This window comes from Shimia isoporae (assembly GCF_004346865.1).
GTDB classification, from domain to species: Bacteria; Pseudomonadota; Alphaproteobacteria; order Rhodobacterales; family Rhodobacteraceae; genus Shimia; species Shimia isoporae.
On sequence record NZ_SMGR01000003.1, the window covers coordinates 1 to 57,671 of the forward strand.

50 protein-coding genes and 2 riboswitches (1 of these 52 running past the window's edge) are annotated in these 57,671 nt (G+C 56.2%); of the genes, 18 read left to right on the plus strand and 32 right to left on the minus strand.

Annotated features, from left to right (window positions below):
* The 4 genes from BXY66_RS14365 to rpsL all read right to left on the minus strand — a co-directional run.
* A partial coding sequence (locus tag BXY66_RS14365; RefSeq protein WP_131822069.1) for a GTP-binding protein occupies positions 1-95 on the minus strand: 95 nt, incomplete at its 3' end.
* A gap of 54 nt (positions 96-149) precedes the next feature.
* The gene (gene fusA, locus BXY66_RS14370; RefSeq protein WP_132861091.1) at positions 150-2,267 is read right to left on the minus strand and encodes an elongation factor G; all 2,118 of its coding nucleotides are present in this window, start codon (positions 2,265-2,267) and stop codon (positions 150-152) included.
* Between the two features lie 21 nt (positions 2,268-2,288).
* Entirely contained in the window at positions 2,289-2,759 is a 471-nt protein-coding gene (gene rpsG / locus BXY66_RS14375; protein ID WP_132861092.1) for a 30S ribosomal protein S7, read from the minus strand.
* Between the two features lie 15 nt (positions 2,760-2,774).
* Positions 2,775-3,146: a 30S ribosomal protein S12 gene (gene rpsL / locus BXY66_RS14380; protein ID WP_054000841.1), complete on the minus strand. Its 372-nt coding sequence runs from the start codon at positions 3,144-3,146 to the stop codon at positions 2,775-2,777.
* 369 nt (positions 3,147-3,515) lie between these two features.
* Here rpsL and BXY66_RS14385 point away from each other — a divergent pair, with 369 nt between their 5' ends.
* Positions 3,516-4,331, plus strand: a complete 816-nt coding sequence (locus BXY66_RS14385) for a putative rhamnosyl transferase (protein WP_243694397.1) — start codon at positions 3,516-3,518, stop codon at positions 4,329-4,331.
* On the opposite strand, the gene BXY66_RS14390 is transcribed toward BXY66_RS14385, so the two are convergent.
* From BXY66_RS14390 to BXY66_RS14410, 5 genes are all read right to left on the minus strand, one after another.
* Entirely contained in the window at positions 4,307-5,197 is an 891-nt protein-coding gene (locus tag BXY66_RS14390; RefSeq protein ID WP_279432505.1) for a DMT family transporter, read from the minus strand. The two genes, BXY66_RS14385 and BXY66_RS14390, sit on opposite strands and share 25 nt — an antisense overlap.
* 224 nt (positions 5,198-5,421) lie before the next feature.
* Positions 5,422-5,871, minus strand: coding sequence for a DUF4265 domain-containing protein (locus BXY66_RS14395; protein WP_132861093.1), 450 nt, complete (start codon positions 5,869-5,871; stop codon positions 5,422-5,424).
* A gap of 186 nt (positions 5,872-6,057) precedes the next feature.
* Entirely contained in the window at positions 6,058-10,308 is a 4,251-nt protein-coding gene (rpoC, locus tag BXY66_RS14400; protein WP_132861094.1) for a DNA-directed RNA polymerase subunit beta', read from the minus strand.
* Between the two features lie 52 nt (positions 10,309-10,360).
* Positions 10,361-14,497 carry a DNA-directed RNA polymerase subunit beta gene (gene rpoB / locus BXY66_RS14405; RefSeq protein WP_132861095.1) on the minus strand — a complete coding sequence of 1,379 codons (4,137 nt, stop codon included), beginning with the start codon at positions 14,495-14,497 and terminating at the stop codon, positions 10,361-10,363.
* Positions 14,498-14,991: 494 nt separating this feature from the next.
* Complete coding sequence (locus BXY66_RS14410; protein ID WP_132861096.1) at positions 14,992-16,533, minus strand: hypothetical protein; 1,542 nt, start codon at positions 16,531-16,533, stop codon at positions 14,992-14,994.
* A 177-nt stretch (positions 16,534-16,710) separates the two neighbouring features.
* Between BXY66_RS14410 and BXY66_RS14415 the strand changes: the two genes are divergently transcribed.
* Positions 16,711-18,051, plus strand: a complete 1,341-nt coding sequence (locus tag BXY66_RS14415; protein ID WP_132861097.1) for a serine hydrolase domain-containing protein — start codon at positions 16,711-16,713, stop codon at positions 18,049-18,051.
* A gap of 71 nt (positions 18,052-18,122) precedes the next feature.
* On the opposite strand, the gene BXY66_RS14420 is transcribed toward BXY66_RS14415, so the two are convergent.
* Positions 18,123-18,509 (minus strand): RidA family protein, encoded by a 387-nt coding sequence (locus BXY66_RS14420; protein WP_132861098.1) that lies wholly within the window; start codon positions 18,507-18,509, stop codon positions 18,123-18,125.
* A 5-nt stretch (positions 18,510-18,514) separates the two neighbouring features.
* Positions 18,515-19,618 carry an alanine racemase gene (locus BXY66_RS14425; RefSeq protein WP_341785812.1) on the minus strand — a complete coding sequence of 368 codons (1,104 nt, stop codon included), beginning with the start codon at positions 19,616-19,618 and terminating at the stop codon, positions 18,515-18,517.
* Between the two features lie 96 nt (positions 19,619-19,714).
* Between BXY66_RS14425 and BXY66_RS14430 the strand changes: the two genes are divergently transcribed.
* Together BXY66_RS14430 and BXY66_RS14435 are read left to right on the plus strand one after the other, a co-directional pair.
* Positions 19,715-20,611 (plus strand): LysR family transcriptional regulator, encoded by an 897-nt coding sequence (locus tag BXY66_RS14430; RefSeq protein WP_132861099.1) that lies wholly within the window; start codon positions 19,715-19,717, stop codon positions 20,609-20,611.
* Between the two features lie 327 nt (positions 20,612-20,938).
* A complete protein-coding gene (locus BXY66_RS14435; protein ID WP_243694398.1) occupies positions 20,939-21,691 on the plus strand; it encodes a murein L,D-transpeptidase catalytic domain family protein in 753 nt (250 codons plus the stop codon).
* A gap of 62 nt (positions 21,692-21,753) precedes the next feature.
* On the opposite strand, the gene rplL is transcribed toward BXY66_RS14435, so the two are convergent.
* Positions 21,754-22,134: a 50S ribosomal protein L7/L12 gene (gene rplL, locus BXY66_RS14440; RefSeq protein ID WP_132861101.1), complete on the minus strand. Its 381-nt coding sequence runs from the start codon at positions 22,132-22,134 to the stop codon at positions 21,754-21,756.
* A gap of 71 nt (positions 22,135-22,205) precedes the next feature.
* Positions 22,206-22,724: a 50S ribosomal protein L10 gene (gene rplJ, locus BXY66_RS14445; RefSeq protein ID WP_132861102.1), complete on the minus strand. Its 519-nt coding sequence runs from the start codon at positions 22,722-22,724 to the stop codon at positions 22,206-22,208.
* Positions 22,725-23,106: 382 nt separating this feature from the next.
* On the opposite strand from rplJ, the gene BXY66_RS20705 reads away from it, so the two are divergent.
* Positions 23,107-24,261, plus strand: a complete 1,155-nt coding sequence (locus BXY66_RS20705; RefSeq protein ID WP_132861103.1) for a calcium-binding protein — start codon at positions 23,107-23,109, stop codon at positions 24,259-24,261.
* Between the two features lie 177 nt (positions 24,262-24,438).
* On the opposite strand, the gene BXY66_RS14455 is transcribed toward BXY66_RS20705, so the two are convergent.
* The 5 genes from BXY66_RS14455 to BXY66_RS14475 form a co-directional block, all read right to left on the minus strand.
* Positions 24,439-25,518, minus strand: a complete 1,080-nt coding sequence (locus BXY66_RS14455; protein WP_132861104.1) for an extracellular solute-binding protein — start codon at positions 25,516-25,518, stop codon at positions 24,439-24,441.
* The gene (locus BXY66_RS14460; RefSeq protein WP_132861105.1) at positions 25,509-27,305 is read right to left on the minus strand and encodes an ATP-binding protein; all 1,797 of its coding nucleotides are present in this window, start codon (positions 27,303-27,305) and stop codon (positions 25,509-25,511) included. Before BXY66_RS14460 ends, BXY66_RS14455 begins: the two co-directional genes overlap by 10 nt.
* 228 nt (positions 27,306-27,533) lie before the next feature.
* Entirely contained in the window at positions 27,534-28,232 is a 699-nt protein-coding gene (rplA, locus tag BXY66_RS14465) for a 50S ribosomal protein L1 (RefSeq protein ID WP_132861106.1), read from the minus strand.
* Positions 28,232-28,657: a 50S ribosomal protein L11 gene (gene rplK, locus BXY66_RS14470; RefSeq protein ID WP_132861107.1), complete on the minus strand. Its 426-nt coding sequence runs from the start codon at positions 28,655-28,657 to the stop codon at positions 28,232-28,234. Before rplK ends, rplA begins: the two co-directional genes overlap by 1 nt.
* A gap of 224 nt (positions 28,658-28,881) precedes the next feature.
* Positions 28,882-29,730, minus strand: a complete 849-nt coding sequence (locus BXY66_RS14475; RefSeq protein WP_132861108.1) for a nitroreductase family protein — start codon at positions 29,728-29,730, stop codon at positions 28,882-28,884.
* 224 nt (positions 29,731-29,954) lie between these two features.
* On the opposite strand from BXY66_RS14475, the gene BXY66_RS14480 reads away from it, so the two are divergent.
* A complete protein-coding gene (locus BXY66_RS14480; protein WP_132861109.1) occupies positions 29,955-31,328 on the plus strand; it encodes a hypothetical protein in 1,374 nt (457 codons plus the stop codon).
* Between the two features lie 78 nt (positions 31,329-31,406).
* Here the strand turns inward: BXY66_RS14480 and BXY66_RS14485 are convergent, their stop codons facing one another.
* The 10 genes from BXY66_RS14485 to BXY66_RS14530 form a co-directional block, all read right to left on the minus strand.
* A complete protein-coding gene (locus BXY66_RS14485; RefSeq protein WP_132861110.1) occupies positions 31,407-32,555 on the minus strand; it encodes an alpha-hydroxy acid oxidase in 1,149 nt (382 codons plus the stop codon).
* A 116-nt stretch (positions 32,556-32,671) separates the two neighbouring features.
* On the minus strand, positions 32,672-33,445 hold the full coding sequence (locus BXY66_RS14490; RefSeq protein WP_165929194.1) for a nuclear transport factor 2 family protein: 774 nt from the start codon (positions 33,443-33,445) through the stop codon (positions 32,672-32,674).
* Positions 33,446-33,543: 98 nt separating this feature from the next.
* The gene (nusG, locus tag BXY66_RS14495; RefSeq protein WP_132861112.1) at positions 33,544-34,077 is read right to left on the minus strand and encodes a transcription termination/antitermination protein NusG; all 534 of its coding nucleotides are present in this window, start codon (positions 34,075-34,077) and stop codon (positions 33,544-33,546) included.
* A 193-nt stretch (positions 34,078-34,270) separates the two neighbouring features.
* Positions 34,271-34,468 carry a preprotein translocase subunit SecE gene (gene secE / locus BXY66_RS14500; protein ID WP_093323510.1) on the minus strand — a complete coding sequence of 66 codons (198 nt, stop codon included), beginning with the start codon at positions 34,466-34,468 and terminating at the stop codon, positions 34,271-34,273.
* A 93-nt stretch (positions 34,469-34,561) separates the two neighbouring features.
* Entirely contained in the window at positions 34,562-35,236 is a 675-nt protein-coding gene (locus tag BXY66_RS14505; RefSeq protein ID WP_132861113.1) for a hypothetical protein, read from the minus strand.
* Between the two features lie 212 nt (positions 35,237-35,448).
* Positions 35,449-35,955 carry a hypothetical protein gene (locus tag BXY66_RS14510; RefSeq protein WP_132861114.1) on the minus strand — a complete coding sequence of 169 codons (507 nt, stop codon included), beginning with the start codon at positions 35,953-35,955 and terminating at the stop codon, positions 35,449-35,451.
* A 158-nt stretch (positions 35,956-36,113) separates the two neighbouring features.
* Positions 36,114-37,991 (minus strand): glycosyltransferase family 2 protein, encoded by a 1,878-nt coding sequence (locus BXY66_RS14515; protein WP_132861115.1) that lies wholly within the window; start codon positions 37,989-37,991, stop codon positions 36,114-36,116.
* Positions 37,992-38,083: 92 nt separating this feature from the next.
* Positions 38,084-39,313, minus strand: coding sequence for an NAD-dependent epimerase/dehydratase family protein (locus BXY66_RS14520; RefSeq protein WP_132861116.1), 1,230 nt, complete (start codon positions 39,311-39,313; stop codon positions 38,084-38,086).
* 227 nt (positions 39,314-39,540) lie between these two features.
* Positions 39,541-40,665: a porin gene (locus BXY66_RS14525; RefSeq protein WP_132861117.1), complete on the minus strand. Its 1,125-nt coding sequence runs from the start codon at positions 40,663-40,665 to the stop codon at positions 39,541-39,543.
* Positions 40,666-40,784: 119 nt separating this feature from the next.
* Positions 40,785-41,246, minus strand: coding sequence for a thiol-disulfide oxidoreductase DCC family protein (locus BXY66_RS14530; protein ID WP_243694399.1), 462 nt, complete (start codon positions 41,244-41,246; stop codon positions 40,785-40,787).
* A gap of 171 nt (positions 41,247-41,417) precedes the next feature.
* On the opposite strand from BXY66_RS14530, the gene BXY66_RS14535 reads away from it, so the two are divergent.
* Positions 41,418-44,120, plus strand: coding sequence for an AsmA family protein (locus BXY66_RS14535; protein ID WP_132861118.1), 2,703 nt, complete (start codon positions 41,418-41,420; stop codon positions 44,118-44,120).
* A 7-nt stretch (positions 44,121-44,127) separates the two neighbouring features.
* Here the strand turns inward: BXY66_RS14535 and BXY66_RS14540 are convergent, their stop codons facing one another.
* The gene (locus BXY66_RS14540; protein WP_132861119.1) at positions 44,128-45,750 is read right to left on the minus strand and encodes a glycoside hydrolase family 43 protein; all 1,623 of its coding nucleotides are present in this window, start codon (positions 45,748-45,750) and stop codon (positions 44,128-44,130) included.
* Positions 45,751-45,914: 164 nt separating this feature from the next.
* A riboswitch (FMN riboswitch) is annotated at positions 45,915-46,045 on the plus strand.
* A 72-nt stretch (positions 46,046-46,117) separates the two neighbouring features.
* Here BXY66_RS14540 and BXY66_RS14545 point away from each other — a divergent pair.
* The gene (locus tag BXY66_RS14545) at positions 46,118-46,588 is read left to right on the plus strand and encodes a 6,7-dimethyl-8-ribityllumazine synthase (protein ID WP_132861120.1); all 471 of its coding nucleotides are present in this window, start codon (positions 46,118-46,120) and stop codon (positions 46,586-46,588) included.
* A 53-nt stretch (positions 46,589-46,641) separates the two neighbouring features.
* Here the strand turns inward: BXY66_RS14545 and BXY66_RS14550 are convergent, their stop codons facing one another.
* The 3 genes from BXY66_RS14550 to BXY66_RS14560 all read right to left on the minus strand — a co-directional run bounded on the left by BXY66_RS14550 (position 46,642) and on the right by BXY66_RS14560 (position 50,617).
* Positions 46,642-48,087, minus strand: coding sequence for a hypothetical protein (locus BXY66_RS14550; protein ID WP_132861121.1), 1,446 nt, complete (start codon positions 48,085-48,087; stop codon positions 46,642-46,644).
* Positions 48,088-48,371: 284 nt separating this feature from the next.
* A complete protein-coding gene (gene tal / locus BXY66_RS14555; protein WP_165929195.1) occupies positions 48,372-49,316 on the minus strand; it encodes a transaldolase in 945 nt (314 codons plus the stop codon).
* A gap of 191 nt (positions 49,317-49,507) precedes the next feature.
* Complete coding sequence (locus tag BXY66_RS14560) at positions 49,508-50,617, minus strand: NADH:flavin oxidoreductase (protein ID WP_132861123.1); 1,110 nt, start codon at positions 50,615-50,617, stop codon at positions 49,508-49,510.
* A 169-nt stretch (positions 50,618-50,786) separates the two neighbouring features.
* Positions 50,787-50,892: riboswitch (TPP riboswitch) on the plus strand.
* Positions 50,893-50,956: 64 nt separating this feature from the next.
* Between BXY66_RS14560 and thiD the strand changes: the two genes are divergently transcribed.
* The 10 genes in view from thiD to BXY66_RS14610 are tightly spaced (at most 19 nt apart) and all read left to right on the plus strand, a layout consistent with a single transcriptional unit that may run on beyond the window.
* Positions 50,957-51,760, plus strand: coding sequence for a bifunctional hydroxymethylpyrimidine kinase/phosphomethylpyrimidine kinase (gene thiD / locus BXY66_RS14565; protein ID WP_132861124.1), 804 nt, complete (start codon positions 50,957-50,959; stop codon positions 51,758-51,760).
* Positions 51,757-52,731: an FAD-dependent oxidoreductase gene (locus tag BXY66_RS14570; RefSeq protein WP_132861125.1), complete on the plus strand. Its 975-nt coding sequence runs from the start codon at positions 51,757-51,759 to the stop codon at positions 52,729-52,731. The genes thiD and BXY66_RS14570 overlap by 4 nt, the downstream gene beginning before the upstream one ends.
* Positions 52,715-52,909 (plus strand): sulfur carrier protein ThiS, encoded by a 195-nt coding sequence (thiS, locus tag BXY66_RS14575; protein WP_132861126.1) that lies wholly within the window; start codon positions 52,715-52,717, stop codon positions 52,907-52,909. The genes BXY66_RS14570 and thiS overlap by 17 nt, the downstream gene beginning before the upstream one ends.
* Positions 52,910-52,911: 2 nt before the next feature.
* Positions 52,912-53,682 (plus strand): thiazole synthase, encoded by a 771-nt coding sequence (locus tag BXY66_RS14580; RefSeq protein ID WP_132861127.1) that lies wholly within the window; start codon positions 52,912-52,914, stop codon positions 53,680-53,682.
* Positions 53,679-54,275 carry a thiamine phosphate synthase gene (locus tag BXY66_RS14585; protein WP_132861128.1) on the plus strand — a complete coding sequence of 199 codons (597 nt, stop codon included), beginning with the start codon at positions 53,679-53,681 and terminating at the stop codon, positions 54,273-54,275. Before BXY66_RS14580 ends, BXY66_RS14585 begins: the two co-directional genes overlap by 4 nt.
* Entirely contained in the window at positions 54,272-55,237 is a 966-nt protein-coding gene (locus BXY66_RS14590; RefSeq protein WP_132861129.1) for a HesA/MoeB/ThiF family protein, read from the plus strand. The genes BXY66_RS14585 and BXY66_RS14590 overlap by 4 nt, the downstream gene beginning before the upstream one ends.
* 19 nt (positions 55,238-55,256) lie before the next feature.
* The gene (locus BXY66_RS14595) at positions 55,257-56,192 is read left to right on the plus strand and encodes an ABC transporter substrate-binding protein (protein ID WP_132861130.1); all 936 of its coding nucleotides are present in this window, start codon (positions 55,257-55,259) and stop codon (positions 56,190-56,192) included.
* Positions 56,189-56,866, plus strand: a complete 678-nt coding sequence (locus BXY66_RS14600) for a TenA family protein (protein ID WP_132861131.1) — start codon at positions 56,189-56,191, stop codon at positions 56,864-56,866. The genes BXY66_RS14595 and BXY66_RS14600 overlap by 4 nt, the downstream gene beginning before the upstream one ends.
* Complete coding sequence (locus BXY66_RS14605; RefSeq protein WP_132861132.1) at positions 56,863-57,591, plus strand: ABC transporter ATP-binding protein; 729 nt, start codon at positions 56,863-56,865, stop codon at positions 57,589-57,591. Before BXY66_RS14600 ends, BXY66_RS14605 begins: the two co-directional genes overlap by 4 nt.
* Positions 57,588-57,671, plus strand: the start of a protein-coding gene (locus BXY66_RS14610; protein ID WP_132861133.1) for an ABC transporter permease. It continues 654 nt past the right edge of the window; 84 of the gene's 738 nt are visible here — the first part of the coding sequence; it begins with the start codon at positions 57,588-57,590; the stop codon falls past the right edge of the window. Before BXY66_RS14605 ends, BXY66_RS14610 begins: the two co-directional genes overlap by 4 nt.

Consider the following 57,671-nt stretch of genomic DNA (forward strand, 5'->3'; position numbering starts at 1 on the left):
ATCGCTGCCGTCAGAGTGGTTTTACCGTGGTCAACGTGACCAATGGTGCCGATGTTGCAGTGCGGTTTACTGCGCTCAAACTTTTCCTTAGCCATGATGGCCTCCTTGATGTTGGAGGGGGAAGCGGCCATCCGCTTCCCCAATTTTTATTAGGCGTATTTCGCCTGAATTTCGTCCGAAATGTTCTGCGGTACCGGATCGTAGTGATCGAACTGCATGGTGAACTGGGCACGGCCGGAAGACATCGAACGCAAAGTGTTGATGTAACCGAACATGTTGGCCAGAGGCACAAATGCATCGATGGCTACAGCGTTGCCACGAGGCTCCTGACCGGACACCTGACCACGGCGGGAGGTGAGGTCACCAATGATACCACCGGTGTATTCTTCCGGCGTGATCACTTCCACTTTCATGATCGGCTCAAGCAGTTTCGCGCCGGCCAGTTTCATGCCTTCGCGCATTGCCATACGAGCTGCGATTTCAAAGGCGAGAACGCTGGAGTCCACGTCGTGGAACTTACCGTCGATCAGAGCAACTTTGAAGTCGATCACGGGGAAGCCTGCCAGCGGACCGGAGTCCATGACCGACTGGATACCCTTTTCAACACCCGGGATGTATTCCTTCGGAACGGCACCACCAACGATGCGGCTTTCGAACGAATAGCCTTCGCCCGCTTCAGTCGGCATGATTTCCATTTTGACTTCAGCGTACTGACCCGAACCACCCGACTGTTTCTTGTGGGTGTAGGTGTGTTCGATCGCTTTGGAGATGGTCTCACGGTAAGCAACCTGAGGTGCACCGATGTTGGCCTCAACCTTGAACTCACGCTTCAGACGATCCACGAGGATGTCCAAGTGAAGTTCGCCCATGCCTTTCATGATGGTCTGACCGGATTCCAGGTCAGTTTCCACGCGGAAGGACGGGTCTTCGGCTGCCAGACGCTGCAGACCCTGAGACATTTTCTCTTGGTCGCCTTTCGTCTTCGGCTCAACTGCGATCTCGATCACCGGATCGGGGAAGGTCATGGTTTCGAGAACCACAGGACCTTTCGGATCACACAGCGTGTCACCGGTGGTGGTGTCTTTCAGACCCGCCAGCGCGATGATGTCGCCTGCAAACGCTTCTTCGATCTCTTCACGGTTGTTGGAGTGCATCATCATCATACGACCGATGCGCTCTTTCTTACCTTTGGTCGAGTTCAGAACGGTTTCGCCCTTGGACAGGGTACCCGAGTAGATGCGGGTAAAGGTCAGCGAACCAACGAAGGGGTCGTTCATGATTTTGAACGCGAGGCCGGAGAACTCCATTTCGTCGTCTGCACGACGGGCAATGTTACGCTCTTCGGTTTCGTCACCGGGCTCAAAGCCCATGTAATCAACAACGTCGAGCGGGCTCGGCAGATAGTCGATCACAGCGTTGAGCAGCGGCTGAACACCTTTGTTTTTGAACGCGGAACCGCCCAGAACCGGAACGAAGGACAGCGACAGGGTGCCTTTGCGCAGCAGTTTGCGCAGGGTTTCCACGTCGGGCTCTTCGCCTTCCAGATAGGCTTCCATCGCGTCGTCGTCTTGCTCGACGGCGTTCTCGATCATCTTGCCGCGCCATTCGTCGGCCAGATCTTTGAGTTCGTCGCGGATAGGTGCTTTGACCCAGGACGCGCCGAGGTCTTCGCCCTGCCACAGCCACTCTTCCATGGTCACCAGGTCAACCAGGCCTTCCAGCTCGGTTTCGGCGCCAATCGGGAATGCGATCGGAACAGCGGTTGCACCGGTGCGATCTTCAATCATGTTTACACAGTTGAAGAAGTCAGCGCCGATTTTGTCCATTTTGTTGACGAACACCATGCGCGGAACCTTGTAGCGGTCAGCCTGACGCCACACGGTTTCGGTCTGGGGTTCAACACCAGCGTTGGCGTCCAGAACACAGACAGCACCGTCGAGAACCGCCAGCGAACGCTCAACTTCGATGGTGAAGTCAACGTGGCCGGGGGTGTCGATGATGTTCAGACGGTGCTTGGGCGTGTCAGCAGTTTTGCCATCTTCGGTGCGCTCCCAGAAAGTGGTCGTCGCAGCGGAGGTGATGGTGATACCACGTTCCTGTTCCTGCTCCATCCAGTCCATGGTGGCTGCACCGTCGTGCACCTCACCGATGTTGTGGGATTTGCCGGTGTAATACAGGATGCGCTCGGAACAGGTTGTTTTACCTGCATCGATGTGCGCCATGATACCGAAGTTACGGTAATGTTCGAGCGTATATTCGCGTGCCATTGGTTCAATGTCCTCTGGGAATTACCAACGATAGTGGCTGAAGGCTTTGTTGGCTTCGGCCATTTTATGCGTGTCTTCGCGTTTCTTGACAGCAGTACCGCGCGAGTTCACAGCGTCCAGGAGTTCGCCTGCAAGACGTTCTTCCATGGTGTTTTCGTTGCGGCCACGTGCAGCACCAATCAGCCAACGGATGGCCAGGGCTTCACGGCGCTCGGGGCGCACTTCGACCGGAACCTGATAGGTGGCACCACCCACACGGCGAGAGCGAACCTCGACGGAAGGTTTGATGTTGTCCAGTGCTTCGTGGAACACTTCGACGGGGGCGCGCTTGACCTTGTTTTCAACGCGATCCAACGCGTTGTAAACGATCTTTTCCGCAACCGACTTCTTACCGTCGATCATCAGGTTGTTCATGAACTTGCTCAGAACCTTGTCGCCAAACTTGGCGTCAGGCAGAATCTCGCGTTTTTCAGCGGCGTGACGACGTGACATCTCAGCCTCTCCTTCTTACTTGGGACGCTTCGCGCCGTACTTGGAACGACGTTGCTTACGATCTTTAACACCTTGGGTATCCAGAACACCGCGCAGGATGTGGTAACGGACACCCGGAAGGTCTTTCACACGACCGCCACGGATCAGAACCACAGAGTGTTCCTGAAGGTTGTGGCTTTCACCCGGGATGTAGGAGATCACTTCGTAGCCGTTGGTCAGGCGAACCTTCGCAACCTTACGCATAGCGGAGTTCGGTTTCTTCGGCGTGGTTGTGTAAACACGGGTGCACACGCCACGTTTCTGCGGGCACTGCTCCAGGTGCTGCGACTTGGAGCGCTTGATTTTAGGCTGACGCGGTTTGCGGATCAGCTGTTGAATCGTTGGCATAGGGTCTCTTTCCTATTGCTTCCATTTATACGCCAGGCCAAAACCCGACGCGGTTACCGTTTTTCACAACTTGTGCGAACACAAGCGTAAAAGCCGCAATCGTTTCCATTCCGAGGCAAACGACGCGGTTGAGTTCTCAGAGGGTGCGATCTTCAAAGTAGATCGGACCTTGACCACTACAGTTATGAAACGGCTCAGGGCACACGTATCCCATTGCCGGATGCGCGCGATATATGGGGAGTCGCTAGTCTTGTCAACAGCTGTGCCCTGACCTTGTCTGGTTGCGAGTCGCGACGCTCGGTGACATGGTAATCTCAAGGGTGCAGAAAGTGCCTGTTTCTACCTACGCGATATCAAAAGGCCTTTGCGATGGACAGCAAGGATATGCAGGTCATTGGCGTTTGCCGGTTTTCCTATCCGGCACTTGGCGGTTTTCAGGTCGAGCATGAAACCGCAGAGGATCGCATGGCTTTTCTCTATGCCCCTGAACGAATGGAAGAACGTTTTCGTCTCTTTGAAGCGTTTACGCTGCCCCCTCTTCGCGCCCAAACCGACCCAGATTTTACTTTTCTGGTAATAGTGGGCGACACGATGCCTGATGCCTATCGCGCCCGTCTCGAACAATTGCTCGCTGACATCCCTCAAACTGTGGTCGCGGCTTACCCGCCCGCGCCGCATCGGGACATTATGAAGGTGGCAATTAACGCTGTGCGCCGCGAAAGCAAACATCATTGCCTACAGTTTCGAATGGATGACGACGATGCGGTAAACATCCGTTTTGTCGAGCGCCTGCGCGAACGCGTGAACGACGTCCACACACTGATCCGACGAAACAAGAACGTCGCCATTGATTTTTCGCAAGGCTATATCGCCTCCGCCGGTCCCGAAGGAATAAAGGGCAAGCCGACGATGGAGCATCTCTGGACTGCTGGCCTTGCCATGACCGTGAGTCCTAAGTCGGACATCACCATCCTCAACTTCGGCCACTCCAAGATGGGGAAATTCATGCCAGTGGTCAGCTTTGCAGGCGAAGACATGTTCATTCGCGGCCACAACGATTTCAACGACAGCCGCCAGAAAGGCGCAAAACCATTGAACCTGCCGCTACTGGACGCCGAAGACGAAGCCCACTTCAAGCGTGTTTTTAATATCGACGCAGATCACGTCCGCGCACTCTTTTCCTGATCCAGCTTGCGTCCACGCAAGAGTGTAAACACGCCGGCACCGACCACGATCGCGCAGCCCAGAAATGTGATTGGGTCGGGCCAATTGCCAAAGAACACCAGCCCCAGCAAAAGCGCCCATAGCAGGCTTGTATAGCGGAAAGGCGCGATGAACCCGATCTCACCTACGCGCATTACCATCACGGAAAACAGATACCCGCCAAGGATGAACACCGACGCGCCACCGATCAGCCCGATCTGCCGCGCATCCAGCGCCACCCACTCCACGCCAAGGCTTGCCACTCCGGCAAAGCCCATGACGCCGAGTGACGCCACCAACGTCACCGTCATCGAAGGCACCTCCGCCGACATACGCCTTGTCGACAGGTCTCGCACGGTCACAAAAAACACCGCCGCCAGCGCATAACCAGCGTAAATGTCAAACCCCTCAGGCCCCGGTCGCACGATCAGCAGCATGCCGATGAAGCCCGCCAAAATCGCCGACATCCGCCGCCAACCGACAGCCTCGCCGAAGAACATCGCGCCGCCCAGCGTCACCGTCAGCGGCAGCACCTGCAGAACGGCCGTCACATTGGCAATCGGCATGTGATAGAGCGCCGTGATAAAGAAATAGGCCGCGCCGACCTCGGCCACCGTGCGCAGGGCCACCAGCCCCCAATCGCGCCGCGGAATCCGCCAGCGCAACGCCCCCAAGGCCCGCGCCAAGCCCCAGATCATCAGGCTTGAGGCCACACCGCGGAGAAACAACATCTGAAACAGCGGCACCTCCGGCCCCAGCAGTTTTACGCAGGTGTCGTTAAACGTAAACGCCGCCATCGAGCACATCATCAAAAGTGCGCCCTTGGTGTTATCCGTTAAAACCGCCACGCAAAGCCCTCCGCCAAAGCCAACCGCGCGACGCTACGCCTGGCCAAGGGGATTGCCAAGGGGGTGGTGAAAATTCGAGGAGAACCTTCCGTCAGAATGTGCGGATCAAGGCGCACTGGATGCGTGATTTCTAATTCAAGGTGTTGGCATTCGTTTCCGGTCACTGACCGTTTTGCGCTACCTGCCGTATCCTAATTGTCTGCTTTAAACTCCAAGCGTCGGCATCAAGGCAATTTTTTTGCGTGACCGTAGTGCCCTTCTTCAAAATCCCATACTTTTTGCAAAAGCCCTTCATTTAGGAGCGAGAAAACCCTTTGTACATCGGTGTCTTTCGGCACATCCACCGAATACATGGCGTAGCCAAATTCGCCGCTCTCATAGGTGCATCCCTCAGCCTCCAAAGGTCTCCAAAAGCGCTCGAATTGGGCATCGGTCACATTTTCACCAAGAAAAATACGATATGTAGATCCACCGGACGAAGTCACGGTTCTTTCGAACACGTTAGCACCTTCTTTTGACTCGGCGTGCACAATGTCGCCATAGGAAATGCCACGTGCGAAGAACTGTGAGTTTTCGACTTTAAAGAGGCCAACGCCAAACGAAGTAGCCCAGACGCTCTCGCTGGCATGGCCGTGCCAAGCGCCCGGTTCTAGCTCAATGATTAATTTTTCCAATTGGCTCTCCTCAGCCTCCGAACACTAATAGCTCCAGTAAAATCGGAAAACTATTTTGGAAACTGCGTTCAAGCAACGGTTGCATATCGTGCGGCCACCTCCCAGCACAAAACACCCTCACTCAAACGGAAAAGGCCCCCGACATCACGTCGGAGGCCTTTCTCAAGTCTCAAACCATAGGTCGACTTAGTCGAACTCGCGGCTTTCCGGGGTTTCCACCAGACCGCTGTCAAACACGTCGTCGGCCTGGACGTCGTCAGCAGTTGGTGCAGCCAGTGCAGCTGCAGCTTCCGCTTCCTCGCGACGGGCCTCGATGACCACATTGTCACGATCAGACGCAATGCGACGAACCTGCTGCGTGGCGCCACCCGTGCCGGCTGGGATCAGACGGCCCACGATGACGTTTTCCTTGAGGCCAACCAGCTTGTCTTTCTTACCCTGGACAGACGCCTCGGTAAGAACACGTGTTGTCTCCTGGAACGAAGCAGCCGAGATGAACGAACGGGTCTGAAGCGATGCCTTGGTGATCCCGAGCAAGATCGGCTCACCCTGAGCAGGACGGCGACCTTCGGCCAGCGCCTTCTCGTTTGCGGCGTCGAACTCTGCCTTCTCGACGTGTTCACCTTTCAACAGAGTGGTTTCACCCGAGTCCAGGATCTCCCATTTCTGCAACATCTGGCGCACGATCACTTCAATGTGCTTGTCGTTGATCTTCACACCCTGCAGGCGATAGACGTCCTGCACTTCGTCGATCATGTAATCCGCCAGCGCTTCAACACCCATGATGGACAAGATGTCGTGCGGCGCAGGGTTACCGTCCATGATGTAGTCACCCTTCTGCACGAAGTCGCCTTCCTGCACAGGGATGTGTTTGCCCTTCGGTACCATGTATTCCACGGTTTCCAGGCTCTCATCAGACGGTTCGATCGCAATACGGCGCTTGTTCTTGTAGTCGCGGCCAAAGCGCACGTAACCATCGATTTCGGCGATGATTGCGTGATCTTTCGGACGACGCGCTTCGAACAGTTCAGCCACACGCGGCAGACCACCGGTGATGTCCTTGGTCTTAGCGCCTTCGCGTGGGATACGCGCGACAACGTCACCGGCGTTCACGTCCTGCCCGTCTTCGACAGAGAGGATCGCGTCCACAGACATCGGATAGTGTACAGGGTTGCCAGCATCATTGCGCACAGGCTCGCCATCTCCATCCACAAGGATGATTTCCGGCTTAAGCTCGTTGCCCTTCGGCGCGGCACGCCAGTCCGACACGATCTTCTGCGTCATACCGGTTGCTTCGTCGGTCTCGTCGCGAACGGCAATGCCCGAGACGAGGTCAACGAACTTGGCCTTACCTGTCTTCTCCGCAAGGATCGGAAGGGTATACGGGTCCCATTCGAACAGCTTGTCACCGCGGGCGATCTTCTGACCATCTTTGACGAACAGTTTGGAGCCGTAGCCAACTTTGTGGTTTGCACGCTCTTCGCCGGCGTCATCAACGATCAACAGCTTCATGTTACGGCCCATGACGAGTGTTTCGCCATTTGCGTTTTCCAGAACCTGTGCGTTTTCGAAGACAATTTTGCCTTCCTGGCTCGCTTCGAGGAACGACTGTTGTCCACCTTGCGCAACACCACCAATGTGGAACGTACGCATGGTCAGCTGTGTACCGGGTTCACCGATCGACTGTGCAGCGATGATGCCGACAGCTTCGCCAGTGTTCACCATGGTACCACGCGCCAGGTCACGGCCGTAGCACTTGGCGCAAACGCCTTCTTCCGCCTCACAGGTCAGAGGGCTACGAATACGTGCTGTCGCAACACCTTCCTCGTCGATGGCATCAGCCATACGCTCGTCGATCAGCTGACCTTCGGCCACGATCACTTCATCGGTGCCTGGCTTGCAGATATCCTCGGCCGCCACACGACCCAGAACACGTTCCGCCAAAGATGCAACAACCTCACCGTCATTCACGGCGGCCTCGGCAGTGATTGCCTTGTCGGTACCACAGTCGTCCATACGAACAATGCAGTCCTGAGCCACGTCAACAAGACGACGGGTCAGATAACCGGAGTTCGCAGTTTTCAACGCCGTATCCGACAGACCCTTACGGGCACCGTGGGTGGAGTTGAAGTACTCAAGAACGGTCAGACCTTCCTTAAAGTTCGAAATGATCGGCGTCTCGATGATGTCGCCATTCGGCTTCGCCATCAGGCCGCGCATACCACCCAACTGCTTCATCTGCGTAACGGAACCACGCGCACCGGAGTGCGCCATCATGTAAACCGAGTTCGGTTCAGCTTCGGCACCGCTTTCGTCAGTCTTTGCTGCCGAGATGGTGTCCATCATCGCGTCGGTGACTTTGTCGTTACACTTCGACCAGGCATCCACAACTTTGTTGTACTTTTCGCCCTGAGTGATCAGGCCGTCCATGTACTGCTGTTCAAAGTCTTTCACCTGATCGCGGGTGTCGTCGACGATGGTCCACTTGTTGTCCGGGATAACCATGTCGTCTTTACCGAACGAAATACCGGCCTTGAACGCTTCGCGGAAGCCCATGGTCATGATCTGGTCACAGAAGATCACGGACTCTTTCTGACCGCAGTAGCGATAGACGGTGTCAATCACGTTCTGCACGTCTTTCTTACGAAGCAGCTTGTTCACGAGGCTGAAAGGCGCCTTGTTGTTCTGCGGCAGCAAAGCACCCAAGCGCACACGACCTGGCGTGGTTTCAACACGCTCGAACACTTCCATGCCGTTCTCGTCGATCTGCGGGATACGGGCGGTAATCTTGGCGTGCAAATGCACTTCACCAGCGTCCAGAGCATACTGAACTTCCTCGATTGAGGAGAACACCATGCCCTCGCCCTTCATGCCCTCGCGTTCGATGGTCGTGTAGTACAAACCAAGGATCATATCCTGAGACGGAACGATGATCGGCGCGCCGTTTGCAGGGGACAGAACGTTGTTGGTCGACATCATCAGAACACGCGCTTCGAGCTGGGCTTCCAGCGAGAGCGGCACGTGAACAGCCATCTGGTCGCCGTCGAAGTCAGCGTTAAACGCAGAGCAAACGAGCGGGTGCAGCTGGATCGCCTTACCTTCGATGAGGACTGGCTCAAACGCCTGAATGCCAAGACGGTGCAGAGTAGGCGCACGGTTCAGCATGACAGGGTGTTCGCGGATCACTTCATCAAGAATATCCCAGACTTCGGGACGCTCTTTTTCCACCAGCTTCTTCGCCTGCTTCACAGTAGACGAAAGACCCTTGGCTTCCAGACGCGAGTAGATGAACGGCTTGAACAGCTCCAGCGCCATCTTCTTGGGAAGGCCACACTGATGCAATTTCAGTTCCGGACCAGTCACAATCACCGAACGACCCGAAAAGTCGACGCGCTTACCCAAAAGGTTTTGACGGAAACGACCCTGCTTACCCTTCAGCATGTCGGAAAGCGATTTCAGCGGGCGCTTGTTCGCACCCGTGATCACGCGCCCACGGCGACCGTTGTCGAACAGTGCGTCTACAGACTCCTGCAGCATGCGCTTTTCGTTCCGGACGATGATGTCAGGTGCACGCAATTCGATCAGGCGCTTCAGACGGTTGTTCCTGTTGATCACACGGCGATAAAGGTCGTTGAGATCAGAAGTCGCAAAGCGGCCGCCATCCAGCGGAACCAGCGGGCGCAGTTCCGGCGGGATCACGGGGATCACTGTCAGAATCATCCACTCCGGACGGTTGCCGGACTCGATGAAGCTTTCGACCACTTTCAGGCGCTTGATGATCTTTTTCGGCTTCAGTTCACCGGTCGCTTCGGCCAGATCGGCACGCAGCTGTTCGGCTTCCGCTTCCAGATCGATCTGCGACAGCATTTCACGGATTGCTTCAGCGCCAATATTGGCTGTGAAGGCGTCCATGCCGTATGCGTCCTGCGCGTCCATATACTCTTCTTCAGTCAGCATCTGGCCGTAGGTCAGGTCGGTCAGACCAGGTTCGATGACGACATAGTTTTCAAAGTACAGCACACGTTCCAGATCGCGCAGCGTCATGTCCAGCATCAGACCGATGCGGGACGGCAGCGATTTCAGGAACCAGATGTGTGCAACGGGGGCTGCCAACTCGATGTGGCCCATACGCTCACGGCGCACTTTCTGAAGCGTAACTTCAACACCACATTTTTCGCAGACAACACCGCGATATTTCATGCGCTTATATTTGCCGCAAAGACATTCATAGTCTTTGATCGGGCCAAAGATACGCGCACAGAACAGACCGTCACGCTCGGGCTTGAACGTACGGTAGTTGATGGTTTCCGGCTTTTTGATCTCGCCGTAGGACCACGACAGAATCCGCTCAGGAGACGCGAGAGACACTTTGATCTCGTCAAACGCCTTTTGCGGGGTCAGCGGGTTAAACGGGTTGTTCGTCAGTTCCTGGTTCATTTTGATACCTCAAATTCTAGGGGAGAGTGGAAGGGGGTGAGGGCGCGGGCCCTCACTCATCCACCTCCGTATCCAGGAGTTCCATATTCAGGCCGAGGCCACGGACTTCTTTGACCAGAACGTTAAACGATTCCGGTACGCCCGCTTCAAAGTTGTCCTCGCCCTTGACGATGCTTTCATAGACCTTGGTCCGGCCTGCCACGTCATCCGACTTAACAGTCAGCATTTCCTGCAGGGTGTAGGCGGCGCCGTAAGCTTCCAGAGCCCAGACTTCCATCTCACCGAAGCGCTGACCACCGAACTGCGCCTTACCACCCAGCGGCTGCTGAGTAACAAGCGAGTACGGACCGGTTGAACGCGCGTGGATTTTGTCGTCCACAAGGTGGTGCAGTTTCAGCAGGTATTTGATGCCCACTGTTACCGGACGGCTGAACTGTTCACCGGTACGACCGTCAAACAGGATCGATTGACCGCTTTCGGAGAAGCCTGCGCGTACGAGCGCATCGTTCACGTCACCTTCCTTCGCACCGTCAAAGACCGGCGTTGCAATCGGAACACCGCGTGTCACGTTGCCGGCGGCTTCCAGCAGCTGACCTTCGTCCATGCCGGCGATGCCTTCTTCATAGACATCTTCGCCATAGGCCAGACGCATCATCTCGCGTACCGGAGTCAGATCACCAGAACGACGGTATTCCTGAACCGCGTCATCGATCTTCAGACCCAGACCGCGTGCGGCCCAACCCATGTGGGTTTCAAGGATCTGACCAACGTTCATACGCGACGGAACACCGAGCGGGTTCAGACAGAAGTCGACAGGTGTACCGTCCGCGAGGAACGGCATGTCTTCCATCGGCACAACCTTGGAAATAACACCTTTGTTCCCGTGACGACCGGCCATCTTGTCGCCCGGCTGCAGCTTACGCTTAACAGCAATGAAGACCTTAACCATCTTCATCACACCCGGCGGCAAGTCATCACCACGACGGACTTTCTCGACCTTGTCCTCAAAGCGGTGCTCAAGTGCACGTTTCTGGATCTCGTACTGTTCGTTCAGAGCTTCCACAACCTGCGCATCAGCTTCATCTTCGAGTGCCAGCTGCCACCACTGTCCGCGAGACAGGGAGTTCAGCAGTTCGTCGTTGATTTCCGAGTTCGCTTTGACGCCTTTCGGGCCTTTGACCGCGGTCTTGCCGAGGATCATGCCTTTCAGACGCGCATAGATGTTACGGTCAAGGATCGCGAGTTCGTCGTCGCGGTCACGCGCCAGACGTTCGATCTCTTCACGCTCGATCTGCAACGCACGCTCGTCTTTTTCCACGCCGTGGCGGTTGAAGACGCGAACTTCCACAACGGTACCGAAATCACCAGGCTTGACGCGCAACGAGGTGTCACGAACGTCGGAGGCTTTCTCACCAAAGATGGCACGCAGAAGTTTTTCTTCCGGTGTCATCGGGCTTTCGCCCTTCGGTGTGATTTTGCCGACCAGAATGTCGCCCGGTTCAACGTCCGCACCGATGTAAACGATGCCGGCCTCATCGAGGTTACGCAGCGCTTCTTCACCGACGTTCGGAATGTCGCGGGTGATCTCTTCCGGACCCAGCTTCGTGTCACGTGCAGCGACTTCGAATTCTTCGATGTGAACCGAAGTAAAGACGTCGTCACGCGCGATACGTTCAGAAATCAGGATGGAGTCCTCGTAGTTGTAGCCGTTCCACGGCATAAACGCGACGACCACGTTCTTACCAAGAGCCAGTTCACCGATGTCGGTGGACGGACCGTCAGCAATCACCTCACCCTTCGCAACCGTGTCGCCAACTTTCACCAGCGGACGCTGGTTGATGCAGGTGTTCTGGTTGGAACGCTGGAACTTGCGCAGACGATAGATGTCCACACCGGCGTCACCCAGCTCAAGGTCGGAGGTCGCACGGATAACGATACGCTGTGCATCCACCTGGTCGATCACACCCGCGCGCTTTGCCTGAATGGCCGCGCCGGAGTCGATTGCCACTTTTTCCTCGATACCGGTACCAACAAGCGGTGCCTCGGCACGCAGAAGCGGAACCGCCTGACGTTGCATGTTCGAGCCCATCAGAGCGCGGTTGGCATCGTCGTTTTCAAGGAACGGGATCAGCGACGCAGCTACGGACACCAGCTGTTTTGGCGAGACGTCGATCAAGTCGACGTTTTCGCGCGGCGCCAGTGTGTAGTCACCGGACTGACGGGTAGAGACCAATTCGTTCTGGAACTTGCCTTCGCCGTCAAGCGATGCGTTCGCCTGTGCAACCGTGTGGCGCATTTCTTCAGTGGCCGACATATAGTGTACTTCGTCGGTCACTTTACCTTCGTTTACAACGCGGTACGGGGTTTCGATGAAACCATACTTGTTGACACGGGCAAATGTCGCCAGCGAGTTGATCAGACCAATGTTCGGACCTTCCGGCGTCTCAATCGGGCACATCCGGCCATAGTGGGTCGGGTGCACGTCGCGCACTTCAAAGCCGGCACGTTCACGGGTCAGACCACCCGGGCCAAGCGCCGAAAGACGGCGTTTGTGGGTGACTTCCGACAGCGGGTTGGTTTGGTCCATGAACTGCGACAGCTGCGAGGAGCCAAAGAACTCGCGTACAGCAGCAGCAGCCGGTTTCGCATTGATCAGGTCCTGCGGCATGACCGTGTCGATCTCAACAGAGCTCATACGCTCCTTGATCGCACGCTCCATACGCAGCAAGCCAACACGGTACTGGTTTTCCATCAGTTCGCCGACGGAGCGCACACGACGGTTGCCGAGGTGGTCAATGTCGTCCACGTCGCCCTTGCCGTCACGGAGTTCCACCAGAGCCTTGATGCAGGATACGATGTCTTCCTTGCGCAGGGTGCGCATGGTGTCTTCTGCATCCAGTGCCAGACGCATGTTCATTTTCACGCGGCCAACTGCAGACAGGTCATAGCGCTCGCTGTCAAAGAACAGCGTGTCAAACAAGGCAGACGCAGCTTCAACGGTGGGCGGCTCACCCGGACGCATCACGCGATAGATATCCATAAGCGCGGTTTCACGGCTCATGTTTTTGTCCACCGCCATGGTGTTGCGCATGTATGGGCCAACATTGACGTTGTCGATGTCCAGAACAGGAATCTCTTTGATGCCGGCGTCGACCAGGTCCTTAACAGTACCGCCGATCAGATCGCCATCTTTGTCGTATTCCAGCGTCAGTTCATCACCCGCCTCGACGTAAATCGCACCGGTTTCCTCGTTGATGATATCCTTGGCAACGAACTTGCCAACGATATGCTCGAAAGGAACCAGAAGGTCGGTGATTTTGCCTTCGTCGATGATCTTCTTGACTGCGCGAGGCGTGACTTTCTTGCCAGCTTCGGCAATCACTTCGCCTGTTGCGGCGTCGATCAGGTCCATAACAGGGCGGGTGCCGCGCACACGCTCGGGGAAGAACTTGGTGACCCAACCTTTGTTCTTGTCGAGCTTGTAGTTCACGGTGTCGTAGTAGGCATCCATGATACCTTCCTGGTCCAGACCCAATGCGTAAAGCAGGGTGGTCACAGGCAGCTTACGACGACGGTCGATGCGGGCAAAAACGATGTCTTTGGCATCGAACTCGAAATCGAGCCAGGAACCGCGATAGGGAATGATACGGCAAGCAAACAGCAGTTTGCCTGACGAGTGGGTTTTGCCTTTATCGTGATCAAAGAACACGCCCGGCGAACGGTGCATCTGGGAAACAATCACACGCTCGGTGCCGTTCACCACAAAGGTTCCGTTCGGAGTCATCAAGGGCATATCACCCATGAAGACATCTTGTTCCTTGATGTCTTTGACCGACTTCGCACCAGTGTCCTCATCCACATCAAAAACGATCAGACGCAGGGTGACTTTGAGCGGTGCGCTGTAGGTCATGTCGCGCTGCTGACACTCCTCAACGTCGTACTTGGGCTTTTCCAGCTCGTAGTTGACGAATTCCAGCACGCTGGTTTCGTTGAAATCCTTGATCGGAAAAACCGACTGGAAAACACCCATGATGCCTTCACCATCGGTGGGCATTTCGGCATCTCCGGATTTCAGGAAAAGATCATAGGAGCTTTTCTGCACCTCGATCAGGTTCGGCATCTCCAGCACTTCGCGGATTTTACCGTAGTATTTACGTAGACGTTTCTGGCCAAGGAAGCTTTGAGCCATGGTCAATGTCACCTTTCGATATCTCGTCCGCAACGTGCCGTCGGGCCCCGGCACCTCGCGTCAGTGACGGCTTGGATCAGATCCATTCTCGACCCCGTCCCACCGGAGCCACTCGATCGTTGATCCCTGCCTTGGAAAACCTCTTGCAACTCGCGTTCGCTCAAGAGGCTTGCCAAGCCGGGGGTCGTCCCACCTTGGAAAACGTGTTATATTCTCTGTCGTTATCTTTCCTGTCCGGGGTGACTATTTCCCCGAGTACCGCGCCGCCTGATCACAAAAATCCACAAAGGACAAAAGCGGCCCCGAATCGCTCGAAACCGCAAGAGACTACCGAATAGTGAATCGCCCGCAGGTTGGCAACCCCTAGGGCTTGACATTTCGTTAATCCGCAGATCGACAAACCCCGCACCGACGATATTTCATCTGCCTGTTAAGCTGGAATGCGCAAAGCCGACCCGCTGGTCTGATGCCATGCCTTGATGCTGTCAGCGCACTTACCCACTCGACAACGCGCGCAGTCCTTCTGTGATCCTCGCCGAGACCGTCTCACCCAAAGGTATCGAAGAGAGGTAGTCGAAAACGTCGATGTTGGCGTCTCGGAAAACACCGAGTGCCGCCTCCCCCAGACCTAGCTCACCTGATTTTCCGTGAATGGCTGCTATCAGCATCCAGTCATACAAGTTGTCCCGTCCGTCCACGTCACGCACCATTGCGGACGCCTCAGCAAAATCGCCATTCATAAACGGATCAAGCGCACGCGGAACATTCATCCAGATCGGCAACAGAGGATTGCGCGCACGCGCCTCGTCAATCATTGCCGCCGCCTCCCGAGTGTTCCCCATGGCGGCCAACCAGCCTCCCACCATGCCGGACATCAACGCAGCATTCGGATTGGCCGCGACAGCCCGTGCCAACAGGGTTTCATAACGTGCGGTGTCTCCTTGAAAGCGCGCAAAGCTCGCCAATGCAAACAAGGCTTCCTGACAATTCGGTGCAAGCGCCACCGCTTGTTCCGCGTGCTGCCGCCCCGCCTCGACAATATCCGAAACAGCCGCCCCCCCGACAGCTGCCTGCTCAATCAAGGAAATCGACTTGAGCGCATGTGCCAGACCGCTCGAGGGGTTGTCCTGCAAAGCGGCGTCCGTCAAGGAGGCGAATTCCGCTAGGCTGGACTGTCGTGACGTACGCATGTGGGCATGAAAACTCAGCAGCGCCTCAAAGACGCCTGCATCCTCGGCCATACGTCCGGAATACTGGGCGTTTAGGTCTTCGGAAACCGCACCATAGGCGTCCACCATACGGGTCGCGCAGTGCTTTGCGATCTTTTCCTGAACATCAAATGGATCTTCCTCGTCACCCGAGACCCGGAACCTGTCAGACCAAACCAGCGAATTTCCGGGAATGCGTTCAAGCTGGACCGACACACGTAATTTGCCACCGGCCTCCCTCACGTTGCCGCGCAGTAGATAGTCGGCTTGTGCAGGCAAATCCGCCATGCCCGGACTTTTGCCCGCAAGGCTTTCATGCCAACCGGAAATCACTCTGATCTGTCCGAAACGGGCCAGTTCCAGACCGATTTCTTCGGGTAATCCGTCCCGATAAACCGAAGCCTTTTCGGTCGTTGCCCCTTCAAATTGGCATATGACAAGAGTCGGCAAGCCGCGCCGCGCCACCGGCACAGACTTCGACGGCTCGATCGTTCGGCGCTGGAAGGCGGGCCTATAGCGTCCTTTGGGCACCGTTATGACGACTTCGTCTTCCGCGCCAGCTGTCAGATAGTAATGCTCGACGGCCTTGCGAAGCTTGATGGCTTCGATGCGGACGATCGAATCGTTGTTGGGATCAAAGTCCGCGCCGCGCCCAAAAACGTCCATGGCCAAAGCTGTTCCCTTGAGCAGCTCACCCCGCCCCTCGAGTTCCTCGGTTACGATGTGGGTGAGAAACTTCTGCAATCTTGGGCCAGCAGCAAAGTCCGGAGAACCCAACAGGCGGTCAAGCTGCTGGACGATTTCTTCCTTTGTGGGTTTATCGGTCAAATCTATGCTCCAACTGATACATACAACCTATCGAAACAAGAACTTGACGCAATGCACGGTCTAGACATCCGCCAAACTGTTATTAACGGTTTTCAACATCCCGAAGTCTCAACCGGTTCGCTATTTTTGGATCATCAGAAACGCGGAGCTTCCCGCAACAAATGAAGGACAGATAAAATGAGAGTTCAATTCTCCGCCCGCCGCGCCGCAACTTCCCTGACATGTGGCGTTCTCGCGGCGATGATCGCCCTGGCTCCTGCCGCCAATGCTGACAACGCCCAATATGAGTATGCCACTCACCATGAGCTGGGCCTGATGCAAGGCTTCCCGCCTGCCCCTGAAGCTCAGGTTACTCGCGACAACGCCCTGTTCGGCGTCCCGCAAAACCGCTGGTCGTATCAAAATATGCGGTCTTTCTTCCCGTCTGCGGACATTGCAGCGGCGCAATACGCAATTGATCTGGACCGCGCCATTGACGGCGCAATCGAAGAGTTGGACATCACACGTCTCGACGGTTCACAGTCAGATTTCAAAACCTATCTGGAGGAAACCTTCACTGACGCCCTTGTTGTCGTCAAAGACGGCAAAGTCGTCCACGAGAGCTACCTCAACGGTATGAACGCCGACCAGCCACATCAGATGATGTCTGTGACCAAATCCTTCGCTGGCCTCTTCGGACTGATTGCCGCCCATGAAGGCAAAGTTAGCGAAGACGACAAAGTCGCTGACATTATACCGGAATTGGGCGTATCAGGCGCATTCGGCGACGCCACATTCGGCGAAGTGCTCGACATGACCAATTCGATGAACTTCACCGAGGATTACGCGGATCCAAACTCCGGCATTCAGGAATATGGTCGCGTGCTGGGTATGTTGCCGTCCACCGACGCAAACCGCCCGGCGAATACCATTTACGAGTACCTGCCGACGCTGGACAACGACGACGCCCACGAACACGGAGAAGTCTTCCATTACCAGACTCCCAAGACCGACGTCGTAAACTGGGTCGCGAACCGCGCAACTGGCAAATCGTTCCAGGACAACCTCGAAGACGTACTCTGGAAAAAGATCGGCGCCGATGGTGAGACATACGTCCTGCTCGACTCCAACGGAACTCTCTTTGCAGGTGGCGGTCTGAACGCTACTCCGAACAATCTGGCCCGCTTTGCAGCCATGATGCTGAATGACGGTGAGGTGAACGGGCAGGAAGTGGTTGATCCGGACGTCATCCAGCAATTGTCCGACGGCGGCAACATCGACGCGTTCTCCAACGGACCGGAAAGCGCTGGCGTCATGGGCAACAAAGACTGGAGCTACCGCGCACAATGGTGGGTCCGCCACACCGAAGGCAAAGAAGCCTTCTCGGCAATCGGCATCCACGGCCAATGGATCTACATCGATGTGGAACGCGATGTTGCCATCATCAAACAGTCTTCGCAGCCAGTATCAAAAGGAGACTTCTTCGAAACCTACGACGTGAACGCCTTCGACGCGATCGTCGATCACCTGAGCAAATAAAACCCAAGCAATTTCACACAATTTCAGCGCCCCAACTTCGGGGCGCTTTTTTTGGTGCAGCAAACTGCGCCTCACGTTTGGCAAACAGCCACGGCCTCCAGTTCGAGCGCATAGCCGTAGTGCAATTCTGGAACAGGCACCACAGCGCGCGCTGGTTTGTGCTCGCCGAAGAATGCGGCATAGGCACGATCAAAGGCCGGCCAATGCGAAATGCTTGTCACGTAGACTCGCACCTGAACCACGTCCTTTTTCGACGCTCCTGCCGCGGTCAACACCGCGTCAAGGTGGGCAAGCACGCGCTCCGTTTGCGCGCCGAAATCCGCGCCGTCTGGCAATCCTTTCGCCGGGATAGGCAAGACTCCGGACACCCAGACTTGCCCGTTTGTGCGAACGGCTTGCGAATAGTGTCCTCCAGCGGCTGGGGCGGCCTCCGTTTCGATCAATTCAATCTTTGTCATGCTTGTTACCAACCTCGAAAGCGCGGCCAATTTTGAACCTTGTCTTCGCCTTCTGAAATAACATTGTAGCTCTCGTGCTGCGCTGCCGTGGCACAGGCATGGTTCGGCAAAATCCGAATTTTCGTCCCCACCGGCAAATCCGGCAGTGACGCGCCGGAGCCAGCCCGAACAGCAATGGTCCCGTGTTCCTGGTTTGCCGCCGCGACAATCAGGTCGTTAAAGGGATTGCCCGAAGCATCACACACGATGCCATAACCCTGATCAACGGTCTGGTTCGCCGTTCCTCGGTCACGCGACATGGCCATCCACCCCGCATCGCACAATATCCAGCCGCGCTCCTTTTGATGCCCGATCACCGTTGTCAGAACCGACAAGGCGATGTCGTCAACGCTGCACACTCCAATCCCTGCCATCACAAGATCAAAAAACACGTACACACCTGCACGCAATTCAGTAACGCCCGTGAGATCGGTTGCGGCGTGGGCTGTCGGTGTCGACCCTACGCTTACAACTTCGCAGGAAAGCCCCGCAGCCCTGAGCGCGTTGGCCGCCGCCACCGCTTCCGAACGTTCCATCTCCGCGAACGCTGCATGCTGTTCCCGGCCACTAACGGAATAACTCTCTCCGGCATGCGTAAGCACCCCTCGCAGCAAACCGTTTTTGTCTAGCGTCTGGCCAATATCGATCAACATCGGATCGTCTGCGCGCACCCCTCCCCTGTGTCGGTCACTGTCAATTTCGATCAGCGCGGGTACACCCGCGGCAACGACCGCCTCAGCTTGCTCCAGACTGTCCAGCAGCACTTTGACGTCGCAACCACTTCTCCGCAGCTCCGCGACTGCCTCCAATTTGTCTGGTGCAATCCCGACGGCATAGACGACGTCATCAACGCCCGCCGCGGCGAATTCTTCTACTTCTTTCAAAGTGGAAACCGTTGCTGCTCCACCCTCATGCAAAACCCGTCTCGCCACCTCAACAGACTTGCAGGTTTTCAAATGCGGTCGCAGATCTACGCCAAGAGCTTCGGAACGCGTCCGCAAGCGATTTATGTTCCGCATCATCCGTGCTTCGTCGAGCACCAGACAAGGCGTGGCAAGTTGGTCAAACACCCCAATATCTCCGGTAATATTGCTTTTCCCTTGCCTATCACGCCATTTCCATCGACGTTATAAAGTTCTACTTAAAGCTTATTTAAGTGTTCTCTTATGATCGACCTTTCGGATCTCCACTTCTTTAGAACGGTGGCGAAATCCGCGTCCTTGTCGGACGCCGCCAGACACCTTGGCGTGTCACCGCCGGCTGTGTCGCAGCGCCTTTCGGCATTGGAGAACCGCATGGGGCTTGCATTGATCAACCGCGGCCCAAATGGTCTTGGCCTGACCGGCGAAGGCGCTGAACTGCTACAAAAAGCGGATCCTTTGCTTAATCAGGCAGACGCTTTGATGAAAGACCTCTTCGAGAAGCGGGAAGCGTTGTCAGGTCCAGTCCGGATTCTCGCGCCTTTCGGCTACGGGCGCCTAAACATTGCGCCGCTTGTCGGAACCTTTGCAAAAGCCCACCCCGACATTTCTCCGGACCTCTTTCTGTCAGATCACCCACGCCGACACATGGGCGACGAAACATGGGACATTGTCGTAAACGTGGGCCGCCTGCCCGACCTGAGCGCAACGCAAACCGTCCTTTGTAGGAACAAACGCCTGCTTTGCGCTTCGCCAACCTATCTCGCATCGGTTGGGCACCCGGAGCATCCAAGCCACCTTTCGAGCCATAGATGTGGTTGCATCCAAGAAGACGCCGCGGATGTCACGCATTGGCGTTTTAGCAGCGATGATGGATTGGAATGCCGCGTTCGATTTACACCGGCTTTCCGAAGCAACGACGGCGAAGTTGTTCGCGCTTGGGCGCTAGATGGTTTGGGGATTGTCGAACGCTCCGAATGGAGCGTCAGAGACGACATCGACCGCGGACGACTGCTCAGGGTTCTGCCTGAGTGGTCCCTACCAGATGCCGACGTCGTCGCCATCGTGCAACCATCGCATCTGCGCCCAAAAAAAGTAACCGCCCTACTCAATCATCTCCGGGAAGGTCTTTCCAACACCTGAGCCCGACTTCAAATTTGCCCGCCTCCCCTAGACCGGGCACGCCTTTTTCGTGCAGGCTGACAACAACTGATCGCTGTTTCCCTGTTCGAGGCCTATGTTTTGTTGCTTAAGTCACTCAGTCTAGTCCTTTCGGTTTCTCTATTCTCCGGGTTGCTAAACGCAACACCGGCGATCGCCTCCTCGCTTTCAGCAGATGTCCCAGTCTGGCTGCAAAAACATGTCGGTACGGGTCACAACCAGATCGCGCCGGTCGTACTGGATAGGGCGCGTGCACTCTATCGGGAGAAGACGCAAAGTGGCGCCGTAAAAAACGGCTGCTATTTCGCAATGGACGCTACTCGACCAAGCACCGCGTCCAATGGCGCCGCACTATCTCGATTCTATGTGATTTGTGAATCGTCGAAAACCTTCAAGGCCGTATCCTCGGGATACGGAAACGGCCGTAAACTTGCCCGCGCAAACTTTTCGAATGGTCGGCAATGTGCGCGCAACTTCAGCAATGCTGAAGGCTCGAAGCTCACGGCTGGAGGCGCCTATGTAACGGCTGAATCCCGCACTTCGTTCAAGGGCTACTATCAAAGCACGTCTGGCACCAAACCATTTCTCCGCACGTTTCTTTTGTTTGACGGCGAAGGCGAGACAAGTAACGCGCGCGAGCGCGCCATTGGCGGTCACCGTGCCATGTTCCTGAAATGGCAGTGCCGAATGGAAAGGCCACAAAGCAAACACGCCGACGATGATGGATTTGTGCCTTTCGGAAGACTTGTGGATTACACCTCAGGTCGCAGCAATGGATGCACCACATGGTCAAAACCGGCGACCACGGAAATACTCAGGATCGCCGATGGCAACCCCACAACGCTTTACATCTACCCCGCATCACAGGACATCAACGCAATCGCCAAGGCGGTTAAAAAGGGAACGTCGCTGGCGCGGGCCGGGCTCTATTGGAACGAAGCCTGCCTCGCAGCTATCGGCACCCCGAAATTCTGGCCCAAACGCACACTACAGCCGATCATTAACGAATGGCGCAGTTCTTTGCCAAAGCGGCCTCCGCTTGAACTTCCGCTATGTGAATAGGTGCCCAAACGAAAACAGGCGCCCCGAAAGGGACGCCTGCAATAACTCGGTGAAAACCCGAATTACTTAACTTCGACCTCGGCGCCAGCTGCTTCCAGCTTGCCTTTGATCTCTTCAGCTTCGTCCTTGGAGACGCCTTCTTTGACAGCTTTGCCGCCGGCTTCAACCAGTTCTTTAGCTTCTTTGAGGCCCAGGCCAGTGATGCCGCGGACTTCTTTGATGACGTTGATTTTCGATGCGCCTGCAGATTTCAGGATCACGTCGAATTCAGTCTTTTCTTCTTCAGCTGCGCCGCCGGCTGCGTCGCCGCCGCCTGCCATTACAACTGCGCCGCCAGCTGCGGGCTCGATGCCATACTCGTCTTTGAGGATGGTTTTCAGTTCTTGTGCTTCCAGCAGGGTCAGACCCACGATGCTTTCGGCGAGTGCTTTCAGATCAGCCATTTTTGACTCTTTCCGTTTCTAGGTATGTGTTCCAACGTTGGGCAATTGTGCCTACGCGGTTCGTAAGTTGCTTACGCAGCCTCTGCCTTTTCCTCGATGGTAGACAGGATGGATGCGATGTTCGAAGCAGGTGCGCCAATGGCGCCGGCGATGTTGGAAGCAGGTGCGCCGATGCAGCCAACGATGGAGGCAATAAGCTCCTCGCGGGAAGGCATTTTCGACACTGCTGTAACACCAGCACGGTCCAGAGCGTTCTCGCCCATTGCACCGCCGAGGATTTCAAACTTTTTGTTATCCTTGGCGAAGTCCTCGGCCACTTTGGCTGCTGCCACAGGGTCCTCGGAATAGGTCAGAACGGTCATACCCGACAGAAGGCCACCAATGCTTTCGCATGGTTTGCCGTCCAGGGCGATCTTGGCGAGCCTGTTCTTGGCGACACGCACTGCACCACCCGCTTCGCGCGCACGCGCACGGAGGTCTTGCATGTCAGCAACCGTGAGACCCGCGTAGTGGGCAACCACTACAACGCCAGAGCTTTCAAAGATCTGGCCGAGCTCTTCGACCAACTTCTCTTTTTGTGCTCTATCCACAGTTTTACTCCAAAATTGGGGATTGCTCCCCGGCTCAGTTTTGCGCACCACAAAAGCGGCACGCGTTTAGGTCCATACAAAAGGGTTGGGAACCAAGATCGCCGAAGCGCCCAACAGGGCCCTTCATAAGAATTCTTGTCTCTTACCCCATCTCAGAAAGGAATTATTCAGACCGAAATCCGAACCCTTCGTCTTGGACAGGCCACTCACAGAGAATCAAGATGACACTCTGCGTGTGGGCAGGGCGTCTTTAGGCCCAGCCTACAGCTTTGTCCACAGGAAAGTGAAAGGATGCAATCACAACGCGCACTTCAGTTATGTGCTATGCTGCCTGTGTTTCCAAATACCCATAGAATCCCGACTTCATTTTGAGGACAACAGAATGGCATTCGTAGGCGGCACAGATCTGGACGACAGCGCACTCATCGGCAGCGAACTCGGCGACATTATCCGTGGCTACCTTGGCAACGACACCCTGCGCGGCCGCGCGGGAAACGATCGCCTGCACGGTGACGAAGGCGACGACGCACTTTGGGGCGGCGACGGTAGTGATTTGATCTTTGGCGGCGTCGGAACCGACACGCTACGCGGCGGAGCAGGTAACGACTATTTGGCCGCCGAAACTGGTAACGACTCAGTTTTTGGTGGTTTGGGTGATGATCTTATTGCTTGGGACGTCGGAGACAGCCTTTTTAACGGCGGAGGCGGAAGCGATACGCTGAGCATGGCTCGCTACATAGCAACCACAGGCATCACGATAGACTTGCGTTTGCAAAGCGTTCAGGCAACCGAGTTCGGTCAAATAACACTGCGCAGCATTGAAAACGTCATGGCCTCCGATTTCGCCGATTACATTGCCGGTAACCGGTCAGCCAACGAGCTTAATGGACGCGAAGGTAATGACACACTGCTCGGATTTGCCGGCAACGACTCATTGCAGGGCTGGTCTGGTGACGACGTCCTCGTCGGCGGCGCGGGAGACGACCTTCTCGATGGCGACTACCTTCCTCCTTACACACATACTCCCCAGATCGGGCACGATCACATGTCCGGCGGAACAGGCAACGACACTCTGAATGGGGGCTACGGCGACGACACAATGCTTGGCGGACAGGACAACGACACGCTGTTCGGATTTGTCGGCGAAGACATCCTCAAGGGCCAAGCCGGAAACGACACGCTCTTTGGCCACCACGACAATGATTTCCTGAGCGGCGGGGGCGGCGACGACAGCCTAATCGGCGGTTGGGGAGAGGACACGTTGCTGGGTGGAAAGGGCGATGATTTTCTGGATGGCGGAGCCCATGCAGACACATTTGTGTTCAAGGACGCGCACGGTAACGACACGATAAGCAAATTGGGTAACTCCGACGTGGTGAACTTTCGCCACCATTCAGCTTTCGCATCATCCAGCGATGTCAAAGCCGCTTCTTCAACAGTGGGAGACGATCTGTTGATTATCACCGGCATAGGGAATTCCATCCTGATACAAGGCGAAACCCTGAGCACCTTCGACAGCATCAATTTTCTGTTCTGAACAGCGGGCTCGATGTCACTGTCTTGCGTCAGTCCCATCGGCCCGGAACTCTACGCAACGCTGCCAGCATTTCCTCCCCAACGCGCTATGCAATAGGCGGCTAGCCCGCTAGAACTTGCGTCAAGGCAAGCACATTAAGCGTCCCGTCACGCAATTACGCCCAAAGCGCCCCACCATTTACATGCCAATCTGCATAAATCGCCAACGCCGATCCAGCTCCCTTTTTTGTTCGCTGCTACGCATAGATACAAAAAACAGGTTTTCTCGAACTTCTTCCGGCAACGTCAGAGCCGGGATGTTGTAAACATCCCAATCCACCATTTCCAAGGTCACGGGCGCAGAGATAGCCGCCCCTCCCCAAATCGTTGAGAGTGCGAGGTTTTCCGGTTCAACGACGTGATTCAGAAACTCCATCGCCCCAGTGACGTTTTGGGAGTCCACAGGAAGCACGAAAGAGTCCACCCAAATGTTGGCTCCCTCCTTCGGCAACACATATTCGTATTTGTCTGTAATCTCGTCGATCATGGGACCAAGCGCCTCGGTGCTCCATGTAACGGAAACACAAACCTTTTCTTCCACAAGGTCGTCATATTGGTCCGTGTCATAGGAACGCACATAGGGCGCAATTGATGCCAGCACGTCAAAAGCCGCATCCAGATCGTCCTGCGCAAGAGAATGCGGGTCTTTGCCGAGATAGGCCAATACCGTAGCAACGACTTCCTCATTGGAATCAATGATCGAAATGCCACAATCCGCAAGCTTGGCCGCATTCTCCGGATCATAAATCAACGCCCAGCTGTCCGTGGGAACATCAGGCAATCGCTCAGCCACCGCCTCGCGATCAAACACCAACCCGGTTGTGCCCCACAGATATGGCACCGCGTATCCATCTGCTTCCGGAACCGTTTTGCGGAAAACATCCCAAAGTTCCGCGTCCAGATCGGCAATGTTGGGCGCAAGCGCCGGATCAAACTTCTGGAGCGCGCCAGCTTCAGCCAAACGACCAACGGTCTCGGCTCCAACAACCGCCAGATCATAGCCAGTGCCCATTGCAGCAAGGCGTGACTCGGCTTCGTTGCTTTCGCCATATTGCTCAACCCTGACAGATTTTCCGTGAGCCTCCTCGAAACTTTCGAGGACTGCAGGGTCAATGAATTCCGACCAGTTGTAGAACCAGATTTCATCCGTATCAGCAGCCAGAGGTTGCGCAATCGCAACTGTGGCTAAAACCACTTTCGATATTTCCGTCATGCGCATTTGATGTTCTCTTTCTCTTCTGCATTTTTAAAGTTCAGGTGGCGCAGCAATTCTTCTTCGAGCGCCTCACGTTTCAGGGGTTTGGTCAAATAGCCGTCCATACCGGCGGCGAGCCCCTCTTCCCGATGTTCTTCCATGGCATTTGCCGACAGGCCAACAATTGGAGCCGCCACGCGGTTCGCCTCTACAGCGTTGTCGTGAATGCGCCGTGTTGCTTCGAGCCCGTCTATGCCCGGCATCCTGACATCCATAAGGACCAACTCGGGCCGCCAGTCAGCTTCGGCCTTGACTGCGGCGATGCCGTCTTCGGCACACAGAACCACGCAACCAAGCCGTTCCAGCATTTTGGTGGCGACCAGCCGATTGACCCGGTTATCGTCAACCACCAGCACTTTTCGCCCTTCAAGACAACTCAGGTCGCGGCTTCGTTTCTGCGAGAAGACTGGCCGTGGCGCCGCATCCCGCACAGGCAGGACCACCGAGAATGTTGAACCACAACCAACAGTGCTTTCGACATCAACGTCGCCCCCCATCGCCTCGGCAAGACGCTTCACAATCGCCAACCCGAGGCCGGTGCCGCCAAACCGCGTCGTTGTCGAAGCATCAGCCTGTTCGAATTGGTCAAACACACGATCAAGCGCATCCTCGGAAATGCCAATGCCTGTATCCTGAACAGAAATGCGAACCATCCTTGGTTTCTCAGCGTTGCCCGAGATTTCTTCGAGTCGAAGAACAATGGATCCGCTGTCTGTGAATTTCACCGCGTTGTTGACGAGGTTCAGCACCACCTGACGCGTTGGCTTGGCAAATCCGGATACCCAGCAACCTTCGCCTGTGTCTCCGACTTCAAGCTTCAGCACGATGCCCTTTTGTTTGGCCTGCGCCGCAAACAAATCCCCCACTTCCTGGCAAAGCTGCCGGACATCAAAGTCGGCGCGCTCCAGTTCAAGCTTGCCCGCCTCGATCTTGGACAGGTCCAGAATGTCGTTGATGATCTGATGAAGCGACTGCCCGCTGGAGACAGCAAGGGACAGCATTTGCCGCCGTTCCGGATCGGTTTCACCTTCCAACAAAAGTTGGTTCAATCCGAGTACACCGTTCAGTGGCGTGCGAATTTCATGACTCATAGTCGCCAGAAACAGCGATTTTGCCTGCGAGGCAGCGAGTGCTTCTTGCCGCCCCGCCTCGATCTCTTCCTGGCTGGAAACAACATAGCGTTCTGTCGGCAACAAGACCGTGAAAAACGCGACGGCCATACCGCCAAGCGTCAGCAGAATAGCGACCAGAGAAAAGAGGACCTGCCGATGACCGGCTTGTTGGACAGAGAGCAACTCTGATTCCGACACCTTCAAAAGAACGGGCAAAACCTGCCTGCTTATGTTGGCGGCCAAAGCGGCTGCCTTCGCTGTTCCAGGATCCGAGCGCGACGAAGTCACCACTTTGTTCGCCAGAAAAAACAGATCCTCCAGCTCATTTAGTGGGCTCAGCGTCGGCTGGCGCAGCACCCGTTCAGAGCTTTCAGAATATTGTCCGGCCTCCAAGGCGATGTGCACGCGCTCAAGTGCTTGCTCACCGCTGCGCACAGCGCGACCGACCCTCGCCTGATCAACTTCCGAGCGCTGCGACATTGGATTGACTCGGATCTGCTCGAATGCGGTGGACATTTCCGCGACAGACACAAGGATTTTGTCCAGATCGTGCGCATTGCTGTTTCGCATTGCGGTGGCGCGCTGGCTGTGGGTCGAAATGAAGAAGGCTCCGAGACTCGCCACAAGTAGGATACCCAAAGCGAGGGTTCCTCTACGACGAATATAGTCTTTGGATAGTTTCGAACTTTTCACGGCCAGACCTGTTTCAATTGAAACCGACAAAGACCCGATTTGAATTTCCGTTGGGTTAATACAACGAGAGACCCCACCGCTATTTAGAAAAAATTCGAGAGACCCTCTCCGCGCAGTCAAAACGAAAAAGGGCGCCCCGATTGGGACGCCCTCAAATTATTGGTTCTTTCGACCTTACTGAGCGGCTGCCGCGTCCACGTCGATGGTCACGCCCGGGCCCATGGTGGAGCTCAGAGCGATCTTTTTGACGTATGCGCCTTTTGCGCCAGCTGGCTTGGCTTTCAGAACGGCTTCCATAAAGGCTTTCACGTTCTCAACCAGCTTGCCTTCGTCGAAGGAAGCTTTGCCGACACCTGCGTGTACAACGCCGGCTTTCTCGACTTTGAACTGAACTTCGCCACCTTTGGCGTTCTTGACCGCGTCGGCCACGTCCATGGTCACGGTGCCAATCTTGGGGTTCGGCATCAGGTTGCGTGGGCCCAGGACTTTACCCAGACGACCAACAACAGGCATCATGTCCGGGGTCGCAATGCAGCGATCGAACTCGATGGTTCCGCCTTGAACGGTTTCCATCAGGTCTTCTGCGCCAACGATGTCTGCGCCAGCTGCCTGAGCTTCTTCCGCTTTCGGGCCACGTGCAAACACTGCAACGCGAACGGTTTTGCCGGTGCCGTTAGGCAGACCAACAACGCCGCGGACCATCTGGTCTGCGTGGCGTGGGTCAACACCCAGCTGAACAGCGATTTCGACGGTTTCGTCGAATTTCGCGGTGGCGTTGCCTTTGACCAGAGCAACAGCTTCTTCGACGGTCAGGTTCTCTTTGCCTGCGAACGCTTCGCGCGCTGCGGCAGTACGTTTTCCAAGCTTCGCCATTACTTCACCTCGATGCCCATGGAACGCGCGGAGCCAAGGATGATCTGCATTGCAGCATCGATGTCGTTAGCGTTCAGGTCTTTCATTTTCGCTTCGGCGATTTCTTTCACCTGAGCGGCGGTGACGGAACCCACGGTCTCACGACCCGGGTTGTTCGCACCGGATTTCAGCTTGGCAGCCTTCTTCAGGTAATAAGACGCAGGCGGCGTCTTGATGTCCATGGTGAAGGACTTGTCCTGATAGTAGGTGATCACGGTCGGGCACGGCGCGCCGGGCTCCATGTCCTGTGTCTTGGCGTTGAACGCCTTACAGAATTCCATGATGTTGATGCCGCGCTGACCCAGCGCCGGACCGACGGGTGGGGAAGGGTTGGCTTGACCTGCAGGAACCTGCAGCTTCATTGTACCAGCAAGCTTCTTAGCCATTTGGTTTTCCTTTCAACGTAGGTGGAACGCGTTCCACCCGGTTTATGTTGCGTGGTCCGATCCAAACATCGCGATGCCCGAATCTCCCACGGAGAATCTCGCCCGAAGACGATAGACGCGCGATCTACGCCTGTTCGATCAAGTTGGCAAGGGGTTTACTGCAGTTTTTGGGAACGACCAGGACTTTGCTCCCAGATGCGGTGATCGCTTCAAATTGAGCCACCTCAGTCCAACAAAAACCCTTTGTCACGGACAAAACGCCCAAATCCCCGACGTTCGGAAAGTGAATACTGCCGCGCCTTGTCCTCGGACCAACCATAAGCATCAGGCCGATCCTGATGCGCTGCATCATTTCGTCTTGATGCATAGGGCTGTACCGCTTCGCGATCCCGATCATAGGCTTCAACGACGCCGCGCAAGTTTTGCTCGTCATAACAGTCGCGATGCACAGTCACATCCAATGGCAGCCTGACGCTCGGAGTCGCATCTCCTTGCGGCCAACCTATCGCAAGCCCCGCAACCGGAAAGACATGGTCTGGTAACTCGAGAATATTGCTGATCTCTTCCGGCTCGTTGCGCACGGCACTTACCGGACAACATCCCAGCCCTGTGCTTTCCGCTGCCAAAACATACGCCGACAGAACTATCCCTGTATCCACCGATGCATTGAAAAAGGCGTCAAGGTGATCGTTCGCAAACGGTAATGCCCGCCACTCGTGGATCAGACGCTGGCGGCGATTGTTCCCGCAAAACACCACAAAGGCTGGCGCTCTATGTGCCCAACCTTCTCCGTCGATCAACGCATTCAAACGCGCCCGACGCTCAGGGTCTTGCACAATGATAATGTCGCATTGTTGCAGGTCGCTTTTTGTTGGCGCGCCCAGCGCGACAGCGGCCAAAAGCTTGAGCGTTTCGAAGGGGACCGGTTGGTCCCGAAAAGCACGGCAGGATCCGCGCGAGGACAGGTTTGAAAGAAGTTTCGGAATGTCGGAGAAGCCTGCTTGATCTGCGGCGGTCTCACCAGTCGGGCCAAAACGGTTTCTAAGAGTATCGCGTAATGAAACTTTGGTCATACCGGCTGCTACCACGCCTCTCTGGCGACGGCCAGATCAACCGTTGAACAGGAACCAGTTATCCATTTGGACTCAAACGGTTTCCAAGTTTTCCAAGAACCCGGGTCCTGGCCGTTTCGGCGGCGGAATGGCAAAAATCGTTAATTTGTGTTAAGATTTCGCCGCTTTTCCCAAGAAAACTGCACGTTATTTCAAGTGCGCGTAACGATTTTTAGGAGACGATTATGCACGTAATAGGACCACATAAATTCAAAATCACGGAACCCGGCACCAATGACTTGCACATCCTGTACGCCTGGTCCGGAGGCTCACTGAAAAACCCCAGAGTGATTGGACAGCCGCAGCCCAAAAAGATTGTCGCAAAGGACAATCAAGTACACATTACCTGGGAGAACGAGGTGCCCCAAGGCACGAGCGTCAGCGTTCAGGTTGACAGCCTGTTCAAGCAAACCAAACCCATTTCCTACCAACACACGAAAGACGGCAAAGCGATTGGCGAGCCCATTCCTTACCACCAGAAAGAAGGCAAAGATTGGCGGCGCGGGATGCGGGAGCGCTGGCCCGTTGAAGTTGGCCCTCGCGCGCCCGCATCCATGTTGTCCACTGGACGACTGGGGATCATAAACCGCGAGCACGTCATCAAAGACTACAGCGGAGAGGTTCTCGCGAAGAACCTTCACTACGGCGGTTTTGAAAAGGAAGACGCCGACAAGATCGCGAATATTGTCAGCCCATATATCGTGGCGGTGGGCCGCAATCCGGTTTCCACGCTGGCGATGCGCGCGATTGTCGGGGAAACAGTAATGAACCGCGACAATCCGGATCCGACGGCCATTCGAGCAGCCATCATGGCAGATCACGCCAACTTCGGCTCGGCACGCCCCTTCCCTGCGGTTGTCGGGAATGAACACAAAATCATCCAGATGAGCGGTCGATTCCTCGCGCAGGTCGAAACCGCAAGCGCAATGGTGGCCGCGGGCGAACGCCCGCCGGACGAAATGATCAACCTCTATGACGAAGGCGTTTCCATTCAGGCCCACGCTGCGGAAATGGCCATCTCATACAAGCAGTTCTGCCTGCACCCGATGACCCACATGCCCATCAAGCCAACCCCGATGCCTTCGTTCGAGGTACTTCTTGATATGGAAAACCGCTATGGTTTCGTCCCTATGGCGATGCTGAAGGCGTTCTTCGCCCCTACGCCCACCACCGATTGGCAAGCGGTCATCGAAGAGATCCTGTTCAAGACTTTGGGCGCCCTCGATCTGATCGACTTTTACGTACCCATCCTCGAAATCCTCCGCGGCGGAGAGTTCAAAGACGTCTGGGAAGACCTGCTCAGAGCCGCCGCCGAGCACGATTTCTGGGAGCTTGTGAAAACCTTGCTTGAGGACTTCCTGCTCTCGGACAAGTTCCGCGAACTTCTGATCAAGAAACTGGGCAAGGAGGTTGCCGAAGAGATCCTGGAGAAAATGTTGCAAAAGTGGATTCCGATCCTCGGCTGGGCACAGCTCATCGGTAACATCATCGCCGTTCTTATCGTGCAAATGCTATACTACTACTCCCTGATTTTTGGCCCGTTCATCTTGCCGAAATGACGCCTACCGCCAGGTCAGAAACAACAACACCCGACCTAAATTGGTCGGGTGCATGAAATTCTTCTTTCTTACGATTGTTCAGCGCCAGCGCAGATTCTCACGGCTCAACTGATCCAGACTCGTGATCCCCATCAGCTTCATGTCCCGCTCAATCTCAGTGCGCATATTGCCCAGCACGCGTTCGACACCAGCCTGCCCCGCCGCCGCGAGTGCATAGAGGTAAAGCCGCCCGCCGGAACAGGCCTTCGCCCCAACCGACAACGCCTTCAGCACATGTGTGCCGCGTTGAATGCCGCCTTCGCAGATCACATCAATCTGGTCGCCCACGGCGTCACAGATTTCTGCCAGCTGATCAAACGGCGCGCGCGATCCGTCCAACTGCCGCCCACCGTGGTTGGACACCATGATACCGGTACAACCGATATCAACCGCCCGCTTTGCGTCTTCGACACTCATGATGCCTTTTAGAGCAAACTGTCCGTTCCATTGGGCACAGAGCTTCTCCGCGTCCTTCCAGTTCATCGACTGGTCAAGCATTGTCGAGAAATACTCTCCTACTGACACGGCCAGATTGGTCCCTGCGCTCACATGCCCCGACAGGTGCGGCATGTCGAATTTCTCTTTGGTGAAGAAGTTCCACGCCCACATCGGATGCGCCGCAAAACTCAGGGCCGAAGCCGGTGTCAGCTTGGGCGGAGAGGTAAAGCCCGTGCGCAAATCCCGTTCGCGGTTGCCGCCCGTGATGGTATCCACCGTCAGCGCCATAACCTGAAAATTCGCCGCCCGCGCACGTTCCAGCAACGCATCGTTCAAGCCACGATCCTTGTGGAAGTAGAACTGGAACATCTTCGGCCCCGGCGCGATCTTTTCGATCTCTTCAACCGTCACCGTCGCCAGCGAGGACACGCCAAACATTGTTCCGTATTTGGTCGCCGCCTTGCCAACCGCCCGCTCGCCTTCGTGATGGAACAACCGCTGCAAGGCTGTGGGCGCGCAATAGATCGGCATGTCGAGCTTCTGGCCCATGACCTCCACCGACATATCGACGTTTTCCACCCCGTTCAGGACGTTGGGCACCAAATCCACGTCGTCAAAGCTCGTGGTGTTGCGGCGGTAGGTGATCTCGTCATCCGCCGCCCCGTCGATGTAGTGAAAGATCGGTCCCGGCAGGCGCTTCTTGGCCAGCTTCCGAAAGTCCTGAAAATTGTGGCAATCCGTGAGCCGCATGGCACGCCCTCCCCTGACGCTTTGGCAAATCCCTTAAATTGGTAATTTTCTTTTACCAATATTTGCCAAAGCTGCAAGAGAGTTTGTGATCGACTGAAGACGAAGGTGGGAGTCCCTCAGAATTTTCCGGAATTTGCCCATTCCTCGCGCGGCGGCACCGGCTCTGCATTGTCCCAATGTTCAACGATCTTGCCATTCTCAATTCGGAAAATATCCGCCTGACACATGTCCTGACCATTCAGCCGTGTGCGGTTGAGCGTGGCGACAAAATTCCCCTCACCCACCATCAGGAAGCACTCCTGAAAACTCAACGGACAGTCTTCCGCGCCATAGAAAGCGGCAAAGGCCGCCAGCCCGTCCTCCATCCCGGATGAGTGCTGATGGAACACCTCATCGCTGATGAAATCCCCCATCCGGTCTACCCGCCGCCCGATCAGACAGGCGTCTATAAATTCCGCCACCAGCGCCTTGTTCGCCGCCGTTTTATCGAGATCAACAACGTCCGTCGGCCCATCTACCAAGGTTCGACCCGCCGGATTGGGCGGTGTGTCTTCGCCAATCACGTCCCAATGCTCGACGATCAGCCCTTCGTCGTCTGAATCAAAGAAGTCCGTCGTGACCCACCTCGCAGCCCCGCCATTCAGAACCTGATGCGCCTGAAGGAAAACCTTCGGCCCATCCTGCAGCGCCCGCACCACGCGGATGTCCCGATCCGGATTGCGCTCGATGAAAGGTCCAAAGAAAGCCAGAAACCCCTCCTTGCCGTCCGCCACTCCTGTCGAATGTTGCGTATACCGCGCGCCGGTGTAGGCATTTACGGCCTCCTCCGCGTGCCCGTCCCGAATACCCTTCATATACAGATCGATCGCATTTTCCTTGGCTGTGGCCATGACGCCCTCCAACAAACCGCACAAACAAAAACGCCCCGATGGTGACACATCGGAGCGCTTAATCAATTCACGAATTTGAGGGGAGACCCCTAAAGCCATTAACCCTGCTTGGTCACCTGAGTGTACTCCAACTCGACCGGGGTCTCGCGGCCAAAGATCGACACGGTCACCTTCAGGCGCTGGTTGTCTTCGTCCACTTCCTCGACCATGCCGTCGAAATCTTCGAACGGGCCGTCGTTGACTTTGACCTTCTCGCCCACCTCGAAGCTGATCATCAGCTTCGGCGCTTCTTCGCCTTCCTGCACGCGACCAAGGATGCCCTGCACCTCGGCGTCACGCATCGGCATCGGACGGCCCTGCGGGCCAAGGAAACCGGTGACGCGGTTGATCGAATTGATCAGGTGATAGCCCTGATCGCTCATTTCCATGTGCACGAGAACGTAACCGGGCATAAAGCGGCGCTCGGTGGTCACTTTCTTGCCGCGACGCACTTCGATCACTTCTTCAGTCGGCACCAGCACTTCGTCAATCTGGTCCTCGAGCCCTTGCTCTTCGACCGACGTGCGGATTGTCTCGGCGACCTTCTTCTCGAAGTTCGAAAGTACGCTGACCGAATACCACCGTTTTGCCATGTGACCGTTCTTTCCCGTCTTACCGGCCTGGGCCGGGTGTCATTTCAATACGCGCCCCGACGGGGGCATTTGGGAACAAAAAATCGGCGTGCAACTTGATTCGCCACACGCCACATTCCCGAAGTAGGCAGTGAACTACCGCCGATACCATTGGATTTCAAGAGCCAAAGGCCGCGAAGCGACCTCACCAGCCTTAGCCGAAGAGCGACAGAATGCCGTTCAGACCGCCGCGGATCAGAATGTCCACAAGCGAGAAAAACGCCGCAGTCAGCGCCGCCATGATAAAGACCATGACCGTGGTCAGCAGAACTTCGCGGCGAGTCGGCCAAACGACTTTGGACACTTCCGCGCGGACTTGCTGAATAAAGGTGATCGGATTGGTTTTCGCCATGACGCTTCTTCTTTGCCTTGATCAGAGGCTGACATACTTGGCTGGCCTGACAAATTCAAGGCCATTTGGCGCTCTTTGATCGTTGAAACGCCTTCAACCACCAATTCGTGAGATACGTGCCGCAAATGACGGGTCTATCGGCCCATCCCATGCATCGTCATCAGTCACGGGACGATAGAGCAGATGACGCATGCTATTGGGGAGGAGTTTTTCCACAAAGCGCGCCCGTGCCGGGTCATTCCAGATAAACCGCTGAATGCGGCGTCCGACGATGCGCGCCATACGGTCCTGACCGATCAGGGCCCCAAGCAGCAATAGTCCGGAAAGGAATGTCAGAACCAGCATCGGAATGAACATCGGTTGCCAATAAACCACCGAGCTCAGGAGAGCGACAGACAGGATACGGGGCGTTGTCAGAAAGCGTCGCAAAGCTCGTGTCGGCCCGCCCTCGACAATCTCGAGCTTGCGCCAGGAGCGTTCTCGCGGAGCCTCAACCCAATCGTGCCATTCCGCGGACGTCGCCTCAGCACGTGCCCTTGCGCCAACCGGCGCGACATTGTGTTCGATCGGCTCGGGGCGGGCTTCTACTGGTTTGGGTTCGACAGCGAGGGCTTCTTGGGGAACGCCCGCGACGGCCTCGTCATCTGCAACCAGATTTCGGATCGCATCAAGGGTTTCCTCGCCGAACGGCTCGCCGGGTTCTTTGATATCCGCGCCATACTGCGGCACATCACCTTTGTCATAAAGCGTTGGATCGTCGTTGCTCATACCAATCACCATCTCGACGCACCCTTGGTAAGCGCGGCACGCCGTTTCCTGAGACGCCGCCGCCCTCACACAGCCACGTACGAATCAAGTTGAACTCTAACTGTTAGGGTTTGCTTAAGACTTTGGTGCTCAGCAGGCACAGTTGTGGCGATTTTGAGGCAAATGCTCAAAATCGCCTAGGGGCTTGTTGCCCAACTCTCTGAAAAGAAAGGTTATCTTCCGGACACGAACTTTTGCGCCAGTCGCAGTTCATGCTGCCAATATCGCATGCACCAGAGGCCCACACCACGCAAGGCATCTCGGACCCGCTCTGGTCCAACAGCAACCGCAGCCACAATAAACAGGATCAGCGACCAGATCAGAAGCCGGATCGCCACAGCCGGCATAACCAAAGCGACCGTGCCAACCATAATCAACGACAGCAAACGCGGGCGTGGCCACCGACGCGCCATAAGGGCGTCGCGTTCAGCCTCGATGAGCGCCAACTCTGCCGCAGGTGCTCCCGCCAATTCGGGAGCATTCCGCTGCATCGCTGCTTCAACGCGGGAAATCTTTGGCTCGGCCGGTTCATTTGCCTGCGCTCCAACAGTCCGCCGCGCAGCTTCAATCATCAGCCGGTGAACTTCTTTTCTAGGCTTGGAAGAAACAGCACTGTCTTCCCGCTCAGGCATGAACGGACCGGTGTCGTCAAAATCCCCTAGTCTCCAATTCTGTCCCATGTCGTCCCTTTCGAACAACGCCCCCTGCTGCGCTGTCAAAATTTACAGCCTCGCGGAATGGTTAATGAAAGGTAAATAGGACGAGTCTTAGCGGGCTTCTGGGCATTCTCTGGGCCATTTGTGTCGCAAATGGGGCAATTACCCGCGTCAATCTCAGCTCAGCTCCCTGCAACAGCGAGGTCTTTGCCTCGCTCAGACGACGCAGTTTCCACCCTCTCCAACGGCTCCAACACGACCGGCTTTTTGTCCGGTCTGCTGGCGGGCGTCACTGTGATGCTCAACAAACTCTCTAGCGTGTAGTAGCTCCGAAACAACCGGAACAGCGTGTACTCCGGAACATAAAGCAAAGCGCGCCAGGATCGGTTGATCAACGTCGCCATGATCGACACAAGGAACGGTGCTCCTATCGCAACAGCAAAGATAGCACTTAGCTGCGGCCGCATCTCTGGCGAGAACGGATCCATGAACTCGATCATGCCAAAAAATATCAGCCCGATCGACATGGCACGGAATGACGTGTTCAACAGCATCAGCGGAAGAATAACGATCCCTCGCAAAGACCGGTGATTGATGCGCGACGCTTCGGCACAACGCGCGGCGATGTGAAACGCGGACCTGAACCAGCGCATCCGTTGTTCGCGCATGTGATGCAGCGTGGCAGGCACCTCACTCTCATAGCGCACCTTCGGATCGACCATCACGCGATACCCCATCTCACCGATGCGCATCGACATGTCTGAGTCTTCGCCGTTCAAGCCAAACGCAAAGCCACCAAGCAATCTGGGAAACTCGGAGCGGTACACCGCGAACATGCCGGGTATGGCAACCAGCGCCTCGATCGCGTCGGTGCCAATCGCATAATAGCCGTGGTTCACCAAAACTTCAGACTGCCGCGCCCTCTCAAAGAAACTGCGACCACGGGTGAAGGGCACGCCGCCAAGACAGCCGAGCGTCGGATCACTGAAGTGCGACAACGCCCGCCAAAGTGCATCGGAGTGGATTTGCGTATCGGCATCAATGCGGATCACAAAGTCTGTTTGTACCTCCGCAAAACCTCGGTTGAGCGCATGCGCCTTACCCGGTCTCGCCTCGTCAATGACCCGTCCATTCACATGACGTGTTTTCGCAAAAGCGGCCTCGGTAACAGCGCGAGTGGAGTCCGATGAGTTATTGTTTACAACGAGTACATTCACCTCACCGCCGTATTCAATCGCAGCAGCCTCAATCGCGGCAACGGTGTGCGCAATGATATATTCCTCATTGTGTGCGGGGATCACAATCGACAATGGCGGCCGGAACTGTGGATCCGGAGTGTCCCTGCGGCGATCCCAACACGACAAAAGGTAGAGCATCAAAAAGAGACTCGGTAAGAACAGGAAAACGCCCGGCCCTAGTCCGCCCAACAGCGAGAACGACCGCAACTTCGTGATGAATTGCGGGTCCAACTGGGTAACCTGATAGGACAGTGTCGCTGCAAGAAGCGTCACGGCGAAGAAACGGGTCGCGACAACACGCTTACGCCGCGGCTGGATGGTCATTTCCACCGAATCCGGCATTGCCCCGCGCCGGAACACCTGCGTTGAAAAAACCGCGAAACCCGCCAGCCCGCCAGCGATCTCCTGCACATTCAAATCCGGAGGAAGGCCCGTCACCAACGAAATTCCGTAAGCTGCGTAGTCCAGCGTCGCACAGAACACGAAGAAATACCCGAGCAAGGCAACGATCAACCGCGCCTTGGCCTCGATGGTGCCATTGCAAAACAGGCCAAACGCCAAAAAGAACGACACCAAGAAATGGCGAATGGCGACGGAATGGTGATCCCGAACAGGGACAAAAACCCAATCGCCCGAAGGAAACAGGCGGCTCAAGGGCTCCCAGTTCTGCAAAGCAATGAGTCCGCCCGCGCAAATCAGGACAAACGTCACCAGAACGGCTGGCGCACGCCAAAGGGCCACCCGGCCAGAGAGTTTTTCCGGCTGGCTGTCTACACTCCAGAACTCGTTCCGGGACGCTTTGCTTTGATCAACTTTACGCATCTCACGACCTGTAATTGGCCTGAATATAGTCAAAAAACAGTGTCCGCCCACAGTTCTCGCTGCGGGCGGACCTTGGTTCGTTTCAGCCGGTCTTAAACGGCAATACGGTGCGGCACGTGAAACCGTTGAACTTCAGAAACCACACCTGGTTTCTGGAACTTGGTCCAGAGGGACCCGGCTGAAACCGTCTGCGGCACATAGCGATCGCTGTATTTCTCCGCAATCTCTACGGTTTCTTCCAACAGGCCGTCTTGCAGGGTCATCGGGTTCAGACCCAGATCACGGAAGCTCTTGTTACTCACCCGCAGATCATTTTCCGCTGCTTCGTTACGTGGGTTGTTCACGTAAGCCACCTGAACGCCAGTCATATTGGCGACCAACTCTGCCAGATCACGCACCCGCAGGGTCTCTGCCATCTGGTTTCGGATCACCACGCGATCGCCATGTGCGGGCGGGTTCTCAATCGCCAGCTGGATACATTTCACGGTATCGCGGATGTGAATGAACGCGCGGGTTTGACCGCCTGTGCCGTGCACAGTCAGCGGGTGACCGACGGCCGCCTGCATCAGGAACCGGTTCAGAACCGTGCCGTAGTCACCGTCATAGTCAAACCGGTTGATCAACCGCTCGTCGAGCTTGGTCTCAGGGGTTTGGGTACCCCAAACGATGCCCTGGTGCAGATCGGTGATCCGCATACGGTCGTTCTTCGCATAGAACTGGAACAACAGCTGATCCATGGACTTGGTCATGTGATAGACGCTGCCAGGGTTGGTCGGATACAGGATTTCACGATCGAACTCTGTGCCGTCATCGCCGGTCACCTTGACCTTCTGATAGCCTTCCGGAATTTCCAGACCGTCGCCATCGTATCCGTAGACACCCATGGTGCCGAGGTGGACGACATGCGTATCCAGATCCAGACCCGCAATTGCGGCCAGAAGGTTGTGCGTGGCGTTGATGTTGTTGTCCACGGTATAACGCTTCTCGGTCAGCCCACGCATGGAATACGGTGCGGCACGTTGCTCGCCAAAGTGCACGACCGCCTCAGGCTTCAGTTCAGCCAACAGGGAAACCAGCCTGTCGAACTCTTGCGCGACATCCAGCATCTCAAAACGGATTGTGCGTCCGCTGACTTCTTCCCAGGCGGTGATACGGTCTTCAATGGTCGTGATTGGCGTCAGGCTCTGTGCGCCCAGATCGTCATCAATACGACGACGAGACAGGTTGTCCACGATCGTGACGTCATAACCGCGCCGCGACAAATGAAGTGACGTTGGCCACCCGCAAAAGCCGTCGCCACCGATTACAACGATATTGTTCATCTCAGTTCTCCTAACAGATTAATGGGGATGTGTTTGATGCTCTGAGTGTGGCTTTCTGCCGCCCTCTTTCCCCGTCCCTTAAGGAACTGAAATGGGTGGCATTTTAACGAAATCATTCAGAATCCACGCCAAAATATTCATCAAACCTGTCAATCTGAAGGCCTGATAGTAAATACGAATTTTTTCGTCAAATTGGAGCGGCGAGTTTTGGCTCATCCAATGCGCAGTCAGAACTGCCAGCGCGCGCCCGCGAGGAAAGCTATACTGTCATGATAAGCGACAGTCGGCGTGTCGTACTCGTACCGGCGGATCAAGGCATAGAAATCGATTTTTGGATCCCGCATCTTCTGCACCACGGCAAAACCATACGAGACACTGTCGCCATTACCTGCCCCCGCTATATTGCCCCCGTACAGGTCCTGGCCGCTGTAGTAGTCAATCGACAACGCCGTCTGCCCAATATCAAACCATCGGGCAATATATCCTATCTTTCCATACGAGTAACGGCCACCAGCCGCCTCGTGTCCGGTTGCCAGAGTGAAGTTCCAACCGCTCGGACGGTGCAGCACCGAACCCGACGCAATGAAGACGTTCTTGCCGTTTTCGATCCAACGGTACGCGCCGCCGCCTCGCAACCGAAAGTCACCATGATCGCCATCATACCGGGCAGAGGCATCCGCGAAGATTTTGCCGAATTGACTGCTGCTCGCCTCTGACACGACCTCGCGCCCTGCAGCGATAGCAAGACGCCATCCACCCAGCATCGGACTGTCATAACGCAACCTCAACCGGCGCGAACTGCCCATCGACCGGAAGGCTTGCCGTATTCTCAAAGTCGAATTTGCTCCGTCTACGCGCCGCAAAAACATCCCGCCAGCAGCATCCTGAACCGGCGTTCCGGCCACCACAGTTGTTAATGAAAGATCCAACCCCGTAAACCCGTCGGCAGCCATTGCGCCCTGACCAGCAAAAAGCACACCAAAGTCGTCATGTCGAAACTCGACCTCGACCTTTCGGATCTCGCCACGGTCGAACTTGTAGTCGCGGTCGTGTGGATTATCTTGATCGATCCTGTTGGTTTCCTTCCAGCGCAGCGCCAATTCGCCCCGCGCCCGAAACCGCCAACCGTCGCGCATATCCTGAACCCAGGTCGCGCCGATACGAGACACTGATTTCGAATTGTCCACGAACCAGTATTCATCCCGCGAAAGCCCGTCGTCATAGCTCAGGACACCGCGGTTAATTTGACCGTAGAACCCGAAAACACCTCGCCCGTCCGCCGGAGCATCTTCCGCCGCCACAGCGGTCGCAAACCCCACAAGGGCTGTCATCGCGGTGAAAACCCGTTTCATAAACACTGCCTAGGTCAACAATTGCTTTTGCTTTGCGCAAACCTTGCCTTGGCCTTCACTTTCCAAGCAAGGCCTTTGGGGCAACCTTTGAAAACGTGACGCAGGCAGGTCACAGGCGACTATTCAACCAATCGCCTTCGCAACGCCTCGCTGGGCAAGGCACATAAGTCATCCCGACCAAACACCGCATATCGGTTGCGGGCGATCCGTGCATAAATCCAATCCTGCACGCCAACAGGCAACCACCCGAGAGGGGCAAGCACTGCAAAACCCCAATGCAGTTGCCGCGCCAACCGCAAAACTGCGTCCAACGAGCCATATGCCATGCCGCCTTCCAACATGAGCCAACTGTCCGGATCATCTGGTTTCATGCCAAAATGCAGCAGCAGTGCCTGACCAAGCTCGCTCTGCGCCGGCGAAATACGCACTCGGTCGTCGCTGTCATGAGCCGCAATAAAACGGGCCGCACGTGAACACAACGCGCACTGCCCGTCCATCACAAGCAATATCCGAGAACGATCCACACGCGTGCCTTCAGGAAGACTCTCAAATGAAAACGGCTCTCTCAAATGCGCTGTCACTGACACTTTTCCTCGATTTACACTCTATCCGTGCCACAAAGCGCGCCAAACGAAAACAACCCGCCGGTAGACAAACCGGCCCAGCGCCGCTTAGGCTTTGATCATCCAATATCTTTCTCTCCGGCTCTCACGCCGAATTTTCTTTCCCGCTCCCTCTGATGGAGGACGCCTATGGTCAAGTTCATTGCCCGTTTCATCATGATTTTTCTGGCTCTGGCCCTGCTCGGCGTGCTGACACTTTGGGCCATGCTCGCCTTGCCCATGTTCTCCGAATGGCGAAAGGCCAACGTTCAGGACCTTCTCAGCGACCAGATCGGCCAACCATTTATCATTGAGGGTGACGTGCGCGTTCGGCTGGGCACTGTCACCCATTTACACGTGTCCCAGGCCAGTATTCCCAGCCAGAACATCCCCGAAACCAATCTGGCCGAACTCGAACTTTTCGAATTTGAAATCGACATGCTCTATGTGCTGCGCGAACGCCGCCTGCATCTGGACAACCTTGTACTGTCTGGCCTGCAGGGCAATTTGATAACGCTCGAGGACGGCACCACCAGTTGGATTCAGCGTGAACAGCCAATCCGCGAAAAAACCGAAACTGAAGAAACCGAAGCCGCAGACCCGACACCGCCCAACGACGACCGGCCGTCGATTCTGACGTTTGTCTCCGACAAGACGGTTTCGCTCAACGATTTCGGCGTTCTGGTGCGCGATGATGCAACCGGTTTTGTCTATGATTTCGATCTCTCAGACGCGGATCTCGCACAGGTGGCGTCTCCGCGTGGCGCCAAGTTTACCGCCAACGGCTCCTTGAACGAGGCTCAGTTTTCGTTCGAAGGCAACTATCCTTGGGGCGAACCCTTCACCAATCTCGCTCAGTTCGGAAACATCCGCATCACCTTCGACGGCGAAACACTGCCTGCCGATCAGGGCGGAGGATACACAGCCGCCTTCGTGATGGACACTGGTCAGGTTGGCGAAGTCTTTGATGTGCTGGGCTTGCAGCGCAGCTTTGAGGGACAGGGCACATTGACCTCGACTGTGACCAGCCAACCCGGACTCCTCGAGTTGGCCGAGATCGACGGCGAATTCGAACTCGACAAAGGCCAGAAGGTGACCCTGACCGGCAATGTCGGCAATTTGTTTACGGTCGAGGATTTCGACGTAAAGACGCGTATTTCGCTCTTCCCGCCTGACGCGCAGCCTCCCAAAGCCACCAGCATCGAAGACATGAAACTCACCGAAATTGTGGCCCGCGTGATTAACGACGACCGCAATCTTGAATTCAAACGCCTCGTCATCAAAACCAACGCCTTTGATCAGGGGCTGGACAGGGTTGGCCCGGTTTCCATTGGGCGTATCCATAAAACAGAAGAAGGCACCATCGCGTTCAGCAACCTCGCTGCGCAGGCTGGTCCGCGCGGCGCGCCCTATGTCAAATTACAAGGCGACATCAACGATATTCTGACCTTCAAAGGCGTCGCACTGGAAGGCACCGCCCACGCGTCAGCAAGCCTCCTTTTTCCCGACCTCTCAGAGGAAGATGTGGCTTTGTTCGGAGGACTGGAGGCTGCGTTCAAGGTGAGCGACCCTGAAGGCCGTGTCACGCTGACGGAACTCGACGCGCATTCTGAAAACACCGATCTCTGGGGCGTGTCCGCACACATTTCGGATCACGGCACCTCTCTTCTGGATGGCTTGGATATGAAACTGGTCTTCGGGGTCAGCGATACCGCTAAATTCCTCGAAGCCCTCAAGTTGGAGCCGGTCGACATTGGCTCACTCGGGCTTGATGTGGCCCTCGCCGGTGAAGCCAAAACCATGGAATTCGCGGCTCGTCTCTTCGCCGGTGACAGCGACATCTATTCCAACGTCACCCTCGACTACACGCAACCCATCAATGTCGTTCGCGGAGCGATCCTCAGCGATCTCTTGAGGTTGGACGATATCGCACAAGCTTTGCAGGTACTTGTCTCACTCTCCAAACTCTCGGACTCTGAAGAAGAGAACGATGAGAGCGCGACGCCAGAAACCGCGGAGGCCGAAGAGGACGACGGCGAAGTCACACCTCGAGAAACCTTCATGGACCCTGAGGAACTGCTTCTCCGAAGCGACGTGGAACTGACCGTCGAGGTCCGCGAATTTGTAGGTGAGAGCGGAACCTCGTCGATGACCAGCACCTTTGAGGCCAAAGAGGGAAAACTCGAAGCCGGGCCGATAGAACTGCACTATGGCGGCGGATATTTCAAAGTAACCGCGGAAATGGACGCCGTGAACGATCCTGACAAGATACGTATCCATGGCGGGACAAGCGGTTGGGACTTTGGACAAATTCTGGAAGCCGCCGGCCTCAACATAGACGCGCACGGAACGCTAAGCGCTTGGGTAGACGTGACTGGTAACCACGAAAGCCCCAATTTCGTGAACTCTCTTGTCGGTGCCGCCAGTCTGAACATGGGCAAAGGTGCAGTCGGCACAAGCCTGCTTGAACTTGCGGGCCTTGGTATCTTTCCTTGGCTTGTCTCCGAAGAGCTCGCAGAACGGCGCACAGAGATCACCTGCGTCAAGGCGCCAATCCACCTGCATGGCGGTCGCGTGACATTTGACGAGGTCGTGGCCGAAACCGAGCGCGTGCAACTGGTCGCCAAAGGCGAGGTCGACTGGGTCGGTAACGCAATCAATATTCGCGCGGAACCCCGCCGCGTGGGCAAACCGCTGTCGCGCAGCGCCTGGCCCTTCGACGTTACCGGCCAGCTCACGGCGCCCAAGTTTAAACTCGATGTAGGCGGCAGCCGCAGCCGGCGCACAGATGGCGCCGACGAGATGCCCGCGGATCGGGAGCCCTGCACCCCGGACATCCTGCAGCTTGAGTAACCGAGGCTCAGCGCCGCCCGTTCACAACTTCCAAAAATGAGAAGTCGGCTTCTTTCGCCCGCCCTGTAAGGTCCTGTGCCGCGACGCCAACGAAATTGCCTGTAAAGTTCGAGTGTTCACCGCGCACGCCTTCGTCGGAAAGTACCGAAGCATCCAGCACGGGCCCGATTTGCTCAAAGGCCCCGTCGCCGATTGCATAAAAGAACCGCATCTCGGCATGATCGATCTCGAGCCGCATACGCACCACGCCTTCGTCCGGCACAGGGATCAACGCACCAACCGGATAGGTCAACCGACCTTCAGGCCAGTCAGCGCAACTCAGGATCGTCAGCGCCCGCCCACCCGTTTCTGGGTCTTGCGTCAGCGCAAGGTAGTGAAACTGCGTCCGGTTGTAATAGGCCAGTAGGCCCGCCATCTGCTGATAGCTTTCTGGCGCGAAAGATACCTCAGTTTCGGCCGAACAGACCCACTCCGTCTGTCTGGCTGCGATAAGCGCTTGCTCGAACCACGACCCAATCGACTCGCGGCCGTAAAGCCGGAGCGCGTCGTCGCGCAACTCAAACAACCGATCGGTCTCAGGGCTGCGCAACCATTGCAACTGAGGCGGCAGCTCTGACAGCGTTGCAAAATCAAACCTTTCGGGAGCCTTCGGCCATGGATGCGGGGAAAGGTCCGGAGCAGCCTCAATGTGGCTCGGCTCCAGCCCGCCATTGGCCAGATAAAGCCATCCGTCATCCCGCCATTCGCAACGTGCGATGCCACTTTCGCGTCCCATCTGCGAACGTCGCGTGCCCGGAAGAGGCCGTGTGCAAAGATAAGTGTGCCAAGGTGTCCCGTCCGGTAGCTCCACGTACTGCCCATGGCCTGTTCTCTGAACCGGATGGCTGTCATTGTCCCGCACTGTCAACAAATGCGTATTGGGGTGCGTTTCATATGGCCCCCTAAGGTCTTTTGAGCGCGCATAGGTCACCGCGTGCTCGTATCCTGTCCCTCCCTCTGCGGTGATCAGGTAGTAGTAGCCATTCTTGCGCATCAGATGCGGCGCTTCGGTCAGCCCAAGCTCACTACCGGGGTAGATATTCGTAATCTCGCCCACCAGCTTCCGCTGCTCGACTGAATACTCCTGCAGCAGGATCCCGCCAAAGAACGGAGCACCGCGCCGCTCCGATTGACCCATCGTTGCCAGATGGTTCCAAACCATGTTGACCAGATACTTTTTGCCGTCATCATCATGAAACAGAGACGGGTCAAAGCCGCTCGAATTGAGGTAGATCGGATCGCTCCACGGTCCGTCAATGCTAGGCGCCGTCACGAGGTAATTGTGCGCATCCTTGAAGTTGCCATCAAGGCGCTTCACATCCGTATAGATCAGCCAGAAAAGCCCATCGGCAAAAGAGAGCGCGGGAGCCCAAACTCCGCAGCTGTCAGGATTGCCGCGCATATCCAGCTGCGCCATGCGCCGCAGCGGCTGCGCCAATGTCCGCCAATTCACCAGATCTCGGGAATGGCTGATCTGCACGCCTGGGTACCATTCAAACGTCGAGGTCGCGATGTAGTAGTCGTCGCCGACACGACAAATCGACGGGTCAGGATGGAACCCCCTAAGGATCGGATTTTCAATCTGTGTCATAAGGCGCTCCTCCCCAAAGCCTTGTGTTTGCGCCAACTCAACCAAGCTTTTTGCCGCACGCCAAGTATTTTTTTCGAGCCTCAAACAAAATACATCAAGATTCCATCGTTGCGTCACTCTCGGCTCATTCCCTTTGACCCCAAATGCCCGAGTGCGTAGATTTCCGTCATTCTCGGGGCGGGGTGAAATTCCCCACCGGCGGTGAAAGCCCGCGAGCGCCATCATGTTGATGGGTCAGCAGACACCGGTGAAACTCCGGGGCCGACGGTTAAAGTCCGGATGATAGAGAATGGGTAAGGTCAGGCCACACGTGGCTCTGGCCTCCTGTGCGCTCTGGGATCTTGTCGTTAGAGAAAGGATCAGAGCTATGACAAAATCCCCAAAATTCGCCTTCATCAAAGCCCGCTGGCACGCCGACATTGTCGATCAGGCACTTGTCGGGTTCGAGGCGCAACTGGCTGATCTGGGCATTGAGGCCCAAGTCGACACCTTCGATGTACCCGGCGCTTTCGAAATGCCGCTTCTGGCTCAAAAACTGGCTGAAACCGGCGATTATGAGGCAATCGCCGCCGCAGCGTTGGTCGTGGACGGAGGAATTTACCGCCATGACTTTGTGGCCCAGGCAGTCGTAACCGGCCTGATGGAAGCTGGCCAAAAAACCGGGGTACCGGTTTTATCTGTTTCGCTGACGCCACACCACTTCCAACCATCGGAAGAACACGTCTCTTTCTACCACGACCATTTCGTAAAAAAGGGGCGCGAGGCGGCACAGGCGGCTGTGCAAATCACGCAGACCTATGCACAACTTGCGGCCAAAACCTCCGCGGTTGCTGCCTGACACAACGGTACCGATGTCCCCTCTTTGCGATCAGAGGGGACACTCAGGCACCTTTATTTTGCGCGATCTGCGGTAAGCCAGGAAAAGTCCGTAAGCGCGACATCGGCCAGACAACTGCTTTGTGCGGTCAAAGCTTCCAACAAGTCAGGGCACAAATCTGTCTGATAACCAGTTTTGCCTGCGCTTTTGGGCGACGTATGGCCAGCCCGCTGATGGCAGTTCCGGCAGCTGGTGGAAATCGGGTGTGTCACACCTTCGATATATGGATTCACCGAGATCTTGAGGTCATCACCCGACACCGGATAAATCTCGGTCCCCTGTGTCAGCAGATAATTCCCCCATGGCCCGACCGCATCCGGCAGATCGGGCCGGTCGGCCGCATACTCCCCGGTGTCCGGCGCATTCACCCACCAAGTACTTTGCAGCGTCCAAGTAGGGACTTCTTTGGTGAACACATGCATCGCCACCGTTACCAGATAATCCCCGGGGCCAAACGGTTCTTCATAAAGCCACCAACTCGCGGCATTCAGAATGGCCTTGTCCGCCTCATTAAACAGCGCCCAGTCTTCCTCTGTCACCTGATGATGATACAGGTCATCAATCGGCACAATCGGTGCTGTTACAGACCGCGTTTCCATGGGCGTGCCGTCGTTCTCCTGAACGCCGAAAAGAAAAGACACATCCGCGTCTCCGCTCTTTGAATTGGACGGATCAACCGCCACGACCGACTCCCAAAGCTCATACCCCCAATATCCGGTGAAACTCGGGTCCCACTGAGTGCCGTTGTACCACGGCAATGCTGTCAGGGTTCCGGCCTTGACTGGCCAATACATATGTTTGGTAAAGATCGCCTCAGCCGGATAGTCGACACTTTCTCCATTCTCGTTGAGCCAATTTAGCGTCGAGACCTTATTCAAACTCTGTTCCCAAATAGTGTCATACCCCGCAGGAGACATAGACTCGGTCGCAATCATTATGTCGCCATTGAACGCAAAAAAGGCTCCGTCATAAAGCGACTCCTCCCCCGATCCGGATACCTTGATTGCCCCTTTGAAATTTTCTTTTACGTACTCCGGCAAAGGATACTGCGGCGCCGGCGTGCTGACATTGGGTGCTTCGGCTTCAACAGGCGCTACCCGCGCCATCTGCGCGTGCTGCGACTTTCGGATGGAAGGATGCAACGCTTCGGGTGGTGCCATGTCCTGTGGAAAGGCCTGAGACCCCGTCGGCCAACTGAACCACACTGGCCACGAATTGGCGTTCCCCGCCTCCAGCGGTTGCATGATCCCCGCCCAAAGTTTCCAACCATGTTCACGAACAAAGGTCCGATCGTTTTCGGATACCGCATCTTGCAACGCTGACGTATCCTCAAAATACCCGTATCCGTCCGGTATTGGCTGATAGCCAGGCCGTCCGTCCTGAGCAGTGGCATTTGAAGTGAGGATCGCTGCGCCTATCGCCGCACAGCTGAATAGTCGGAAACGTGGCTTGGCAATCATGCTGGCATCCTATCGCTTGGTCAGAAATGAATGGGTCGAAAAGAATGGCTGATCCTGCGGCACGCCAGAATTCCCGGACACCAAAGATCAACCAATAGTAATGCACCTCCTGATTAACACGTCTGTGGCGTGTCGACAAAGGAATTGCCTTCAAGGCAGCGCTCTGTCCGCTCGCGGCAAAAAAGAAAGGCAACCGCGCATTCCCGCGATTGCCCCATTTTCTGTCCAGTGCTGCTACAAACCCGCACCGATGTTAAACCGACGTTTTGCAGACGTTTTGCAGCTTACTGCAAACGCTCGGCGACCATTGCGATCAGTTTCTTGTGATCGATATCAAATTTGCGGATGCCTTCGGCCAGTTTCTCGGTCGCCATCGCATCTTGATTCAGCTCCCAGCGGAACGTCGCCTCATCCATTTTGACAGGGGCAATACCACTGGCATTCTCCGGCGACAGGACACGCGGAAGCTCGGCCTCCTCGTTGCCCATTTCTTCAAGAAGCGCAGGTGCAATCGTCAGGTTGTCACACCCCGCCAACGCCTTGATTTGGCCGGCATTCCGGAAGGACGCGCCCATCACCACCGTTTTGATGCCGTTGGACTTGTAGTAGTCGTAGATGCCGCGCACAGACTTCACGCCGGGGTCTTCGTCAGGCGCATACCCTTCAACGCCTTCAGCTGCTTTGTACCAGTCCGTGATCCGGCCAACGAACGGCGAGATCAGGAAAGCATTTGCATCGGCACAGGCCACAGCTTGCGCCATCGAGAAGAGCAGCGTCAGGTTACAATCAATCCCTTGATCTTGAAGGATTTCCGCTGCGCGAATACCCTCCCAGGTCGAGGCCAGCTTGATCAAGATACGGTCTTTACCGATACCACGCTCTGCGTAGTCCGCCACAATTGCCTGGGCACGTTTTACAGATGCGCCGGTATCAAACGACAGACATGCATCCACCTCAGTAGACACTCGACCCGGAACCAGCGACGTGAGGCGCGCACCAACCGCAACAGTCAACGCATCTGCCACCTGCTCCGCAGTCCAGCCCGCCGCGCGACCTTTTTCGATTTCGGCAGCCACCAGCTCTTCCGAGCCGGCGTCTTTAAGCGCGGCCAGAACCAACGACGGGTTGGTGGTGCAATCCACCGGCTGATATTTCTTGACCGCCTCGACCTCGCCGGTATCGGCGACAACCACGGTCATCTCTCTCAACTGATCCAAAACGCTTGCCACGTTTGTTCTCCTTTTCCCGTCGCGCCGTTGGCGCAACTCAATCATATGATGGGGTCATCGCCTTGTAGTCCGCTTTGCCCCTTACAAACAACACCCAAAGGCCACGAAGTGGTATCGCCGTACGGGAACAGCTTCACAAAAGAAAAGGCCGCGCTCATGGCGCGGCCTTTCTTGAAATATTACGCGGCGATTCAAACGAGTTTCTGCAGCATGTCTTTCTCATATGCCGCAAGATCATCGAACTTGCCCGCTTGTACCTGATTGGCCCAATCTGGGTTCGCGATCAGCGCCCTCCCTACGGCTACCATATCGAATTCGTCCTTTTCAAAACGCTCGATCAGGTTATCAAGGCTCGCCGGCTCTGCCTCATTGAACTCGACAAAACCGTCTTCCGGCAGAAAATCCTGATTGAGCCCAACGCTACCCACCGTGATTGTCGGCTTGCCGGTCAATTTCCGCGCCCAGCCCGCAAGATTCAAATCGCTGCCTTCAAATTCCGGCTCCCAGAAACGACGTGTGGAGCAATGGAAAATATCGACACCCGCTTCGGCAAGTGGCTTGAGAAATCCCTCCAACTCCTCCGGCGTCTCGCACAAACGTGCAGAGTAGTCCTGTTGTTTCCATTGTGAAAAACGGAAGATGATTGGGAAGTCTTCGCCGACCGCGGCCCGAACAGCTTTCACCAATTCCAGCGCAAATCTCGAACGCCCTGCCAGATCGCCGCCGTACTCGTCCTCACGCACGTTGGTGCCATCCCAGAAGAACTGGTCAATCAAATACCCATGGGCGCCGTGCAGCTCGATCGCATCAAAACCGATCTTTTTGGCATCTGCTGCCGCTTTGGCAAATGCAGCGATGACTTCGTCAATGTCCGCTTGCTCCATCGCGTGTCCGGTCACCTTGCCCGGTTTCGCCATACCGCTTGGGCTGTGACCTGGCTCTGCGCCGCCAGGCTCAACGCCCGGACGACGAACGCCACCCACGTGCCAGAGCTGAGGCGCGATTTTTCCGCCCGCTTCATGCACCGCGTCCACAACTTTCTTCCACCCGGCCAAAGAGTCATCACCCGAAAACGCGGGTACATTCGGATACGCAATGGCCGCCTTGTGACCGACAAATGTGCCTTCAGTGATAATCAGCCCGACACCACCCTCAGCTCGCGCTTTGTAATAGGCGATGTTTTTGGAGTTTGGCACGTTGCCCGGAGAATACATCCGGGTCATTGGCGCCATCGCCACACGATTCTTGACCTGTAGCTTTCCCAGATCAACCGGGGTGAACAGAATTTCCTGACGGCTCATTTTGTCTCTTCCTTGTCTCCGCGGGCAACGCGACTGTGCACGATCGCCCTTATTTGCCTCACACTTGACCACCGTTGGGCACCAGCGCAATCGCTTCCCCCCGATTCAACTGATTTCTGACCCGACGTCGCAAGTGTTTGACAGAGGGTTAACACCTTGTTACGCGGCACATGAACCGTTGGGGTGCCTCAATCCGAGGCTGAGAGGTGTTCACGCATCAACCCATCGAACCTGATCCGGGCAATACCGGCGGAGGGAACGGTCAAGATGCGCACCCCGTGTGTTTTCTGAGAACTGACGTCTTCCCCGTTGTCGTTGCCCATCTGAAAGGAGCAACGCATGACGTCTATCGCGCTGACCATCGCAGGATCCGACAGCGGGGGCGGAGCCGGAATACAGGCAGATATCAAAGCGATGTCTGCGCTTGGCGTCTTTGGTGCCAGTGTCATTACCGCAGTGACCGCACAAAACACCCAAGCCGTCACCGCTGTTCACGGCGTACCGCTGGACATGGTGAGAGCGCAGATCGATGCCGTGCTCTCGGACCTTGATGTCAGCGCAATCAAGATCGGAATGCTGGCAACGCCACAGATCATCGACACCGTTGGGATGGCTATCAAAGACTACGCAGGCCCAGTCGTACTTGATCCCGTCATGATTGCAAAGTCGGGTGATGCCTTGCTGGCCACAGAGGCTGTTGACACCCTGCGCAGTGTTTTACTGCCCCGAGCAACTCTGGTGACGCCCAACTTGCCGGAAGCGGGCGTTCTTCTGGGTCGCCCCTCGGCCGAGAATACCGAAACGATGACGTCTCAGGGTCAAGCCCTGTGCAAGCTGGGGGCACAATCTGTCCTGATGAAAGGCGGACATGCCAAAGGCGACCTGTGCCATGACATTTTGCTTGAGAACGGGACAGTCTCCGCGGAGTTCACCGCGCCGCGTCAAGACACGCGAAACACACATGGAACAGGTTGTACTTTGTCTTCGTCCATTGCGGCGGGCCTTGCGAAGGGACTTTTAATGCAGGAAGCCGTCGCCGAAGCACACACCTACCTTCAAGGGGCCATCGCCGCCGCCGACGCACTGACTGTCGGTAGTGGCCACGGTCCTGTCCACCACTTCCATCAGGTTTGGGCCACGTGACCGAATTTTCCGTCATAGGAGCGGGCGTCGCGGGTCTTGCGGTTGCGACAGAACTGGTCGCGCGCGGTTGCAAAGTGCAGGTGTACGACCCCGCTGGGCCGCCGGGCCCGCATGGCTGCTCATGGTGGGCCGGTGGTATGTTGGCTCCATGGTGTGAATACGAAAACGCCGAGGAAGCGGTTCTTCGTCTAGGACAAGAAGCTATCGAGTGGTGGGCTTCAAAAACCCGCGTGTCACGTCAGGGCACTCTGGTTGTTGCCAGCCGGCGCGACCTTCCGGATCTGCGCCGCTTTGCTCGTCGCACCGAAGGGTTTGTGGAAGTCGGTCTGCAAATCATGGATCTTGAGCCCGATTTACACGCATTCTCGCAAGGACTGTTCTTTGATCAGGAGGCGCATCTCGATCCAAGACTCGCGCTGCAAGACCTGTATATTTCTCTTCTCTCCAAAGGTGTCATTTTCCATCGGACGCAAGCGCCCAAGCGCTTGGAAAACGCGATTGATTGCCGTGGTCTTTCGGCTCGAGACGCACTGCCGGACCTGAGAGGGGTCAAGGGAGAAATGTTGGTAGTGCGCGCGCCCGACGTGACCCTGAATCGCCCGGTACGTCTTTTGCACCCCCGCATCCCCATCTACGTCGTACCGCGGGGTGCCGACACTTTCATGCTCGGCGCGACCATGATCGAAAGCGAAGACAGCAACCGGATCACCGCCCGCTCAATGCTTGAATTGCTGAGTGCAGCCTATGCGCTCAATCCGGCTTTCGGAGAAGCAGAAGTGCTCGAGATTGGCGTCGATCTGCGACCTGCGTTTCCCGACAACCTGCCCCGTATCCGCAGGCATGAATCAACCATCTATGCCAACGGACTTTTTCGCCACGGTTACTTGCTCGCTCCCGCTTTGGCGCGAGGCGTCGCCGACTTGGCGCTCGACAATCAATCCTCGGAGATGGTGGATGAAGATTTTGCTTAACGGCACGCCCCGTGAAACCACGGCAAAAACACTGGATGTCTTACTCGCTGAGTGCGGATACTCCGGGCGCGTGGCCACAGCTATTAATGAGGACTTCGTGCCAGCTGCCGCGCGCTGCAAAACGGATCTCCATGATGGCGACCGTATCGAAGTCGTCGCGCCGATGCAGGGAGGCTGAATATGCGCTCTTTCTACGGCACCGATCTTACCAACCCTCTCATGTTGGGCACAGCCCAATATCCCAGTCCGGCGATCTTGAAAGAGGCGTTTGCCGCATCAGGCGCCGCTGTCGCAACTGTCTCGCTCCGGCGCGAAGGCGCGGGAGGAACAGGGCAAGCGTTTTGGCAAATGATTCAGGCCCTCGGCGTTCAAATTCTACCAAATACCGCTGGATGTCATACCGTCAAAGAGGCCGTGACAACAGCCCGGATGGCGCGCGAGGTATTTGGCACCAACTGGATCAAGCTTGAGCTCATAGGTCACACCGACAGCCTGCAACCGGATGTTTTCCAACTCGTGGAGACCGCTCGCATCCTCGCTGACGACGGCTTCCAGGTGTTTCCATACACGACAGAAGATCTCATTGTCGGCGAACGCCTGCTTAAAGCTGGCTGCGAAGTTCTCATGCCATGGGGAGCGCCCATCGGCTCTGGTCGCGGCCTCTCCAACAAATACGCCCTGCGTGCAATGCGCGCAGAATTTCCTGACGTCCCACTCGTGGTCGATGCAGGTATTGGCCTGCCGAGCCACGCGGCACAGGCGATGGAACTCGGATACGATGCTGTTTTGCTCAACACTGCCGTTGCGCGAGCAGGCGACCCGGTCGCGATGGCCCGCGCAATGATGGCAGCAATCGAGGCTGGGCAACTCGCACATCAGGCCGACCCGATAGAGGCCCGAGACATGGCCGAGCCCTCCACACCCGTCATTGGAAAGGCTTTCCTATCATGACCTTACACCGTTTCTACCCCATCTTTGACCATAGCCGCTGGCTTACGCGCGTGCTTCCTCTGGGCGTGAAACTGGTGCAGCTGCGGATCAAAGATCAGCCGGATAGCATCGTGGCAGAGCAAATTGCCCTATCCCAAGACCTCTGCCGACAACACGGTGCCACTCTGGTGATTAACGATTATTGGCAGGCAGCCATCGACGCAGGATGCGAGTGGGTTCATCTGGGACAAGAAGATCTTGAAGAAGCCGATCTCTCCGCCATCCGCAGGGCCGGATTGAAACTCGGGGTGTCCACACATGATGACGCGGAACTGGACCGCGCACTCGCCGTTGCGCCGGACTATATCGCGCTTGGCCCCGTGTATCCGACCATCCTCAAAAAAATGAAATGGCATGAGCAAGGGCTTCCGCGACTGACTGAATGGAAAGCCCGCGTCGGGAAAATCCCACTTGTGGGCATCGGGGGCATGTCCGTCGAACGGGCTGAGGGTGTATTTGCCGCCGGTGCCGACATCATTTCTGTCGTTACCGATATCACTCTGAACGCTGACCCGGAGAGGCGCGTCGAACAATGGATTGACGCCACACGATGAACCGCTACGCCAGACAGACGATCCTTCCCGAAGTCGGCGAGACAGGGCAGGCAAAACTTTCGGCTGCCAAAATTCTGGTCGTCGGGGCCGGAGGACTGGCTGCACCAGTTCTGCCTCTACTTGCTACAGCCGGAATTGGTCAGATAACGATCATCGACGGTGACTTCATCGATCTATCCAACCTCCATCGCCAGACGCTGTTTGGCGAGCGTGATTGCGGTCGACTCAAGGCGGAAACTGCGGCCGCGCGCCTCATGGAACGCAACAGTGGAATAACGGTGCATGCACTGAGCACGCGACTAACTCCCGACAACGCTCTCGGATTATTGGCCGAGGTCGATCTCGTCCTTGACTGTGCCGACAATTACGCAGTCAGTTATCTGCTTAGCGATCTCTGCCTGGAAGCCCAAATCCCCCTGATAAGTGCGTCCGTTCTGGCATTTGGTGGCTACGTTGGAGGATTTTGCGCCAAAGCCCCTTCGCTGCGGGCAGTTTTCCCCGAGGCTCCGGAAAGCGCTGCGAATTGCGCGACCGCAGGCGTTCTTGGACCCGTTGTCGGCGTGATCGGCGCAATGCAGGCGCAGATGGCACTAAACACTATTCTTCAGCTGGAACCCTCGCCTTTGGGGCATCTCTTTCAGCTGGACGCACGCACAATGCGCGCCAGCAGTTTTCGGTTTGATGATGCGTCAGAACCGGCCACTGCGTTTCGGTTCGTTTCAGCCGCCGCACTGACGGCGACAGACACCATAATCGACCTGCGATCTGTCGAGGAAGCGCCAAAACCTGCGCACCCCAAGGCCCTCCGAATTCTACCGCAGGACCTTGCTAAGAACCTGACACCCAAAAATCAGCGTCTCGCGCTCTGCTGCCAAACCGGTCTGCGCGCCTGGCGCACAGCCGAAAACATTCAATCTATTTGGCCTGACGAGATCGTGCTCGTCGCGGCCTCAGCATCATGACGAACAGGAAGGAAACCTCATGAAATATCTCATCACGGCCTTGGCGATGCTGGCCGCCGCGCCCGCGGCTGCAGCAGACAAAATGACCGTTCTGCTGGACTGGTTCATCAATCCCGACCACGGGCCGATCATCATTGCGCAGGAAAACGGCTACTTTGCCGACCAGGGTCTCGAAGTTGAGATTGTACCGCCAGCCGACCCCTCCGCGCCGCCGCGTCTTGTCGCCGCCGGCCAGGCCGATCTCGCTGTTTCCTACCAGCCACAACTGCACTTGCAGATCCATGAGGGCCTGCCGCTCAAGCGCGTTGGCACTCTCGTCGCCACACCTCTCAACTGTCTTCTCGTTCTCGAAGACGGCCCGATCAAATCTCCGGCTGATCTAAGGAACAAGAAAATCGGCTTTTCCGTCGCCGGCGTAGAAGAGGCAGTCTTGGACGCTGTTCTCGGCAATCACGGCGTCAGCACCGACGACATCGAGATGATCAATGTCAATTTCTCGCTTTCTCCGTCGCTGATGTCCGGCCAGGTAGACGCCGTTATCGGCGCCTTCCGCAACTTTGAACTCAACCAGATGGACATCGAAGGCGTTGCTGGCCGCTGCTTTTACATAGAAGAAGAAGGTGTGCCGTCTTACGACGAGTTGATTTATGTGGCCAACCCGGACCGCATGGACACCGATAAGGTGGAACGCTTTCTTGCGGCGACAGAAAAAGCGACCCAATACATCGTCAACAACCCCCAAAAAAGCTGGGAAATATTTGCAGCCACCTCGACCGAACTGCAAGACGAACTGAACGCACGTGCATGGGTCGATACACTGCCCCGCTTCGCCTTGCGACCGGCAGGCTTTGACGCGGGGCGCTATGCACGTTTTGAACAGTTCCTGCTCGACAGCGGCATGATCAACAGCCTGAACCCGGTTGACGAAATCACCATCGACGTGACTGCCAAATGAGCGATACCTACGGCCGCGCCTTCTCGCTGATGCGCGAGAAGGCACCAGAAGCATGGCGGGACTACACCCGTCATGCCTTTGTCGAAAGCATGAAAGACGGCTCACTGCCAAAAGAGGCCTTTCTACACTATCTGCGCCAAGACTATGTGTTCCTCATCCATTTCTCCCGCGCATGGGCGTTGGCAATTGTTAAGTCAGAAACCCACGAAGAAATGCTTGGCGCCGTCGGCACCGTCAACGCACTCGTGGCGGAAGAAATGCAGTTGCACGTCGGTGTTTGCGAAGACGCTGGCATCTCGCAAGATCAACTTTTTTCAACCAATGAACGCGCCGAAAACCTCGCTTACACCCGCTTTGTCCTCGAAGCCGGATACAGCGGAGATTTGCTTGATCTGCTGGCTGCACTTGCGCCTTGCGTCATGGGATATGGTGAAATCGGCTTGCGTTTGGCGGCGGAAAAGACATCCGAAGAATATGGTGATTGGATCGCGACATATTCCAGCGATGGCTACCAGGACAGCTGCAAGGCCGTAGGCAAGCTGCTCGAAGAGGCGCTGATCCGGCGGTTGGGTGTTTCCTATGAAACCTCCCCACGATGGCGCCGGCTTTGCGACACCTTCCGTCAAGCCACCGAGCTTGAGGTCGGTTTCTGGCAAATGGGCCTTACACCTTGAACAAGGCACCAGCAGTCAAGATCGAGGGCGGCGCAACGCTTCAGAACGCGCCGCTCTTCGCTCCCCTTTCCCTGACTTTGAATGCCGGGGAATGGACATGCCTGCTTGGTGGATCCGGCGTCGGCAAATCCACATTGCTCAGACTGATGTGCGACCTGCCCACCGCGGCAGACTTCAAAGGCCAGATCAGTGCCTCTGACAATTTTCTTGTCGCACCTCGAGTCGCTTACATGGCGCAAAGTGACCTTTTGCTACCTTGGGCGACTGTTGCGCAAAACACTTTGTTGGGTACCCGTTTGCGTGGCGGAACGCCGGACACCGACCGTTTGGAACGGATACTCGAGCGCGTCGGTTTGGCCAAACACGCTGACAAAAAACCTTCGGAGCTGTCCGGTGGCCAACGCCAACGTGTGGCTCTTGCCCGCACCTTGATGGAAGACAAACCAGTGATCCTGCTGGACGAGCCCTTCTCCGCACTCGACGCTCAGACCCGCGCCGCGATGCAGGATCTCGCGGTTGAAACCCTTTCCGGCAAAACCGTCCTGATGGTGACGCACGATCCTACCGAAGCTTCCCGACTCGGACATAAAATTGTTGTCATGACACCTGCTGGTCTCTCGTTTTTCGCCCCCCCAGAAGCGCCCGTCCCACGGCCTATTGATGACCAAGAGACACTCACGTGTCAGGCCGCACTGCTGCGCCATCTCCGGGAGGATCTTTCGTGAAAGCTCTACCGGCATTCGCCGCAATCATCTTTGCAGTTACCCTCTGGCAAGCAATTGTCTCCCTCACCGGCCTGCCAAAG

Coding starts and splice junctions, on each gene's coding strand:
- BXY66_RS14455 (WP_132861104.1), bottom strand. CDS start 25,518: ATGCGCATGACGGAAATATCGAAAGTGGTTTTAGCCACAGTTGCGATT.
- nusG (WP_132861112.1), bottom strand. CDS start 34,077: ATGGCAAAACGGTGGTATTCGGTCAGCGTACTTTCGAACTTCGAGAAG.
- BXY66_RS14550 (WP_132861121.1), bottom strand. CDS start 48,087: ATGATTGCCAAGCCACGTTTCCGACTATTCAGCTGTGCGGCGATAGGC.
- BXY66_RS14590 (WP_132861129.1), top strand. CDS start 54,272: ATGAACCGCTACGCCAGACAGACGATCCTTCCCGAAGTCGGCGAGACA.
- BXY66_RS14560 (WP_132861123.1), bottom strand. CDS start 50,617: ATGAGCCGTCAGGAAATTCTGTTCACCCCGGTTGATCTGGGAAAGCTA.
- BXY66_RS14385 (WP_243694397.1), top strand. CDS start 3,516: ATGGACAGCAAGGATATGCAGGTCATTGGCGTTTGCCGGTTTTCCTAT.
- rplL (WP_132861101.1), bottom strand. CDS start 22,134: ATGGCTGATCTGAAAGCACTCGCCGAAAGCATCGTGGGTCTGACCCTG.
- rplK (WP_132861107.1), bottom strand. CDS start 28,657: ATGGCTAAGAAGCTTGCTGGTACAATGAAGCTGCAGGTTCCTGCAGGT.
- rpoB (WP_132861095.1), bottom strand. CDS start 14,497: ATGGCTCAAAGCTTCCTTGGCCAGAAACGTCTACGTAAATACTACGGT.
- BXY66_RS14580 (WP_132861127.1), top strand. CDS start 52,912: ATGCGCTCTTTCTACGGCACCGATCTTACCAACCCTCTCATGTTGGGC.
- thiS (WP_132861126.1), top strand. CDS start 52,715: ATGAAGATTTTGCTTAACGGCACGCCCCGTGAAACCACGGCAAAAACA.
- rpoC (WP_132861094.1), bottom strand. CDS start 10,308: ATGAACCAGGAACTGACGAACAACCCGTTTAACCCGCTGACCCCGCAA.
- BXY66_RS14435 (WP_243694398.1), top strand. CDS start 20,939: ATGGACGCTACTCGACCAAGCACCGCGTCCAATGGCGCCGCACTATCT.
- secE (WP_093323510.1), bottom strand. CDS start 34,468: ATGGCGAAAACCAATCCGATCACCTTTATTCAGCAAGTCCGCGCGGAA.
- BXY66_RS14415 (WP_132861097.1), top strand. CDS start 16,711: ATGAGAGTTCAATTCTCCGCCCGCCGCGCCGCAACTTCCCTGACATGT.
- rplA (WP_132861106.1), bottom strand. CDS start 28,232: ATGGCGAAGCTTGGAAAACGTACTGCCGCAGCGCGCGAAGCGTTCGCA.
- BXY66_RS14480 (WP_132861109.1), top strand. CDS start 29,955: ATGCACGTAATAGGACCACATAAATTCAAAATCACGGAACCCGGCACC.
- BXY66_RS14420 (WP_132861098.1), bottom strand. CDS start 18,509: ATGACAAAGATTGAATTGATCGAAACGGAGGCCGCCCCAGCCGCTGGA.
- thiD (WP_132861124.1), top strand. CDS start 50,957: ATGACGTCTATCGCGCTGACCATCGCAGGATCCGACAGCGGGGGCGGA.
- BXY66_RS14520 (WP_132861116.1), bottom strand. CDS start 39,313: ATGAACAATATCGTTGTAATCGGTGGCGACGGCTTTTGCGGGTGGCCA.
- BXY66_RS14545 (WP_132861120.1), top strand. CDS start 46,118: ATGACAAAATCCCCAAAATTCGCCTTCATCAAAGCCCGCTGGCACGCC.
- fusA (WP_132861091.1), bottom strand. CDS start 2,267: ATGGCACGCGAATATACGCTCGAACATTACCGTAACTTCGGTATCATG.
- BXY66_RS14595 (WP_132861130.1), top strand. CDS start 55,257: ATGAAATATCTCATCACGGCCTTGGCGATGCTGGCCGCCGCGCCCGCG.
- BXY66_RS14485 (WP_132861110.1), bottom strand. CDS start 32,555: ATGCGGCTCACGGATTGCCACAATTTTCAGGACTTTCGGAAGCTGGCC.
- BXY66_RS14535 (WP_132861118.1), top strand. CDS start 41,418: ATGGTCAAGTTCATTGCCCGTTTCATCATGATTTTTCTGGCTCTGGCC.
- BXY66_RS14525 (WP_132861117.1), bottom strand. CDS start 40,665: ATGAAACGGGTTTTCACCGCGATGACAGCCCTTGTGGGGTTTGCGACC.
- BXY66_RS14585 (WP_132861128.1), top strand. CDS start 53,679: ATGACCTTACACCGTTTCTACCCCATCTTTGACCATAGCCGCTGGCTT.
- BXY66_RS14505 (WP_132861113.1), bottom strand. CDS start 35,236: ATGAGCAACGACGATCCAACGCTTTATGACAAAGGTGATGTGCCGCAG.
- BXY66_RS14490 (WP_165929194.1), bottom strand. CDS start 33,445: ATGGCCACAGCCAAGGAAAATGCGATCGATCTGTATATGAAGGGTATT.
- BXY66_RS14475 (WP_132861108.1), bottom strand. CDS start 29,730: ATGACCAAAGTTTCATTACGCGATACTCTTAGAAACCGTTTTGGCCCG.
- rpsL (WP_054000841.1), bottom strand. CDS start 3,146: ATGCCAACGATTCAACAGCTGATCCGCAAACCGCGTCAGCCTAAAATC.
- BXY66_RS14510 (WP_132861114.1), bottom strand. CDS start 35,955: ATGGGACAGAATTGGAGACTAGGGGATTTTGACGACACCGGTCCGTTC.
- BXY66_RS14540 (WP_132861119.1), bottom strand. CDS start 45,750: ATGACACAGATTGAAAATCCGATCCTTAGGGGGTTCCATCCTGACCCG.
- rpsG (WP_132861092.1), bottom strand. CDS start 2,759: ATGTCACGTCGTCACGCCGCTGAAAAACGCGAGATTCTGCCTGACGCC.
- BXY66_RS20705 (WP_132861103.1), top strand. CDS start 23,107: ATGGCATTCGTAGGCGGCACAGATCTGGACGACAGCGCACTCATCGGC.
- BXY66_RS14430 (WP_132861099.1), top strand. CDS start 19,715: ATGATCGACCTTTCGGATCTCCACTTCTTTAGAACGGTGGCGAAATCC.
- BXY66_RS14600 (WP_132861131.1), top strand. CDS start 56,189: ATGAGCGATACCTACGGCCGCGCCTTCTCGCTGATGCGCGAGAAGGCA.
- BXY66_RS14515 (WP_132861115.1), bottom strand. CDS start 37,991: ATGCGTAAAGTTGATCAAAGCAAAGCGTCCCGGAACGAGTTCTGGAGT.